Annotated in this window: 54 protein-coding genes (2 of these 54 running past the window's edge); 32 read left to right on the top strand and 22 right to left on the bottom strand. The window is 35.8% G+C overall.

Annotated elements, in window-relative coordinates:
• The 5 genes from LKL37_RS09400 to LKL37_RS09380 form a co-directional block, all read left to right on the top strand.
• Positions 1–327, top strand: partial view of a TetR/AcrR family transcriptional regulator gene (locus tag LKL37_RS09400; RefSeq protein ID WP_431610294.1) — the 3' portion only. 237 nt of this gene lie to the left of the window's left edge; the window shows 327 of its 564 coding nt (coding positions 238–564); its start codon lies beyond the left edge, outside the window; the stop codon is at positions 325–327.
• 1 nt (position 328) lies between these two features.
• Entirely contained in the window at positions 329–1741 is a 1413-nt protein-coding gene (locus tag LKL37_RS09395; protein WP_431610293.1) for an MFS transporter, read from the top strand.
• On the top strand, positions 1741–2253 hold the full coding sequence (locus tag LKL37_RS09390; protein ID WP_431610292.1) for a methylated-DNA--[protein]-cysteine S-methyltransferase: 513 nt from the start codon (positions 1741–1743) through the stop codon (positions 2251–2253). The genes LKL37_RS09395 and LKL37_RS09390 overlap by 1 nt, the downstream gene beginning before the upstream one ends.
• Positions 2254–2403: 150 nt before the next feature.
• Complete coding sequence (locus LKL37_RS09385; protein WP_431610291.1) at positions 2404–2928, top strand: DNA-3-methyladenine glycosylase family protein; 525 nt, start codon at positions 2404–2406, stop codon at positions 2926–2928.
• Positions 2929–3087: 159 nt separating this feature from the next.
• Positions 3088–4596: an adenosine kinase gene (locus LKL37_RS09380; protein ID WP_431610290.1), complete on the top strand. Its 1509-nt coding sequence runs from the start codon at positions 3088–3090 to the stop codon at positions 4594–4596.
• Positions 4597–4668: 72 nt separating this feature from the next.
• Here LKL37_RS09380 and LKL37_RS09375 read toward each other — a convergent pair whose 3' ends face one another.
• The 6 genes from LKL37_RS09375 to LKL37_RS09350 all read right to left on the bottom strand — a co-directional run bounded on the left by LKL37_RS09375 (position 4669) and on the right by LKL37_RS09350 (position 9758).
• On the bottom strand, positions 4669–5880 hold the full coding sequence (locus tag LKL37_RS09375; protein ID WP_431610289.1) for a winged helix-turn-helix domain-containing protein: 1212 nt from the start codon (positions 5878–5880) through the stop codon (positions 4669–4671).
• Between the two features lie 109 nt (positions 5881–5989).
• Complete coding sequence (locus LKL37_RS09370; protein ID WP_431610288.1) at positions 5990–6436, bottom strand: nuclear transport factor 2 family protein; 447 nt, start codon at positions 6434–6436, stop codon at positions 5990–5992.
• A 5-nt stretch (positions 6437–6441) separates the two neighbouring features.
• Positions 6442–7284, bottom strand: coding sequence for an SDR family oxidoreductase (locus LKL37_RS09365; protein WP_431610287.1), 843 nt, complete (start codon positions 7282–7284; stop codon positions 6442–6444).
• Positions 7285–7288: 4 nt separating this feature from the next.
• Complete coding sequence (locus LKL37_RS09360; RefSeq protein WP_431610286.1) at positions 7289–8110, bottom strand: helix-turn-helix domain-containing protein; 822 nt, start codon at positions 8108–8110, stop codon at positions 7289–7291.
• On the bottom strand, positions 8107–8607 hold the full coding sequence (locus LKL37_RS09355; protein WP_431610285.1) for a hypothetical protein: 501 nt from the start codon (positions 8605–8607) through the stop codon (positions 8107–8109). The genes LKL37_RS09360 and LKL37_RS09355 overlap by 4 nt, the downstream gene beginning before the upstream one ends.
• 203 nt (positions 8608–8810) lie before the next feature.
• Positions 8811–9758, bottom strand: a complete 948-nt coding sequence (locus LKL37_RS09350; RefSeq protein WP_431610284.1) for a beta-1,6-N-acetylglucosaminyltransferase — start codon at positions 9756–9758, stop codon at positions 8811–8813.
• Positions 9759–10207: 449 nt separating this feature from the next.
• On the opposite strand from LKL37_RS09350, the gene LKL37_RS09345 reads away from it, so the two are divergent.
• From LKL37_RS09345 to LKL37_RS09335, 3 genes are all read left to right on the top strand, one after another.
• Positions 10208–10924, top strand: coding sequence for a DEAD/DEAH box helicase (locus LKL37_RS09345; RefSeq protein WP_431610283.1), 717 nt, complete (start codon positions 10208–10210; stop codon positions 10922–10924).
• Positions 10925–10978: 54 nt separating this feature from the next.
• Positions 10979–11173 (top strand): cold-shock protein, encoded by a 195-nt coding sequence (locus LKL37_RS09340; RefSeq protein ID WP_047388211.1) that lies wholly within the window; start codon positions 10979–10981, stop codon positions 11171–11173.
• Positions 11174–11533: 360 nt separating this feature from the next.
• Positions 11534–11995 (top strand): MaoC family dehydratase, encoded by a 462-nt coding sequence (locus tag LKL37_RS09335; RefSeq protein ID WP_431610282.1) that lies wholly within the window; start codon positions 11534–11536, stop codon positions 11993–11995.
• A 118-nt stretch (positions 11996–12113) separates the two neighbouring features.
• Here the strand turns inward: LKL37_RS09335 and LKL37_RS09330 are convergent, their stop codons facing one another.
• From LKL37_RS09330 to LKL37_RS09305, 6 genes are all read right to left on the bottom strand, one after another.
• On the bottom strand, positions 12114–12599 hold the full coding sequence (locus LKL37_RS09330; protein WP_431610281.1) for a hypothetical protein: 486 nt from the start codon (positions 12597–12599) through the stop codon (positions 12114–12116).
• A gap of 146 nt (positions 12600–12745) precedes the next feature.
• Entirely contained in the window at positions 12746–13408 is a 663-nt protein-coding gene (locus LKL37_RS09325) for a hypothetical protein (RefSeq protein ID WP_431610280.1), read from the bottom strand.
• A gap of 6 nt (positions 13409–13414) precedes the next feature.
• Positions 13415–14050, bottom strand: coding sequence for a hypothetical protein (locus LKL37_RS09320; protein WP_431610279.1), 636 nt, complete (start codon positions 14048–14050; stop codon positions 13415–13417).
• 12 nt (positions 14051–14062) lie between these two features.
• Positions 14063–14695 carry a hypothetical protein gene (locus tag LKL37_RS09315; protein ID WP_431610278.1) on the bottom strand — a complete coding sequence of 211 codons (633 nt, stop codon included), beginning with the start codon at positions 14693–14695 and terminating at the stop codon, positions 14063–14065.
• A 53-nt stretch (positions 14696–14748) separates the two neighbouring features.
• Positions 14749–15084, bottom strand: coding sequence for a helix-turn-helix domain-containing protein (locus tag LKL37_RS09310; RefSeq protein ID WP_431610277.1), 336 nt, complete (start codon positions 15082–15084; stop codon positions 14749–14751).
• Positions 15060–15485, bottom strand: a complete 426-nt coding sequence (locus tag LKL37_RS09305) for a helix-turn-helix domain-containing protein (protein ID WP_431610276.1) — start codon at positions 15483–15485, stop codon at positions 15060–15062. Before LKL37_RS09305 ends, LKL37_RS09310 begins: the two co-directional genes overlap by 25 nt.
• Positions 15486–15949: 464 nt before the next feature.
• Between LKL37_RS09305 and LKL37_RS09300 the strand changes: the two genes are divergently transcribed.
• Positions 15950–16969 (top strand): helix-turn-helix domain-containing protein, encoded by a 1020-nt coding sequence (locus tag LKL37_RS09300; protein WP_431610275.1) that lies wholly within the window; start codon positions 15950–15952, stop codon positions 16967–16969.
• Between the two features lie 81 nt (positions 16970–17050).
• Here the strand turns inward: LKL37_RS09300 and LKL37_RS09295 are convergent, their stop codons facing one another.
• Genes LKL37_RS09295 through LKL37_RS09285 form a run of 3 tightly spaced genes read right to left on the bottom strand, consistent with a single transcriptional unit; the run spans position 17051 to position 20955 of the window.
• Positions 17051–17551: a hypothetical protein gene (locus LKL37_RS09295; protein ID WP_431610274.1), complete on the bottom strand. Its 501-nt coding sequence runs from the start codon at positions 17549–17551 to the stop codon at positions 17051–17053.
• Positions 17552–17570: 19 nt separating this feature from the next.
• A complete protein-coding gene (locus tag LKL37_RS09290) occupies positions 17571–20321 on the bottom strand; it encodes a hypothetical protein (protein WP_431610273.1) in 2751 nt (916 codons plus the stop codon).
• Positions 20322–20379: 58 nt separating this feature from the next.
• On the bottom strand, positions 20380–20955 hold the full coding sequence (locus tag LKL37_RS09285) for a hypothetical protein (protein WP_431610272.1): 576 nt from the start codon (positions 20953–20955) through the stop codon (positions 20380–20382).
• Positions 20956–21744: 789 nt separating this feature from the next.
• Between LKL37_RS09285 and LKL37_RS09280 the strand changes: the two genes are divergently transcribed.
• Together LKL37_RS09280 and LKL37_RS09275 are read left to right on the top strand one after the other, a co-directional pair.
• Complete coding sequence (locus LKL37_RS09280; protein WP_431610271.1) at positions 21745–22572, top strand: SDR family NAD(P)-dependent oxidoreductase; 828 nt, start codon at positions 21745–21747, stop codon at positions 22570–22572.
• 63 nt (positions 22573–22635) lie between these two features.
• Complete coding sequence (locus tag LKL37_RS09275; RefSeq protein WP_431610270.1) at positions 22636–23556, top strand: helix-turn-helix domain-containing protein; 921 nt, start codon at positions 22636–22638, stop codon at positions 23554–23556.
• Here LKL37_RS09275 and LKL37_RS09270 read toward each other — a convergent pair.
• The 5 genes from LKL37_RS09270 to LKL37_RS09250 form a co-directional block, all read right to left on the bottom strand.
• Positions 23553–24233, bottom strand: coding sequence for a hypothetical protein (locus tag LKL37_RS09270; RefSeq protein WP_431610269.1), 681 nt, complete (start codon positions 24231–24233; stop codon positions 23553–23555). The genes LKL37_RS09275 and LKL37_RS09270 overlap by 4 nt on opposite strands.
• Positions 24234–24781: 548 nt before the next feature.
• Positions 24782–25252 (bottom strand): hypothetical protein, encoded by a 471-nt coding sequence (locus LKL37_RS09265; RefSeq protein WP_431610268.1) that lies wholly within the window; start codon positions 25250–25252, stop codon positions 24782–24784.
• A 292-nt stretch (positions 25253–25544) separates the two neighbouring features.
• The gene (locus LKL37_RS09260) at positions 25545–27965 is read right to left on the bottom strand and encodes a DEAD/DEAH box helicase (RefSeq protein ID WP_431610267.1); all 2421 of its coding nucleotides are present in this window, start codon (positions 27963–27965) and stop codon (positions 25545–25547) included.
• A complete protein-coding gene (locus LKL37_RS09255) occupies positions 27932–28843 on the bottom strand; it encodes a Hachiman antiphage defense system protein HamA (protein WP_431610266.1) in 912 nt (303 codons plus the stop codon). Before LKL37_RS09255 ends, LKL37_RS09260 begins: the two co-directional genes overlap by 34 nt.
• Before the next feature lie 174 nt (positions 28844–29017).
• A complete protein-coding gene (locus LKL37_RS09250) occupies positions 29018–29299 on the bottom strand; it encodes a helix-turn-helix domain-containing protein (protein ID WP_105700717.1) in 282 nt (93 codons plus the stop codon).
• Positions 29300–29393: 94 nt separating this feature from the next.
• On the opposite strand from LKL37_RS09250, the gene LKL37_RS09245 reads away from it, so the two are divergent.
• The 15 genes from LKL37_RS09245 to LKL37_RS09175 all read left to right on the top strand — a co-directional run bounded on the left by LKL37_RS09245 (position 29394) and on the right by LKL37_RS09175 (position 45815).
• Entirely contained in the window at positions 29394–29915 is a 522-nt protein-coding gene (locus tag LKL37_RS09245; RefSeq protein WP_431610265.1) for a hypothetical protein, read from the top strand.
• Positions 29916–30314: 399 nt separating this feature from the next.
• Positions 30315–31454 carry a helix-turn-helix domain-containing protein gene (locus tag LKL37_RS09240; protein WP_431610264.1) on the top strand — a complete coding sequence of 380 codons (1140 nt, stop codon included), beginning with the start codon at positions 30315–30317 and terminating at the stop codon, positions 31452–31454.
• 156 nt (positions 31455–31610) lie between these two features.
• A complete protein-coding gene (locus LKL37_RS09235) occupies positions 31611–32669 on the top strand; it encodes a serine hydrolase domain-containing protein (protein WP_431610263.1) in 1059 nt (352 codons plus the stop codon).
• Between the two features lie 42 nt (positions 32670–32711).
• On the top strand, positions 32712–34181 hold the full coding sequence (locus LKL37_RS09230) for a serine hydrolase domain-containing protein (protein WP_431610262.1): 1470 nt from the start codon (positions 32712–32714) through the stop codon (positions 34179–34181).
• A gap of 12 nt (positions 34182–34193) precedes the next feature.
• Positions 34194–35204 (top strand): S41 family peptidase, encoded by a 1011-nt coding sequence (locus LKL37_RS09225; RefSeq protein WP_431610261.1) that lies wholly within the window; start codon positions 34194–34196, stop codon positions 35202–35204.
• Between the two features lie 117 nt (positions 35205–35321).
• Entirely contained in the window at positions 35322–36587 is a 1266-nt protein-coding gene (locus LKL37_RS09220; protein WP_431610260.1) for a TolC family protein, read from the top strand.
• A gap of 3 nt (positions 36588–36590) precedes the next feature.
• Entirely contained in the window at positions 36591–37517 is a 927-nt protein-coding gene (locus tag LKL37_RS09215) for an efflux RND transporter periplasmic adaptor subunit (RefSeq protein WP_431610259.1), read from the top strand.
• Positions 37518–37521: 4 nt separating this feature from the next.
• Positions 37522–40557, top strand: a complete 3036-nt coding sequence (locus LKL37_RS09210) for an efflux RND transporter permease subunit (protein ID WP_431610258.1) — start codon at positions 37522–37524, stop codon at positions 40555–40557.
• A gap of 156 nt (positions 40558–40713) precedes the next feature.
• Complete coding sequence (locus LKL37_RS09205; RefSeq protein ID WP_431610257.1) at positions 40714–41385, top strand: phosphatase PAP2 family protein; 672 nt, start codon at positions 40714–40716, stop codon at positions 41383–41385.
• A 9-nt stretch (positions 41386–41394) separates the two neighbouring features.
• On the top strand, positions 41395–42069 hold the full coding sequence (locus tag LKL37_RS09200) for a response regulator transcription factor (protein ID WP_431610256.1): 675 nt from the start codon (positions 41395–41397) through the stop codon (positions 42067–42069).
• Between the two features lies 1 nt (position 42070).
• Positions 42071–43330, top strand: coding sequence for a sensor histidine kinase (locus LKL37_RS09195; RefSeq protein WP_431610255.1), 1260 nt, complete (start codon positions 42071–42073; stop codon positions 43328–43330).
• An 81-nt stretch (positions 43331–43411) separates the two neighbouring features.
• Positions 43412–43846 (top strand): PepSY-like domain-containing protein, encoded by a 435-nt coding sequence (locus tag LKL37_RS09190; protein WP_431610254.1) that lies wholly within the window; start codon positions 43412–43414, stop codon positions 43844–43846.
• Positions 43847–43990: 144 nt separating this feature from the next.
• A complete protein-coding gene (locus tag LKL37_RS09185) occupies positions 43991–44581 on the top strand; it encodes an HD domain-containing protein (protein ID WP_431610253.1) in 591 nt (196 codons plus the stop codon).
• A 13-nt stretch (positions 44582–44594) separates the two neighbouring features.
• Positions 44595–45389: a phosphatase PAP2 family protein gene (locus tag LKL37_RS09180; RefSeq protein ID WP_431610252.1), complete on the top strand. Its 795-nt coding sequence runs from the start codon at positions 44595–44597 to the stop codon at positions 45387–45389.
• Positions 45390–45398: 9 nt separating this feature from the next.
• The gene (locus LKL37_RS09175; RefSeq protein ID WP_431610251.1) at positions 45399–45815 is read left to right on the top strand and encodes an EamA family transporter; all 417 of its coding nucleotides are present in this window, start codon (positions 45399–45401) and stop codon (positions 45813–45815) included.
• 121 nt (positions 45816–45936) lie between these two features.
• Here the strand turns inward: LKL37_RS09175 and LKL37_RS09170 are convergent, their stop codons facing one another.
• On the bottom strand, positions 45937–48336 hold the full coding sequence (locus tag LKL37_RS09170; RefSeq protein WP_431610250.1) for a hypothetical protein: 2400 nt from the start codon (positions 48334–48336) through the stop codon (positions 45937–45939).
• A gap of 354 nt (positions 48337–48690) precedes the next feature.
• Between LKL37_RS09170 and egtD the strand changes: the two genes are divergently transcribed.
• The 6 genes from egtD to LKL37_RS09140 all read left to right on the top strand — a co-directional run bounded on the left by egtD (position 48691) and on the right by LKL37_RS09140 (position 56895).
• A complete protein-coding gene (egtD, locus tag LKL37_RS09165; RefSeq protein WP_431610249.1) occupies positions 48691–49671 on the top strand; it encodes an L-histidine N(alpha)-methyltransferase in 981 nt (326 codons plus the stop codon).
• Between the two features lie 16 nt (positions 49672–49687).
• Complete coding sequence (gene egtB / locus LKL37_RS09160) at positions 49688–50878, top strand: ergothioneine biosynthesis protein EgtB (protein ID WP_431610248.1); 1191 nt, start codon at positions 49688–49690, stop codon at positions 50876–50878.
• Between the two features lie 8 nt (positions 50879–50886).
• Positions 50887–51807: an ABC transporter ATP-binding protein gene (locus LKL37_RS09155; protein ID WP_431610247.1), complete on the top strand. Its 921-nt coding sequence runs from the start codon at positions 50887–50889 to the stop codon at positions 51805–51807.
• Positions 51804–53369 (top strand): ABC transporter permease/substrate-binding protein, encoded by a 1566-nt coding sequence (locus tag LKL37_RS09150; protein ID WP_431610246.1) that lies wholly within the window; start codon positions 51804–51806, stop codon positions 53367–53369. The genes LKL37_RS09155 and LKL37_RS09150 overlap by 4 nt, the downstream gene beginning before the upstream one ends.
• Positions 53370–53380: 11 nt before the next feature.
• Positions 53381–54538 carry a MalY/PatB family protein gene (locus tag LKL37_RS09145; protein WP_431610245.1) on the top strand — a complete coding sequence of 386 codons (1158 nt, stop codon included), beginning with the start codon at positions 53381–53383 and terminating at the stop codon, positions 54536–54538.
• 431 nt (positions 54539–54969) lie between these two features.
• Positions 54970–56895, top strand: coding sequence for an amidohydrolase (locus LKL37_RS09140; RefSeq protein ID WP_431610244.1), 1926 nt, complete (start codon positions 54970–54972; stop codon positions 56893–56895).
• A gap of 86 nt (positions 56896–56981) precedes the next feature.
• Here the strand turns inward: LKL37_RS09140 and LKL37_RS09135 are convergent, their stop codons facing one another.
• On the bottom strand, positions 56982–57671 hold the 3' portion of the coding sequence (locus LKL37_RS09135) for an alpha/beta hydrolase family protein (protein ID WP_431610243.1). 420 nt of this gene lie beyond the right edge of the window; the window shows 690 of its 1110 coding nt (coding positions 421–1110); its start codon lies beyond the right edge, outside the window; it ends in the stop codon at positions 56982–56984.

The following is a 57671-nucleotide window of genomic DNA, read 5'->3' as shown; positions in this document are numbered from 1 at the left end:
CCAAAAGAAAAGCTCTTAGCCATTTTTGACCATCATACGAAAAGACAGGAGATCAGACAATATGGAGGCTGTCCGTTTATTAAAGCCAATGATGAAGCCGGAACGAGTGATCCAAGGGTTTTAGCTGAGATTCAGGCAACAAAAGTTCACAGTAAAGAATTTATCAGAACCCTTGTCAGAGCTTCCGGACACAAAAATATATTGTCAGACGAGGAACTGGCGGAAACAATTTATGTCATGCTGGAAGGCTCTATTGTCACTGCTTCGGTTTTTAAAAAGCCGGACGAGATACAATCTGCAAAGAAAATTATTCAAAAACTGATTTAAAATGAAAACTACCAATAATAAATGGCTGGAACTGATCATTGTTCTGGCTGCCCCTTTACTTTCCGTTATTGACGTATTTATTATCAATATAGCAATACCCACGATCAAAAAAGGAATTCATGCAACAGACGGTGAAATGCAGTTTGTCATTGCCGGATATCTTCTTGGCTATGCAGCTTTCCTGATTACCGGAGGAAGGGCAGGGGATCATTTCGGAAGAAAAAAAGTGTTCTTCTGGGGAATGCTGGCTTTTACAGTTGCTTCCTGTTTATGCGGATTGTCGCAATCAGCTTTACAATTGAACGTCACAAGGTTTTTTCAGGGGTTAAGTGCTTCATTTATGGTTCCGCAGACCATCGCATTTATCCAGGTGCTTTTTACAGATACCAAAGAACGGGCAAAAGCATTTGGATTGTACGGAATTACCCTTGGAACTGCGGCAGCAATAGGTCAGGTACTTGGGGGCTATTTGTCTGATACACATTGGGTGATAGAAGGCTGGAGGCTCGTATTCTTTATCAATCTTCCCATAGGAATTATTACCCTTTGGGCAACCCACAAATACGTTACTGAAACACCCAAGCATGAAAGTACAAAATTTGATTACACAGGAATTGTAATTCTAACTTTTGCTCTGTTTTCTCTTATTTATCCTTTGATTCAGGGGCGGGAATCCGGATGGCCTTTGTGGAGTTTCGGACTTTTAATGCTCTCTTTTATTCTGTTTGCTACTTTCATTTATAATCAAAAAAAGAAACTGGGTAGAAACGGAAATCCTTTGATTGATGTCAGATTATTTAAAATAAAAGATTTCAATATCGGGCTTACTGCTGTTTTATTTCACTTTATGCTTCATACAGCGTATTTACTGTTAAGTGCAGTGTATCTTCAGAACGGGCTTGGTATTTCAGCACTGGATTCCGGATTATACTTTATTGCACCGGGAATTCTGTTTGTCGTTTCGTCTGTAATGGCTTCCCGTCTTATTGTAAAATATGGTAAAAGGGTACTGCAGATAGGTGTCGTAATTCTTTTCATCGCATTTTACCTCCAGATGACGCTTTGGAAACCGGGAATCAGTACCGGATTGGTGATAGGACTCATGGCAATGTGGGGATTTGGAAACGGTCTGGTTCTTCCTTCATTATTGAATATTGCACTTAAAAATGTTCCATCCCAATATGCGGGAGGCGCAGCAGGGATATATTCTACTTTTCAGCAGACAGCTTCCGCATTAGGAGTGAGTGTTATTGGCGGAGTATTTTTTTATTTTTCAAAAGAGAACTGGCATACGGCTTACCACTTCGGGATTATTTGTATATTGATTTGTCTGGTGATGGTAGGAGTGATGCTGCAGCTATTACCAGGTTCAGAATCTGTAAAAGAACGTCGTCAAAAAGTAATCAAAGCATAATGGAAGAACAAAATCAGCTGTTTTATAAAGATGTTATCTCACCTGTCGGACAAATCAGAGTTATCGCTTCTGATAAAGGGCTTGCTGCAATAATCTGGGAAGGAGAGGATTATACAAGAACAAAACTTTTTGCTCCTGTGAAAAAAGAAAATCATCCGGTTATTGTACAGGCAGAGAAGGAGTTGGAAGAATATTTTGAAAATAGCAGAACCATTTTTACCGTACCGCTGGACTTTAGAGGAACCGATTTTCAGGTGAAAGTCTGGGAAGCCTTATTAAAAGTTCCTTACGGGATTACAAAAACGTATGGTGATCTGGCAAAAATTCTGGGTGATGTGAAAGCGGTTCGTGCTGTGGGGGGAGCTTTAAACAAAAATCCAATATCCATTATAGTTCCCTGTCACAGAATCATTGGAGCATCAGGCAAACTGACGGGTTTTGCAGGAGGTTTAAAAAACAAATCCATTCTTCTGGATCTGGAAAAAAGTTTTACAATGCCCACATTATTTTAATGCAAAATACGAATGATGAATAAGAATTTAAGAAACCTTGAAATAGCTGTTTAAACATTCAATTCTGAAAATTTTCACGATGTATGTGAGCATTTAGCCCATCATGATCATGATTTAAAATCAGTTCTGGAAGCCTATGGATATCCACCGATGTGGACAAGAGAAAATACTTTTGAAACGATTGTTCATATTATTCTGGAACAGCAGGTTTCATTGGCATCTGCATTAGCCGCTTTGCAGCAGTTAAAGGAAAAAACAAAAGAAATTACTCCAGAGCAGATCCTTACACTCAGTGATGAAGAAATGAGAGCGTGCTATGTAAGCCGCCAGAAAACAATGTATATCAGAGGATTGGCTCAGGCAATGATAAAAGGAGAAATAAATCTTGAAAAAATGGCAGCTATGTCTAATGATGAAGTTCGAAAGACTTTAATCCAACTGAAAGGCATCGGAAACTGGACCATTGATGTATACTTAATGTTTACTCTTCAAAGAACAGATATTTTTCCGATTGGTGATCTGGCTGCTGTAAACGCTTTAAAGCGTCTGAAAAAACTTTCTCCGGACATTACCAGAGAAGAAATTCTTGACGTTACTGAGCAATGGGCTCCCTTTCGGTCAGTAGCATCTATGATACTTTGGCATTATTATTTGTCGGTTCCGCGTAAAAAGTAAAGATGTAATTATAATTGAGAAGATAAAGACGTATTGGAAGGTTTTTAACAAAAAAATTAATATTATTTTTGAAATAGCTTTATTCTGCACAATTTTTGCTGTAACAAGCTACTTTTAACGGTTAAGACATAACCGATAGTACAAAACCCATCCGATATTATGATGAAAAAATACCTTATTTATGCAGCACTTTTGGGAGCACCCTTATTTTGGGGACAAGGTAAAGTGACTGAAAAATCTGCTTATCAGCAGAATTTGACGTTATCAGAAAAGGAAAATGAGGCGATGGCATTTGATGCTGATATAAAATTGTCCGATGCAGAACACGCTTTGGATAAAAAACTATTCCAGATTCGTAAAGAGTTTCTCAATGATACAGAAGCTAAAAAAATATCTCTATATAACGGTTCTTTTAATGAATTAAAACCATTAATAGAAAACAGCAAGTTGTTTGAAATCCTCCAGACCATGCCGAAAGGAGGTTTGCTGCATACCCATAGCGGTGGAATTACAGATGTGAAATGGATCATTTCTGCTGCCAGAAAATATCAGGAATGCTATATTTACGATCAGAAAGATAATGATCAGTTCATTTTCGGACAGCTTGGATTTTTTGAAAAAGGAAAAGTCCCGGCCGGATTTGTGAGCCTTGATAAAAAGTTAACCTCAACACCTGGTTTCGAAAAAGAATTGCAGGATCTTCTTACGCTGAGAAGAGATAGTTTATGTTCTTATACAGATTATTGGATCGAATTCGAAAAACGTTTTAAGCGTATCAGCCTGCTGCTTCCGTATCGTCCTTTCTTTAAAGATTATTACCTGAAAGGATTTCAGGATTTGATAAAAGACAAAGTACAACATGTAGAAATCAGATATATCTTTGATGAACTTTACGATTTTCAGCATGGAAAGTATCCTCTGAAAACTTCTATTACAGACCTGCAGGATATTCTTAAAGAAGTACACAAATCCGATCCTCAGTTTACCCTGAAGCTGATTTATTCAAGCTTTAAATTCTTAGATAATGAAAGCATTGGGAAGCAGCTGGAAATGGCATTTGAAATGAAGAAAGAATTTCCGGATATGATCTCAGGTTTTGATCTTGTGGCGGATGAAGCTGCGGGACATAATATCAATTTCTTTGAGAAAAGCTGGGCAAAAATGAACGAGCTTAATAAAAAGTATGGTGTAGAACTGCCACTTTTCCTTCATGCCGGAGAAAGTAATTCTATCCTGAATAAAAATGTTTTGGATGTAGCTCTGCTAAATAACAAAAGAATTGGCCACGGACTGAATCTGATTTACTTCCCAAAAACAATGGAGCAGATCAGAAAACAGGATAAACTGGTGGAAGTAAGCCCGATCAGTAATCAGGTTTTAGGATATGTAAGTGATTTGAGAAACCACCCTGCAAGAGTATTACTAAGCAATGGAATACAATGTTCCATCAGCAGTGATGATCCTTCCGTATATGGATATACAGGTCTTAGCTATGATTTCTGGGTAACACAGATCTATTGGGAACTTGATGTAAAAGCACTGAAAAAGCTGGTTTTCAATTCCATTACTTATTCTTCTATGAATGATAATGAGAAAAAGAAAGCTGTTGCTTATCTGGATCAGCAATGGAATGATTTTGTTCAGAAAACCAATCAGAATTTAAACTAATTGGGATTGCCCTTAAAAATAAAATCGCATTATTGAAGTCAATAATGCGATTTGTCTTTTAATAGATACCAGCTACTTTTTAAACTTTACTTTTGATAATTCTTTTTTGATACCAGTATTCAATTTTGACGGACTTACTTTTGTCAGAACCAAAGACTCACAGCCATTGAAAATGGCAAAACGTTTTATGGTTTCTACAAAAGGTTTAAGCCATAATTCCATATCTATAGCACTGTTTTCAATATGTAAATGAATAAGCTCAAACTTTTTTTCTTTTCTGTGCGCTTTGCAGTCAACCCTTCCGATGAACTGATCTCTAAAAAGGATGGGCAGGCAGAAATAGCCGTACTGTCTTTTTTCTTTTGGCGTATAACATTCCAGGCGGAAATCAAAATCAAAAATCTGCTTGATTCTATCCCGGTGGATAATAGAATTATCAAACGGAGACAACAGCCGTATATTGGAATCTTTCAGATCAAATGTTTTTTCAAAAATATTATTCTGAACAAAGGCAGAAGATAATCCTTCTATTTTAACCTGAGATATTACTCCGTCTTCCTGCATCGTCTGTAATACCTGGTTGACATTCTTCTTTAACTCATTTCCCTTCCGGAGATGGGTAATCTGTTTCAATGTAGTAAATCCATAAGCCCGCAGATTGGTTTTTACCAGATATTCTGCCAGCTCAAGAGGAGTAGGTTCTGTGGTGTCAGTAGAAGAAGGTAAAACTCTTTCGGCAAGATCATAAGTTTTCTGCATTCCTGAGCGTCCGCTGATCATCAGGTCTCCCTGCATGAAAAGTCTTTCAAGAGCTAATTTGGCAGGTTTCCAATTCCACCAGCTTCCAGCTTTATGACTTTCGTTTTCAAAATCTCTCGCTCTTTTAGGACCTTCATTACGAATGGTATCTATTACATATTCCATTACTTTAGCATCAGCATTGTAATAGCGGGATTCTCCGCGTTTAATGGTCATCATCTGAGGTAAAACATACCGGAAATCCTGCATAGGAAGATAAGAAGCGGCATGAAACCAATATTCAAATACTTTACGTTCCTCCACCAGATCTTCCAGATCATCTGCCTTAAAATCCGGGATTCTCGTCCAAAGCGTATGATGATGAGCACGTTCCACCATAGATAAAGTATCAATCTGTATATATCCGAGGTGTTCCAAAGCATTCAAAACCGCAGTTTTTCCTGTTCCAAACGGTGTACTTTGTGTTAATCCCTGACTTTCTAATGTCGCCAGTTTTAAGTGCTCCGGTGTCAGCTTCTTTTCCATATGTTAATTTGAAGAAAACAGGTTGTATGATCCTTTTTCAAATATAGTGATTTAGAGGAAAAACCCACGGAAGATCATGTTTGTTTAATGGAAAGTTCGTTTAGGGTTTTTATCTGTTTTCAATCCAGTCAACCAACAATTTACGTTCAGAGAAAAGCCATTGTCCGTTCTGTTTTACAAACTGATCATGATAACGGATGGCAGCAACCATCAGCTTTTGTTGTCCATTTTCTACGGTAAGATGATGAGCCATGCAATAAGCAGTACCTGTTGCACGATCACCATTCAGTATAACAGAACTCTGCCCGTTAAAATGCATGGTGGAATGATAAGTATTAAGGTTGTCAAAGACAGGAAACAAATCTGCTCTGCTGCTTACTACCTGAGAAGGAACTCCGGATTTTGGATCGTAGTACACTTCGAAGTTTGTATCTTCTGTAAACAATGCCATTTGTCCCTGTGCATCTCTTGTATCAGCACAGAAAGCATAGTTATCTACTAATGAGCGGATCAAAATTCGGTCTTCCGCTTCCTGTATTTTTTGCTCGGTGTTCATTGTGATTATATTTTGTTGTTAAATCCGTTGGGAGCAAACATCCCACGAAGAAATTCTACATATTCCTGATCTGTCTTGTTGTTTCGGGCTTCAATCATAGAAACGATATCGGGGCCGGCAATATAACGCAGCTGATGAGTACCATCAGTGATGGAATTAAAAATAGTTTGAGCTACATCTTGTGCAGATGCTGTATTTTCAGTACCCAGACTGTTGAATAAAGCATTGGTTTCATCCAAAAAAGAAGTATAATCTTCAGGCACAGTATTATTTTCCGAATCTGAAAAAGCACGCTGTTGGAAATTAGTTGCGATATAACCTGGCTCAATGATTTTAACTTTAATATTTTGAGAGTCCAACTCGTAGGCTAATGACTCTACAAAACCTTCTACTGCATATTTCGAAGCCACATACACCGATACCAAAGGAAAAGGAATTTTCCCGACACCTGAACTAATATTAGCAATAACACCATTTTGATTGGTTCTGAAATGAGGCAAAATAGCACGGGTTACATTCATTACTCCAAATACATTGACATTGAACTGATCGTGAATTGTTTTGTCTGTCAGTGTTTCAAAAATTCCACTTGTTCCATAGCCTGCATTATTGAGCAGGGCATCTATTTTTCCAAACTTTTCAATCCCTTTGTTAATGGCGTTTTGGATTGTTTCCGGTTCAGTTACTTCCAGCTGGGTAACAAAAATATTAGGATCATTGATCAATTCTGTTTCTTTTTCCGGGCTTCGCATGGTTGCAATAACGTTCCAGCCTTTTGATGAAAATAGTTGGGCCGTGGCTTTTCCAATTCCTGAAGAAGCCCCTGTAATTAAAATGGTTTTGCTCATTTTTTTATTTGTTTTTAGTGATTAAACTTTCGGTAGGCGTCATGCCGTATTTACTTTTGAAGGAAGTATAAAAGTGGGAAAGGTTTTCAAATCCCAATTCCAGATAAATTTCGGAAGGTTTTTTGTTTTCCTGGTGAATCAGTTGATGTGCTTCCTCCAAACGCTTTTCTTTTAACCATTTTGCCGGGGAAATCTGAAAAATTTCCGTAAAATCCCGCTTGAATGCAGCAAGGCTTCTTCCGGTAAGTCTGGCAAAATTTTCTATTGGTGCATTATAACGATAATGATTCAGCATAAAATTTTTGAGATCTATTTTGTGGGGTTCATTAAAATCAAACAGAAATTTTTTACATTCCGGATAAATGTTTAGTAATAATTCTATAGCTTCAGAAACTTTGGAAAATATCATTCTTTCATTGCTGCTATCCGGTTTCTCCAGATAGGGTATGAGGGATTGGAAATAGCTTTTCAGAAAGGTGTCAGGCTTCAGTACTATATTGCTTTTTCCGTTATATCCTTTATCACAGATAATATTATTCAGTGCTGCAAATTTTCTCAGATCTTCTGTTTTCAGAATAATAGAAACGGCTTTGTATTCCGGGTCTGAACCGGGAAGCTTCTGTGTTTTGGCAAATTGATTACGACGGGCAAGGAGGATTCTGTTTTTCTTTAAAACAAAAGTTCCCTGCTGATTATAAATAGATGTTTCTCCCGAAATCTGAAATGCGAGAACATGCTCAGGAATGAATTGCTCATGTCCCCATTGCTCTTTTGATACACAAGAATAGACAAAAGAATTGTCGAATGGTGATGCTGTTACTTTCATAAGACTCCTGAAGTTAAAAGTTGTTTACGGTAAGCCGAATTGCGGGAAGAAGTATTGCTGTCTACAATCATTAGAAAAGTTACCAGAGCTATAATTGTAATGCTAATGGCACGCCAGTTGGGAGAAGAAAATACCATGAGAATAAGGGCTGCTAAGATTGCTATTGCAGGAAGTATTTTAAAAACTAATCTGAAATCTCCATCAGATTTTGTTGTTCGCTCTATTTCTTTCTTTATAAAATCTTCAGCATTCGTTGTATAGTCCTTTTCAAACTGAGAAATGCGGGGTTTATTGGCTGTATATAAACCAATACCGGTTGCAAGCAGCAATATTCCTGAAACAATCAATGGGATAACAAATGCTTTTGCCATGGCGGTTTTGCCCCACAAGGCAAATCCTCCTGCGCTCAGAAAAACAATACAACTGAATATCCAGATGATCTTTGCAGAAAAGACCTCGGCTTTTGCCCATTCAATACTTAATTTTAGTATATCCATTTTGCCAAATTTTATAGATCAAATTTCTGAAAACAAAATGAAATATCACTTTCTGAAAAGCTCAAATATCAGTTTCCGAAAAGCTCATATTTAAAAACGGAGCTCATCAGGAAACAAAATAATAATGAGATACAAGAGGTATTGTAAATCTATGTGAACACATGTGGGTAAGTAATTTGTATTGATGTAAAACTTTTATAAAGTCAGTTATTTTGACGATTATTCCTTTTTAATTCTCTTTCGATTTCATTCACAAAGGGAAGGGGAGTAAGATAACTTTCTTCCATATATTTTCTGATATTTTCATCCGTTTTTTTGTTGACTTTTCTGATAAAAAGCTGATTGCCGGATTTTAAAGATTCAATATAATTGAATGTATTCTGTGTTGTCTGAAAAATGGATTTCTCAAGTACCGCTCTTTTATCATCATTGATAATAATATCGCTGAATGATGTATTCATAAGGACGGTCTGAAAAAAAGATTCTGCAGGTAAAAAAGTATGGAGATAGTAATCCTCAAAATCCATAACCAGTTTGTTATTGGTTAAAAATGCACAGGTTTCTCTTGTGAAAATAAACCATTTCCCGCCGATATAAGGGGTCACATCCTTCATGAATGATCTTCTGTAGATAAAAGTTGAAATAATATAAGCTAATTCTGTAAAATGATTTTGTATTCTTTGCAGGGTATCTGGCCTGTAAAACTTCTGATCATAGTAAAAAAGATAATTACGGCCCTTATTGAGCGTAAGAAATTTACGGATAATATTTTGTGATTTCAGAGGATAATCTTCACCGCTGAGATTAATAAAATAATCCCATTCTTTGCTTACATTTAAAAGAAATTCCATAGCATTCAGCTCAGCCTGAACCATATTGAAGCCTCCCGAAACAATATTCATACTGTCCAGAATATAGGCATTGGGAAAATGAACGATATACTGCTGTATTTCTTCTATGAAATCAGGTTTGGCTTTTCTGTCAATATGAATAAGATAAAACTGATCCCTTGTATAAATCTTCTGAAACATGTCTTTAAATATTTCAGGCTTATGGTGTACCATGATAAAATAAGCAATTCTTACATGCGGTGCAGTGCGTGATTCTAGTGTTTTGGGGTAGGGAGCTGCTAGTGGGGAAGAAGTTTGCATGTTTCGGAGTTTAAAATCATCCGCGCTACCAAATAATTCGGTTTATTTGCAGAAGGTACGAATATATTTTTGATAATCAATCAATTAAATGAAATGGTGTTTGTTTTTTTTATTGTAGGTTTGCAGAACATTTATAAAACAGGTCACTGCCTTTGCTATTCTGCATAGTTTAAAATCACATTTTTTTCTTTCAGTCTTGCTTTTTCAGCTACCAATTTATAGTCTTGATTTCCATAGTGGAAGTAAGAGATTATGAAGTTGTATTGTAGATAAGAGCGACAAGTCATTGCTGGGTAATTTGTAATATATTGAAAAATAGTATAGTAGCCGAAGCAAGAAAAAGATGAGCAGAAAAAGTATATTCCTTATTTGTTTATCATTATAATACACCAATTCAAATTCTGATCAGCAGATTTGTTTGCAAAATACCGGAAAAACCGGAATTTATAATGAATTTTAAAAATTTAAATTTAATCAATCCTATTATCCGTGCAGTGACAGAAGCAGGATACTCCAGACCTACTGAAATACAGTATACTGCGATTCCGTATATTTTAGAGGGAAGAGATGTTGCAGCATGTGCACAGACAGGGGCTGGAAAAACGGCTGCATTTGCTATGCCTATTTTGCAGCTGCTGAAAAGACATACTCCGGATCATAAAGAAATACGGACTTTAATTCTTACACCTACACCGGAACTGGCAATACAGATAGAAGAAAATCTTAAAATTTACAGTAAATATTTACCATTATCTCTGCTTTCCATTTATGAAGGGGTTTCCATTGGAAGCCAGCTTGCAGCACTGAGAAAAAGAGTAGATGTTCTTGTGGCAACACCCGGAGGGCTGCTTGATGTAGAAAATCAGAGACATATTGATCTTTCTAAAATTGAGTTACTTGTTTTGGATGATGCAGATAAGATGCTTGATATGGGATTCATTAATCATATAAAGAAAATATTGAATCTGGTTTCCCATAAAAGACAAAATCTTCTTTTTTCTGCTACAATGCCGGGAAGTTTAAAATATTTTGCCAAAACAATCCTGAATAATCCTGTAGAGATTATTGTAGATCCGTCTTCTTCAGTACCACAGACGGTGAAGCGTCCGGACCTTAAAAATATTCAACCGCTGGTAGGAAACATAATGCCTGCCAGAATATCATAAATAAAATCTGTAGCGTTTACAGATCATAATACACAATTTTTAATAACAATTACAATGCAAGAAGGCACCGTAAAATTTTTCAATGAAGCAAAAGGCTTCGGTTTTATTACTCCGGCAGACGGAAGTAAAGACATATTTGTACATTCTTCAGGATTAAACACAAGAGCAATCCGTGAGAATGATAAAGTAGTTTTTGATGTACAAAAAAGTGATAAAGGTTTAAATGCTGTTAACGTAAAGTTAGCGTAATTACAATCTTAATTGCTGGTATGTTAGAATAACATTCTTTGCCATATCAAGTCTCATATTTTTATATTTTTTTTAAAATTCAAAAATCCATGGAACTTTAGGATCTGGATATATTGTTTGAAAGAACATTGATGTAATGTAAATTACTTTTTATTTTTTATTTTCATTATGTTCATTAGCCTCTTACTTTTATGTGAGAGGTTTTTCAGGGATTTAAGAAAATAAGGCAGCAATTGGTCTGAATATTGAAAGACTAAAACTGGATGCCTGGAAAATAAATATGCAGACTTGATATACACTTATTACAGTGATGATAACAGCTGTACATATTTTAATCCCTCAAAAGGTTCAGAAAAGGATATGATTATTATTAATAATTTTAATGAGTATAAATCTCTTGAAGGACAGGTGTTGGGAGATTCTGCATGGCATACGATCAGCCAGGAGCAGATCAACAGATTTGCAGATGCTACTTTAGATCATCAGTGGATCCATACAGATCAGGAAAAAGCTGAGAAAGAAGGCCCTTTTAAATCAACCATTGCTCATGGTTATTTAACATTATCATTGATTCCCTATCTCTGGAAACAGATTGCGGATGTGAGAAATGTAAAAATGGAGATCAATTACGGAATAGAAAACCTTAAATTCGGAGAAGCTGTTCCGGTAAATAGCGATGTAAAGCTACGGGCAACTGTAAAATCTGTGACTAACCTCAGAGGAACTGTAAAAGCGATCGTGGAGGCCAAACTCCTGATTAAAGACCATGCAAAACCTGCTTATACAGGAGATGTTATTTTTCTTTATCATTTTAAAGATTAATTTACTTTCGGAGTATACAAATTCCCAACATTTAGTATTTCACAAATAAAAAAGCATCATTGAATACAATGATACTTTTAAGTTTTGCAACCTGTTCCATGTTGTTATTTTAAACGATCTATTTCTTCTGTGTCAGAGAAAAATTGTCTACATATACAGCCTGATGTACGCCGTTCAGTAAAACTTTCAGACCCAAATGCGTGTCTTTTTTGATAGAAATAGTATAGGTTTTCTTTTCTCCTGTTATTTTTGAGGCTTTAGCAATTGATGTGTAAGATTTTGCATCAGATGCATTGCCTACTGAGAAAATTTCCAGAGTAGTTTCTCCTCCGTTGTCCGAAATATCAAGGCTAAGGGTATAGGTTCCTGCTTTTATTTCCGGAGTTACCAGATACATGTTCTCTCCCGGGCTGGTCATAGAATAGAAAATAATTTTTTTATCACTGGCATACAGCATTGCTTTTCCCGCATGGGCAGTCCAGCACTTATTAATATCTTTCCATGCATCAAAATTTTCTGTCAGTGCAGTTACAGGTTTACACTGTGCATTGGCAGTAAGGAACCCTCCTAAAGTCACGATTCCCGCTAATATGAATCTTTTCATAAGTTATTTACATTATTATGTAAAAATACTCAAAAAGTCTTGATTTTGGCGTATTCTGAGTGTGTTTTAGGAGTAAAAAGGATATGAGAAGCTTTACATATTGTTTTTGTCTGTAAATTGTAAAATTTATGTAAAAGGATAAATACTTAAAAACCGGAAGGTTTGTTCAATACTTGTGCAGATCCGTCTGTACCGCCGAGATCTTTTGTATCATCATTAATATTCTGTTTTGTGATAAGGTATTTATAGGCCATTAAATAAAGATCAACTTTAAAACTATTGTAAGTACCGTCCGGGTTGGTATAACGTTCTAATCTGCTATTCGTAAAATTTGCTTTGATGTGCCAGGTTCCGTTACTTTTAAATGTATTTACATTGGGAGACCCCTGCTTGTTATCATTAACGCCGTTACTGCCATAGTCAAGAGCAACTTTTGTAGAACCATTACTAAGCTGAAATGAATAATTATGTACTACCACCAGAAATTTAGTAGCATCTATTTTAGTATCATAATCTGTGATTCCTGTGGAAGGAACTCCTGAAATGGTAAGCTTGATATAATTAAATAATCCGCTGGTTTCAAGTGCAGGATTATACAAATCCAGTGTATTTTTAGAAGTGGCAAGAAAACGGCCTCCCGTTTGATCCGGTTCACCGGGATTTCTTAAATATAAAGAATTGGTAAAGCTTGAACCCTTTACATCAAGTGTTTCTACTGGTGTTGAGGTATTGATTCCTATTTTTGTATTTTGAGCATTAATAAATATTCCTGAAAGAAACATAATTGTGCTGTAAATTACTCTTTTCATGTTAGTTTATTGAAGTCCTGTTGGTGTATTAGTTGAGGTTCCTTTAAATGAACTATTTACACTTCCTGTGTAAGTTCCCCAGTCTTTAACGAGTGCTTTTTCATAGACACAAAGTGTAAGGCTCCAGGTTCCGTTCTGTGCAGATGTTGTGCCCGCTCCTTTAAAATTCAGGTTAACAGCATTATAATTTTTCCCTCCACTTGATACATGGGTTATTTCTGTAGAATACGCTCCATACGATGGGATACTTGTTGCTGCATTGACACCCGCTGTAGCATCTGTGAAAACTGCTCCAGTAATGGCTACTATATATTTTTCCGTTTCCAGTCCTGTATTAAGGCTTATCACATCTGTCTGGTTCACATTCTTTAGTATAATAGTATAAGTATTAACAGGAGCTACATTTCGAAGGGAAATATCAAGAAGCTTGACCTTTCCTACTGGTGTTGTATCTTTTGAACGCGTAAGCAGATAATAGCTACCCGTTGCATCCGAATTAACAGTATCAATGACGTAGGATTCAATAAGTGTTCCCCCTTGAACATCCAGCATCCCCTGAGGATTTTTTGTATTTATTCCCACTTGTGCGTTAGCTCCAAAACAAGCACATGCTGTCAATAAAAGTGCGGTTATTTTTTTCATATTCTCTTTTTATTATTGGATTAAAGGAGCAGAAGCGGCGCCTGTTCCGGAGGTGGTAACGGTTTGTGTAGAAGTAAATTCCTTTGCATAAGCTCTGTCAAAAACCAGTAAATTGAGGGTCCAGACCCCATTAGGTAAAGAATCATCTGTTGAGAATCCTACATAATCAGCTTTGAGTTTCCATGTGCCATTGGTATTGTAGGCAAAAACTTCAGGTACAGGAGTAATTACACTTGAGGTAAAAGTAAATATGGGCTGCGTAAAGCCATATGAGGCAATAACAACTAAAAATTTATTTGAATTAATTTTAGTATCATATTCATCTACCCAATCTTTGTCTGCACTATTACAAGTGATTTTGTACTGTATAAGGTTAATAGGAGCCGGACTTGTAGGTACAAAAGACTCATTATAAGAGGTGATTTTATTCTGGGGAGCAGGAGATTTAATTAAAAAAGAATAATTTTCATCTGCCCCAAGTTTTTCCAGAGGATCTTTTATGGTCATACCGGATGTTTTCATTGTACCATTTACCGTGAGCTCTTTTTCAGGATTGGGTGTATTGATTCCTACGTTTCCCGTATTTTGTGCGCATACAGGAATGAGAGAACCGGTGAGCAGTACTGTCAAAATAATTTTATTCATTAATGTTGTGTTAAATGTATGATATAGTTTGCATGGAAATTAGTGAACTGAGGCTAAACTTTAAAGTAGTTTTTCCATTTTGTAATGGTATTTCTGCTGAGTTTATAGTGATTGGACAGCTGGGTATTGCTAAGCCCGTTTTTTTTCTGATATTTCAATATTTGTATAATCGTCTCATCATCATAAGAACGCAGCCGCTGATTCTCCGACGAAATTTCTTCAGATCCGAAAATTCTCTGATTGAGCTGGATAATATCCAAAACACAAAGTTCTTCTTTGGCTAATATAGAGTTACATTCATCAATCTTTTCCGGAAAATTCATAGTGAGGATATCCGTATAAATTTTTTTATAGTAAGGCTGCGTTATTTTTTGTTTTTTTCTATCCATTTGTACAAAGTAGTTTTAGGAATATTATATTCACTGATAACCTGACTTTTTGTTTTTTTTCCGGTTTCAATCATTTCCAGCATAAAATTGATGACTTCTTTGGTGTAAATATTCTTACGGAAATAAGGCATCTCTGAATCTGATTTCTTTTTTTTGCTTTTTACATCAGGGGATGCGGGAGAATAAAAGATCAGGTTTTGAGAATAGAATCTGAAAAAATCATATTCCAGAATTTTGCTCCATTTCAGAAGAATTTCAGTATCCAGACTTTTAGCATTATACATTTCCAAAATGTCTTCTTCTATACAGTTGAAAAATTTGCAGATTCTAGGCATGGGAGTTTCACATTCCTTTGCACGCTTATTGATCATGGAGCCAATGTGTATATTCTTGAACTTCATCTAAGCGGGATTTGAGATAGGGGTGTAACAAAATAACTGCGGGTCTCGAAACAATGCTTTTTTATCATAAATTTTAAATTTTTTAATCCTTTGTGTGTGTTGAAAATGACAGACGTAAACCAACTTGACCGATTTGTTAAATAATCTAAAATTGGTGTTTTTCTTTATTTTTTACTAAACATACTGTTGTTTAGTGTAAATGTTGTTTTTGTGTGATATTTGAATTAATTTACTAGTATTTATCTTTGTATAATGATTTATATATGATAATTTGAAAATTGATTTATATTTTTCATCATTTTGAATATGATCATATATTATTAAATTTGTAACTTACTTTAGCAAAATTAAGAGATAAAAACAATCAAAAATGATAAGCTTAAATTGAATTTTTAAATTCATTTAATTTTATAATATGTTGATATTTAATATTTTGTTTAAGTTATTTTTTGAAAAACATTAGGATGACAGCTGACAAAGAATTCATGGATAAATCTGTAGATGCGCTCAAGAGAAAACTTATTTCACAATATGTTTATCTTATGTCCGGCATATTGCTGGCTTATTCTCTTGTATTCTACTTTATTATCAAAGATATTTTTTTTGCAGCATGTACACTTACCTACGCTGTTACCATGTTTTATACATTTATGGTGATCCGGAAAAGTTATAATATAAAGTTTTTGGTACATCTCTATATTTCTTATGCACCCTTATTTGCCGGATTTGTCATGCTGGATTTCTGGAAATTTTCTGCTGCTACCGCTATGTGGCTTCTCCCCGTACCCCTGGGGGCTCATATTTTTCTGCCGAAAAAGTATATCTACATTTATACCTTATATATTTTACTGATTATAGTAGCTGTAAGCGTTCTTACTAAGTTTTTTGTATTTGATTATTTTGCCCTCGATGATGTGAAGGTGATTGTAGCTTCTGATACTTTTGTAGGCGTTTCCAATATAGCTGTATTTGCTCTTTTGCTGTATTATAATGAAAAGATAAGAAAGGTTGAAATAGAAGGAAATATTTTGACCAAACTAGGATTTTCCGAACAGCAGGAGATGTCCGCTATGCCCGAAGAAGAAGCTGTTGAAAAAGAAAAAGCAGGTTTTGGAAACCTTGAAAATACAGAAAAATACAACCTTCTGTTTAACGAGATAAGAGATATTGTAGAAGACAAAGCCTATTATAAAGATGTAGGATTTACCATTTCTCAATTATCCAATATTTTGAAATCCAATAATTTGTATATTTCTAAAGCTATTAAATTAAATGGATTTTCAAACTTCAGCCATTATCTTAATACCTGCAGAATAGAGAATGTAAAGAAACTCCTTCAGGAAAATGATATCAGCAAAGTAACCCTTATGTACATCTATACGGAATCAGGATTTTCCAATCAATCAACCTTTAACAGGGTCTTTAAACAGATTGAAGGAGTTACCCCTTCAGAATATTTGAGCAATTTAAACATTGGAGAATAGAAATAAATTCAATAGTAAATTAACATAAAAAAAGCCCGGCACCAAAGGTGCCGGACTCCATCATTAATCTATCAAAATTTACTATTTCCAGAAACTCCAATTCAGTCCGTCAAATACGGCCATGGTTTTACTTACCGTATCATAGCAGATGGTTCCTGCTACCGGACTTTTCATATTCGCTACCGGATCATTAACCTTAGGCAAAACTAAAGCTTTACTGGTGGATTCCAGAACCAGTACGCCCTGTGCAGGAGAACTTGCAGCGCCTATAATCACTCCACCTCCTGTTTCTGCAGAAGTATTGGGCATTGTTCCAGTGAGGTTTCCTGCATCAGATAAAGGTACCCAAAGATTATTTTCACGCATCTTTATTGTCATATCGGTTTTATCCAGAAGAAACGTTCCATTGGTGGCTGCAGAGCCTGTAGGAAGTGCTTCCACTATAGGAAGAATAATTCCGGTTTTAGAAACGGGAAAATCTAAGATAGCATCTCCGTCTACAGAAGCCTTTCCCATACCCACTTGTGCCTTAAGAGAAGAAAGGCCGGTGAAAATAAGGGTTAATATGATTACTTTTTTCATTTTTGATGTATTAAAATTGTTATTGATTACAGGTTCTTACTACACAGTTCCAGCTGGTTCCGTTATACAATTTCATACACTTACTTACCGTATCATAAATAAGCATACCTTCTACAGGATTTGCAATAGCTGAGCTTTGCGTACGGGTAATAACAAAACCTTTCGTTTTCGACTCCAGCGCAACGGCACCATTAGGAATATTTTCCGGCCATCCGCTTTGCTTAGACTGAATAGTAATACCAATTTTGGTGATCATATCAGCTGGAGAATTATTAGGGGTGTGTGTACAGTATGTAAATTTCCCGAATGTGAAAAATTTACCATTAGGAATCTGAATACCAGGAGTAGAGCCGCCTGTAAGATGAACGTTCACGACATTGGCAGTCATTGCAGCATCATCAGCATACACAAGATAGGTTGCCTGACTGTCAGAAGTCTTAATAAATAGATTCTGTGCCGTACCCGTAGACTGTACTTTCCATCTGCGCAGCATTAAGTTTTGAACATTATATGTTGTTGCAGCACCATTATTACCTGTGATAAAATAAAATTGATCATTAGTAATATTGGAATGACCTGCACCTGTATTAGCGCTTGTAAAATCATTATTCGTACTGATGGTAATAATATCTGCCACAGCATCCTGTGATTTTGCAATTCTCTGGTGCAAAGCTTCTGCGTCATCTCTTGCGATACCTATCACATTAGTTTGGTAGGTGCTTGCCGCTGTAGACCACACTGTTGTACCATTAGTACTTGTATAGTTCACCGGGGCAGCAAATGCTCCTAATGTTACACCATATTTAATGGCCATATAAGATACTACCTTGTTATAATCTGCAGCATTCAGTACGGAATTGTACATAATGTTTTCAGGCATTATAATGTCTATACCATCATCAGATCCACCATCAGCATCTACGCCTATCACTAAATTGGTTCCGTTTTTTGAAAGACTGGTGCCGCTGCCTTTGGATATACTATTTACCTGATAAGCAATTGTTCCTGTTCCCGTAGCCGAAAATGTAGTGACTGCTGGAATGTTTACAGTATATGCGGATGTTCCGGCAGCACTTGGCCACGCAATAGGAGAATTAGTATAAGTCCCAAACCAGCTGCTAGAAGTACTTACCGTATTTAGGTTTGCATTATCATGGAAGCTAAACATGTTTCTAAATCCTGCAAAAGGAAGAGTGGGATTTTTATGCAAGGCAATCATCGTATAATCATCCCCGATAGTGGCAAATGCATTTTGCATACCAAGCCCGGAGGTGGAAGTAGATTGTGCCACAGGATTGAAATTGATATTCATTGCTGAAGAATTTCGATACAATGGACCGGTCGTTTGTAATGCAATGGTATTGGGAAATGCAGCCCCTCCAATCAAATTTCCACCAATTGGCGATCTGTTGGGCCAGGTGCTTATCGCTACGTTATCCGTAGTATTTCCGTTGGGATTATCATCTGCTTTTATCCAGACGCGCAGATTGTTTAAAATTCCTCCCGGAGCCTGAGCGAAAGATGCGAATGTAAAAAATTGCCCGTTTGCAAGTGAAACATCGGCATAATTATATACAATTCCATTAATAGTCTGTGTGTTGGCAGACATATCAGTCACAGTATTTCCGGAAGCAAAAGTAGGATCCGAATTGTTCTGAATTAATTTTAAATTATTCAGCCCTTGAGGCCACATTACCCTTATTGTTCCTACAGAGCCTGTATTTTGAACCTTCCACACAGAACCGAAAAGGAAATTAGCTCCCGGAATGTTGCTTACAAGGGTTGTAGGCGCTTTTGCCAGGCCATTATCTCCAACAACAAGTGACTGCAGGTTGGTTAATGTTCCCGAATTGGAAGTGTTAGTATTAGCCATTCCTGTAAGCCCAATCAAAAGCTGCTGTCCGGGATTAATACTCATCGACTGTTTTTGGTACAAAGCTGAATTATCATCTCTGGCAATACCTGTTATATTGTTGCTATAGGCACTATTCGTTGCGGAATTCCAATAGGTTGTTCCGTCAGAAGCAATATAATCACCAAATTTTGTAATTCCGTATTTCAATGAAAGGTAACTTTCTATCTGAGGACGTTCTAAGGTCTTTGTGGTATTGTAAATAACGATTTCAGCGATATCGACATTCACAAAATTATTAAGTCCCTGGCCTCCTACCCAAACAGGCTGTGTACCTGAAGTAGAAACAGCATTACCATTGGAAAAGGCAGAAGACTTAAATTGGCCATTCACATAGACATTCATTAAACTTGAAGTTCCATCCGTTGACTGTAACCTAATTTCATTGATTGCAGGAGTTGTAGAACCTACACTACGGTTCGTAATAAGCATGCCTCCATTGGAATTTCCTCCTACATTCCATGTTCCTCCAAAACCATTAGAGTGGTTGTATAAGGAGTTTGCAGTACTTCCTACTTTTCTGTATACCACATATTGTGATGACTGATAAGGAGAGGGTGAACTAACTGTTACATTTTGTGGAACACTGGGTGCTGCCAAACGGTCATCAACCCCATCAAATCTTATGGATGGATTAAAGTTAATCTGGCTTGTATTATAAGCAGGCAAAGTACTGGTTGCTGCTGCCTGTTGGATAAGATCATAAGTTCCCGGAGAAGCACTGTTATTCCATTGATTTACAATTCCTGATGAAGAGTTAACCCCTGCATCGGCTTTATACCACAGCTGAGGAGTAATTCCTCCCGGGCTTTGGGCATTTGTAAGCATGAATATATTCGTTATCAGGAATATACTCATTAATATATTGTGTTTTTTCACTTTAGTATGTTTAAATTTAAATATTATATCGATTCTTTTACATCAAAGAAGATGGTGGAGGGCGGGTTTTACATTGGAACCAGTAATAGTCTTTAAAGAAAATAAAGCTATTGCTGATAATTTTGTTAGGTATAGGGGTGAGATATTCGTGGTTGAATCTTAGTTTTTTACTTTCAATTGAATAATTCTTGTGGTCATGGGCTGTAACCGAAGCTGAAATTGCTTCTCCTTTTGAGTATGATAAAAAGAAATCATCAGGTTGAGGCACTGCAAATACTATCGACTGTACCTTTGGATATGTTTTTGTTTTTGCTGCCGGATGTCCAGCTAATGTTTTTTCAGCATTGAATGCAGATTTCTTTTGTTTTCTGGATTTCAGTACCCCTTTCTTTTCCGAAATTTTTCCCTCAAAATCCTTCAGATCCGCCTGATGTATTTCTCCTGAATGGGCAATATAAACCGTTGTGTTTTCCCCAATAGTAATGCTGGTGCCCTTTACATAATAGAGAACCTGAGCTTTAGTTTTCGGGGTTATAAAAAATAAAAACAACAGCAATGAAGCCCTCTTATATAAAGGGAGGAAAAGCTTCAGTTGCTGTTGTAGGGATCTCATTGTGTGTGTTTTATGTTGATAAGAAACAAGAGTTTTGTTTCAATACTTTTCCTGGTTCAGAAAAAATCTGAATCATATATAATGAGGGATTAAGGTTTTAATTGAAAATGGTAGCGTATATAACTGGTTGAAATTCAGTTATGCTTTCTTTATTCGGGGAATGATAAGTTGAAGAATATTTTTCATGAAATCATAAAAAGAATAATTTTTTTACATAATGAATGAGCTTATGATAGACATTATTAGTAAGTGTTTTGTTGTATATAAGTTCTTATTTGTTGAACATTTTAATCTAAAATATCATTGATTTTATGTTTTGTTTTCTGGGGTAAAATTAGATTAATATTAATGGTTTTTGTAGATTTTATTTATAACATTAAGTCATTTTAGTAAAATCATTGATTTTTCATATGTATTTGTTTTTCATTGTTTTAGGTAAGTTAAAAAACAAATTTTGTAGAATAAGTCGAATAATAGAATCCCTGATTTTTTAAAGAATATAAAATAAGTCTCCTTCTACCTTCCTGAGAAGAGGAAAAGTAGAATTAATTTAAAATAAAGAATACTCTGAATATCTTAATAAAACAGATCAAGACTGCAAATATAAAATGGTAGAATGTAAATTTTACTTCTAATTGGATTAAATATGAAAAATATTACATTTTTTGATTATCAATTAGGAGTATCAAAATAAAGATCCTCAATTCGCCTACAAAGGTCTGCGATTAGCCTACAATTCCGGAAGACAGGCTGTATAACTTTGCTTAGTAAATAAAAACATTTAAAATTATGATACAGCAAAATAGAATCTGGTTCATTACCGGAGCATCAAGAGGTTTCGGACGAATCTGGACTGAAGCAGCATTAGAACGTGGTGATAAAGTGGTGGCAACCGCAAGAAAACTGGAAAGCATTGCCGATTTTAAAGAAAAATATGGCGATAATGTGCTGACTTTAGAACTTGATGTTACCAATCCAAATCAAGTGAAAGAAGCCGTAAATAAAGCACATCAGCATTTTGGAAAACTGGATATTGTACTGAATAACGCAGGATATTCACTAGTGGGAACCATAGAGGAGGCCAGTGCAGATGAAATACGTGCTTTATATGAAACCAATATTCTGGGTCCTGTAAGTGTCATTCAGGCGGCACTGCCGATCTTGAGAGAACAGGGGTATGGACATATTTTGGGGACTTCAAGTAATCTGGGGCATTTCACACTGCCTGTTATTGGCTATTACAGCTCTTCTAAATGGGCTTTTGAAGCCATCCACGAAAGTCTTGCAGAAGAAATAAAGCAATTCGGGATTAAAGTGACCATTATAGAGCCGGGAGCTTATGCAACAGAATTTGGAAGTCAGGACTCTCTGAAGTTTTCTCAAAATCTGGATGTGTACAATGACTTTAAAGCAGAGTTTGTAAAGACCATTCAATCTTATGAGAGGGGAAATCCTAATGCAACACCTCAGGCACTTTTCAAAGTTGTAGATGCTGAAAACCCACCGTTACGCTTTCATTTGGGAAGTCATAACCTTCCACAGGTGAAGTCTGTATATGCTGACAGAATCAGTCTTTGGGAAGCATGGGACGAGGTTTCCAGTGCTGCGCAAGGGTAATAACAACCATAAAAACCGGTTATCACTGTATAGCCGGTTTTTCGTACCTTTAAAATACTATTTATGAAAAAGACAGATCAAACTCCATTAAAATTTGGATCCCTATTTGAAGCGAGTCAGTTTTTTGGACTACCCAAACCCAAACATCCTCTCATCAGCTTAATGAACGGGGCTCACAATCTGGTGCTGACCGATAAATTGTCTCAAAGACATGTTTTGAGCTTCTATAAGATCTCTTATAAACCCAAATTAGAGGGTAAAATAGAATACGGACAGGGCTATTACGATTTTAATGAGGGCGGATTACTATTTGCAGCACCCGGCCAGGTAATAGGAGGGAATGGAAACAGTGATACAGTCTGTTCACAATATTCTCTGCTCATTCATCCTGATTTCTTTTTGGGATATCCAATCATGAGGAAGATCAGGCAGTATGGCTTTTTCTCCTATTCCACAAAGGAAACACTGCACCTTTCTGAAGAAGAGAAAAATACGGTACTTTCTATTTTCAATTTTATTGAATCTGAGCTCAACAGCCGTATTGATGATTTCAGCCATGATGTGATGATTTCTCAGATAGAACTGCTTCTTAACTATGCCAATCGTTTTTACAAACGGCAGTTTATTACCCGTAAAGCAACAAGCAGCACCCTTTTACAGAAATTTGAAGATTTGCTGGATGCTTATTTTAAAGATGAAATATCTCTTAACAAAGGAATCCCCACGGTGAGTTATTTTGCAGAAAACCTTCATCTTTCGCCAAGCTATTTGAGTGATATGCTGCGTTCTTTAACTGGGCAGAGTACCCAGCAGCATATTCATGATAAACTGATCAGTGAGGCTAAAGAAATGCTTTCCACTACAAACCTATCTGTGAGTGAAGTAGCGTATGCCCTGGGATTTGAGCATTCCCAGTCTTTCAGCAATTTATTTAAAACAAAAACTAAACTTTCTCCTTTAGAATTCAGGAAATCTTTCAATTAATAATATTCAAATATTCTTTCTGTTTTCTGTTGGATTGTTCCCTGATCATCAACTAATTCTTCATAAACAGGATTGGCATGAAGGTCAAGTTTCATATTTTTATAAATAAGCTTAGACTTTTTGTCGCTCGTGAGATCTTCAAGAAGCGTTTCACTTTTTACTCCATTGGTATAGGTATAAAGAATGATATTCTTAACGGGAGTTTCGAAGAAATTTCCGGTTTCTTCTGTTTTGATAAGGCGGTTATTTTTGTCAAAATAAAACAGCTTGCTGAGTGATATACTGTGAACGGAATTATGGGAAACTCTTTTGTACAGAGAATCAGAAATTTTTTCAAAACTGCCCGTCGTTTCTATCTTCTTATTTCCGGGGTTAATGGCTTCGAAATGGCGTTTGGCTTTGTCTTTTGAATTGTAGCTGATAATTTTATTGAGAGATCTTTCATTAGAAGATCCGGTTCCGACAGCGTTATAATATTCTATTTTTGTCAGAAAACCATCTCTGTCATAATAAGAAATATTTTTACTGATATTTTCCGGTGAAAAGGTGATGATCTCTGTAATTGTTTTGGGATTCCCGGAATAGTTAGAAAACTGAAGGTCATTCATAACAGATTTTCCCTGACCATTTATAAGGGCGCATAATAGAATAAACAGATAGCTAAGTTTTGTTTTCATAGGGTAAGTGTTGCGGTTCTATAATTTCGCTCCTCTCAAATATAGGCAACTCTTCCCGATATAGACAATTCCATTAATGTTTTGTCAGTTCTTTTATGATTTCAAACACCCAGCTGCGTAAAGTTTACTGGCTTAGAAACCATCAATTAACAAATTCTTTGAAGAGTCCCCAGAGTCTGAGATTTTGAAGTTCCGGTAATGGGTATAAATAAGTATGTTTTATCACTGTACCCCGTTCGTAACCCCCTCGAGGGGCTATCATAAGGGTCTCGAGCCCGTTGGATAAGGGTCTCTACCCGGTTATATAACCCTCTCTACCCCCTTGCATAACCCCCTTTACCCCCTTACCCAAGGGGGTAGAGACCCTTGGGTAAGGGGGGTGAGACCGTTGCTTAAGGGGGTAGAGACCGTCCGGAAGACCCTGGAGGGGGTTATAGAAGTACCCAGAGACCCTTCGGAAGGGGCTGCAGGCTATTTTATTAAGTTTTTTAGTCCCTGAAATAGGCTTCCGAAGTCAGGAGACTTTGGAGAGCCGGAAAGTTTAAAAACTAGCGGACAAGAAGATAGATTCCAACACCAATGGCAGTATAGGCTGTCACCGTAAGAATATCTGCAATGGGTTGTGAAAAGCGTTTTTCTGCAATTTTTTCGCTGTTGATCTGGTTCTTATGGAACTTCAGACTTGTTTTAGCATTGCGAACAGGATGGGCTACCAGGCTGTCGCTTTCCCATCGGTCAACGATTACTTTATAACTCTTACCATTGACTTCAATTTTAACATTCTTACCCGGGGCAAGCTTCTCCTGAACATTCACCGGAACAGGTGCCTGTACTGCGTTCAGATTTTGAGGTGCCGCTCCTGTACTGTTCATTTGCGGGGAAGCAGTATTGGCAAGAGCTGTATTGTTTTTAGGATCTTGCTTGTTGTTGGCTGCCGGATCCACAGGCTTTTTTACCTGATAGGTATAGCAGCTGGTAAGGGAAAATAAGACAATGATGAGATAAAAATTCTTTCGCATGAATCAAATTTAAGAATTAAACGGAATATTTAGAAGTTTCTTTTGAAAGATGATGTTTTTTTTGAAATTTCTGGGGAAATGTTCTGGCTTGGGGTGATGGAAAATGATTTCTTTAAAAATGTTCCGAAGTTTGGAGACTTTGGAGAGAGGTGATGTCAGTTGATATCCTTGTCAAGGTTTTAAACCTTGACAAGGATATTTATATTGTTGTTTTAGAATGTTTGATTTATAATAATAAACCACACGAAAGGATTCGTGCGGTAGCGGAGAACTCTAAACAGTAGATAAAAACCTATTGTTCTATAATATTTTTTACTTTTTCAAAAACTTTTTTTTCATAATTATCAAAACTATTACTTATGCTTTTTGCTTGTTCAGTAGTTTTTGCATCGTAGAACGCCACTATTTTATTTGGAACTCCGTAATCGCTTGCTATTTTTGCTTTTTCCGAGAAAGCATTGTATTCAAGTTTTGTTAAAAGAATATCGATACCTGAAGCGTCTTCGAATTTCTTTCCTTCTGTTTTAGAAATGTAAAATTTATACATCAAGTTAAAAACTCCGAGATATTTAACCAATTGATATTTAAAAGTATTATATATTAATTCTGCAGTTTCTCTCATTGAATAATCTACACAGTCTGAAATCTCATCTTCATTTAATTCAAGATTGATAGTTTTATTCTTTTTTAAATCTTTTTGTTTATTCTTTTTAGATTGTTCTTTTTCTCTCAATTTCCTATTTAGTATGTAGTCATAGTTTGCAGAAAAACCATAAGAAATATAATTATTTAAGGATGCAAGCAAAATAGAATATTCATCTGTATCTGCTTGGTTGTATTTGAACTTGTTCTCAATCAGGGCTCTCAATTTATCATTTTCGATTTGTGGAAGTATAATATTGAGGACAATTTGAAATCCATCTTTATCCAACCTCATATTTGTAGAATTCAAACTACTAATAAGCTTTTTAATCATGGATAACTGCTGTTTTGATAGACGTATTATCTCAAGGTAAATTAGTAATTTTTGTCTTTTACTAATAACTTTGAATTGGTTGATAATATGATCGGGGATTTCTAAACGTTTTTGTTCATTTTTTAATATTTCAATTTGTTGTTTAATTCTATCATCGAGATATTCAGGTTTGGTCATTTCATACTCAACTTCATTTTTTAATGTATTGCTATCGTAATTTTTATGCTCTATAGGTTTACCTTCTTTTTCAATAACTTCAAGAAATTCTTTGTCTAATGTAATGACACGACCAGTATAATGTTCCATAAATCTTCCTGCTCTGCCAGCAATATTTTTGGCATCAAACTTTAGTAAAGGTTTTATATATTTTCCACCACCTTTACTACTTTTATAAACTATCATATTCTTTGCTGTTGTATTTACTCCTTCAGTTATAGTAGTGGTAGCAGAAAGTACATTTAAATTATTGTCTGTTTGGTTAAATAAATCAATTATTTCTTTTTGTATATATTTGGGGACAACACCATGATGGACACCTATTCCTTTTTTTAAAGCTTTTATAACGATCCATCTCTCATCAAATGTTTCTTTGAGATGGTTGATGAAATCAGAAAATTTTTCTGTTACAATTTCCGTCCTATTATATTCACGTGCTACACTTTCAGCAATAGATTTTGTATTACAATAAATTATTGCATTTTCACTATTAGAAAGAATACTGTCTAATAATTCTTGGATTTTTGCTTTTTTGGTTGATTTTCCTTTCAGGTTTACTGTAAGTGAATCAAATGAAGTTTTTTCATTTTCAACGGCAGAATATTTATTAACTTTTACAATTTCGTATTCATTTAAAAGTATTTTTTTTATGCTAAAATCGTTTAAGAATAAATCAAAAGATGGATTGTAGTCTTCATTAGTATCTTTAAAAACATCAATATATGGACCTGCAATAAATAGGTCAACCTCAGTGTTTTTGCTCAAACCAAAGAATAAAGACATTCTGTAAGCTATATCACGTTCATTTTCTTTACTTTCTTCATCAATAATATAACTATTATCTATTTTATAAACTTCATCAACAAAAATAAAATCAATATCCATTTTCTCGCTTTTGTCCAGAAAAGATAAATATCTTTCTGGAGTGAAAATCAATATATTATTTTCTTCTAAATCAATATCAGAATCACTTAGTGTATGAATTTTATAGCTATTGATAAGTTTATTCTTTTCTTCTTTAAGCTTAGATAAATTCTCTGAAAGTAAAGCAATACTAGGGAAAATTAGAATTATATTTCTATAATTCATCTTGTTAATAATTTCATATACCAAATGTGTTTTGCCAAAAGAAGTTGAAGCAGATAAGAAGAAACGATTTAATCTACCGTGTTGAAATTTATCCAAAACTTCTTTTTGGTATAGATGAAGTTTAGAATCCTCATTCGTATAAAGTGTTGATTCAAAAATTAGCGAAGAAATTACATCAATTTTAATATTTTCCTCATTTTTAAGTAGAATCTTATCTTCATTAAATTTAGCTAAAATGTCATAATAGTGGGGGACACCAGCTTTCGACGATAGATGGATCAAAAAACGAAAATCTGCATCATCTAATTCTTTATCTTTTATGAAATCAAAATAATCACAGACTTTTTCTAAGAATAAATGCCTTTCTAATTGTCTGTTTTGAAACTGATTTAATGCGATTACGGTATCAAGGGTTCTTTGCTGTCTATCCATTCAATAATCTGTTTTTTACATTCTCTAACATTTGTAATTGGTAAAAAAATAAAAAATATAGAATAATCTATACCTATATCTTTAAATTTCAAATCTATATATTCAGAATTAATATGATTTATTATTTCTTCTACAGATTTGTCATAACCAGAACTATTTTGGTTATAAGTGATTAAAATGGGATATACCAACTTAATACTATTAGCATTAAGTTCATCAACCATATTTGTTATTAATGATTTTTCCCATTTATCCAAAATTTCGTAAATCTTAGTGTTTTTGTCAACAATATTTCCTTTGCTTTGCAAAATAGTTACAAAATTTGTTTCTATTAAATAGTCATTTGATATAGCTTTTGATATATTATTAAAAACACTATCGACTGCCGCTTTTCCATCTTGATAGAATTTTGTTTCACCAAACCATAATTCTAAACTTTCTCCGGTTTGAATTAAATGGAAACAATCATAACCTGTCACTTCTGATTTTTTTTGAATATCATAAAAATATCCACGACAAACTAATGTTTCATTTTTATAAAATATTTTTAAAAGAGAATATAATAAAGCCTCACCGTAGAAACCAAGTTTCAATTTTGCTGTTTCATCAGCTGCTTCATTAAACTTAAATTTCCTTTTAAAAGCATTTTCGAACATTCCTTGATGATTACCACCATCTAGCTGAAATTGGTCATATGAATAATATAAAACGCTTTCATACACGATTCGAGATAATTTTTGTAAATCATCAGCCTTATAACAGTCATCATTCAATCTTTCATGTGTGATGCAAGATTTTTGATAATTTAATGTTTGGTTAGGCAGGTTATATTCTAGAACAAGAGCTTCACTAATTAAATTGAGTAGACTTTCTTTCATTTAAGTTTTCAATTGGTTGATATAATCAGATCATATATTCAAATATACAGACAGTTCTTTTGTATCAATTACGGCTTTCCGTAAACAACAAAAATAAAAATCACTTTAAAATTTTCAATCAGTATTTTTACTGAATTTCTAAGATTTCGCCACAAAAAAAAATCCCAACTTTCGTCAGGATTTATTTGATAGTTTAATGTATTTTTTCATGTCAAAATCAAAGAGCTCTTGTATTGTAACATTAAGCTCTTTGCTTATTATTAGTAAGGTATCATATCGTGGATTAGTATTTCCTCTTTCCAATTCTCCTATTGTCTTTTTTGCATGTCCGGTTCTTAACCCCAGTTCTTCTTGTGAGATAGGCTTATTGGTCTCTGGGTTTATGACTTTCTTTCTTAATTCAGAAATTCTATAACCAAGGGCTTTTTTACAGTTATTAAGTTCGATATCATTCATTAACTGTAAAATTCTAAGATTAGAGTTAAAATTTAGGATACTTATATGTATCCTTTTTGTTTTTTTTATTACATTTATAAAAAAATACAAACACATGAAAAAAAGCAGAACACACGTTGAGACCCGTTTTTGGGCAGTTGATAAGAAGCGTTCCGGATTACAGCTGATGGAGACCTTCTTCCAGTTCAATGATCTGGCAGCCTCTAAAGAGATGTTAAACAACATTATGAATTATGCCATAAAGAGAAATAGCTGGATTGATGAAGATCCGTCCGTGATCTATCAGTTTCATCAGGCGGTGCGGTCTTTTGTGCGTGCCGGTTATCTCATTCATCTGAAGGAAAAGAAACGGATTGCCTGTGCTCATTTAGAAAATCCTTCTCCATGGATTCTTGGCTTGCTTTCGGAGAAAGAATACCAAAATCCTCTGTTGGTTTTTAAAAAAGCATTTAAAGAATACAGTGTCAGGGAGTTTGATTATTTTATGTCCGGTATTGTCTATTTCTCAATGGGAATGTATGATAATCTGCCGGAAAGAAATATCGTCAATCCCTACATCCACCTGACCAAAATGTTGGATGCCGCCCATCTGATTCTTGAAAGGAGAGGGAAGTAGAAGCTGGGAGTAGGAGGCTGGAAGATGGAAGTTATTATGAGTCGTGGTGATGGGTGTTTGGGGTAAAACTTCTGATTTCACCGCTGTCATTCTGAAAGAAACGAAGTGTATTGAAGAAACTCAAAATATGAATGAGATTCTTCCTTCGTCAGAAATCGAAGATTAGGCGGAGTCAATGACATTGCTGTGTGTTACTTTGCGTTTCAGAAAGATAAAGGCGTCATAACTTCCTTCTTCCAGCTCCCAGCCTCCAGCTTCAACAATGCGATTGAGAAAAAACTCAGTCAGTATCAATCTAATTTTTATATTTGCACATCTTGGGGGATAACCAAAATATGGGAACCCACTCCAATAAAAAAGACTAAAAATAAAATAACCAAAAACAAAGAAGAATCAGGAATGGATAAGAGTAATTTATTAATTATTGTGGCTTCGGTTTCCATATTCATTTCAGTGCTTCTTGCTATTTTCCTTGTTACCGTAAAGACAAAACATAAAGTAAGCAATAGGTTGTTTGCTGTTTTTCTGATCATCAATGCTATCGATATTAGCGAACCATTGTTTAATATGATGGTTGATGGGCCCTCTAACCTTGGAATGCTTAGAAATACATTTGCTTACCTGCAAATTCCGGTTTTTTACCTCTATATCTTATCCGTTTGCTATTCCGATTTCAAACTTAAGCCTCAATATCTCCTGCATGCGCTTCCGTTTTTAATTGCTAATCTGGCTTTAGTGCCTCGTTTTTATGGGGTAGATACAGCTGCAAAAATCAGCTTTATTCAAAATCGCCAAAGCATGATAGAATTGCAGTTTAATCATATCCTGATTCATGTTCAGATGATTGCGTATTTCGTTGCTGTTTTCAGGGTGTTAAGAAAATCAAAGACACTCTATCTTGAAAACTATGCCGGGAAAAGTATCAGTTCTTACCATTGGCTTTTTCAGTTTACCGTTGTATTGTCTGTGGTGTATGCCATTGCTCTTTTGAAAAATATTTTTAAGTTTTCAGATTATCCCTACATTTCTGAGTGGATGAAGGTTGGGCTTTTATTACTGTCGCTCTTTATTATTTGCTGGTATCTTTTCAAAGCATTAAATAATCCGGAGCTGTTCAGAAACGTTGATTCAAAATTAAAACTGGTGTCTGAGATTATTTCAGAAGAGAAAAACAGTGATGAATTAGTGTCCAGTAACAAGGAATATAATGAAGAGCTTTTGAGGTTAAAAAATTATATGATTGAGAAAAAACCTTTTCTTAATTCCTCACTTACCATTCAGGATGTTTCCAGTGAAATACAAATTCCTGTCCGGGATTTATCTCTTTTGATCAACCACCAATTAGGCCAGCATTTTTATGATTTTATAAATACTTATCGGATAGAAAATGCGATGAATATCTTAAAAGATGCTACAAAAAGCAAGGTGACGATCCTTGAAATTCTATATGAAGTGGGTTTTAATTCAAAATCTTCCTTTAATACTGCCTTTAAAAAACATACCGGGAATACGCCAACTTATTACCGTAAGAATTTGTAATACAGTTGTTTGTAATTACTCGTACTCTTTTTTTGAAAGATTCGAACCTATTTTTTTAAGCAAATGTGAACGATTACTTTTATTCGGTCGCATAGCTTCGGCGTCTTCCACATCTTTGTATCGAAATAAATTTTTAACATTTAAAAAAACGATACAATGAAAACTTCATTCTCACTTTTAGCAGTACTTTTATTCATCAGCAGCTTTTCTTTTGGGCAAAAATTTTCCACCAAGATTGATTCTATCATACAGGATAATTATAAAAAAAATCCTAACGTAGGGATCAGTGTTGGCTTCATCAGTAACAACGAAGAATATTATACTTCATATGGTAATCTGAATGCGGAAAGCCAGACTAAAATTGACAAAAGTTCTCTATTTGAAATTGCATCAATCACCAAAATTTTAACTTCAAATTTAATTGCTCAGGCAGTTATTGATCATAAAATAAAACTGGATGATTATATAGACAGCTACCTTCCGAAGGAATATGTATTGAACCAGAATCTTAAAAACAAAATCAGAGTTTCAGATCTTGCATCCCATCAATCTGGTTTACCTGACATCGATTTTGCAAAATTGATTGAGCAGAATCCACAGCAGCCAGTAAGCGGTGTTACTCAAAATACATTGAGCTCAATTATCAATAACTGCAGTGAGCTGAAAGATTATGGTAAATACCGATATTCTACCATTGGCTATACTTTGCTGGGACAGATTCTGGAAAAAATATATGGTAAGAGCTATGATGTCATTATCAGAGAACAACTTATTCAGCCGTTGAAAATGACAACTACATTCACTAAAGATTTTAATGTGAAAAACAGAACAACGGCTCACAATCCGGAAGGAGGAATTCAGGAATTCTTCAATTGGAATATTACAGCACCTGCGGGATTAGTGAAATCTAATGCGGTTGATATGGTTAAGTTTCTAAAAGCTGTATTAAATAATAAAACCAGAATAGGGCAGGCTGCCATCATTGAGGAAAAAATCTTTTATAAAGATGAAAAAAGAGAAATGGGGTTAGGTTTAGGGATCTCGACGGATGATAAAAATACAATCTATTATAAATCAGGAGACTCTATGGGTCAGTCTTCCATTATATGTTACAACAGAGCAAAAAAATGGGGGTTCATTATCCTTCTTGATCAGAGAAACTCAAAAATGAGACAGGATCTGATGAACAAAATTTATGAAACCGTTCTGAAATAAATATCATCAAATATTAGAGTTTAAATATAAAAAAATCACGCCATGAAAAGTTTTATATACCTACTGATTCTTACTGTAATAATGACGGGTTGCAAAGCAGGTCATACAGCAATATCTCAGAAAAAAGATTATAGCTTTCTTACAGATAGTTTACATGTTGAAAAACAACTAGAAAAGTATAAACTTCCGGGATTTAGTCTTGTTGTTTTTGAAAATTATAAGATTGTCTACTCAAATCAGGTTGGAGTAAAATCTATGAATTCTAAAGAAAAACTGGATGTAAACACCGCTTTTTCTACAGCTTCTATTACAAAACCCATAACAGCGCTTCTTTGCCATATCCTTGAAGAAAAAGGGCTGATTAATTTGAATGATCCTATTGATAAGTATTTAAAACGCTGGCATCTGCCAAAAAGCAAGTTTACTGAAAATAACAGCCCAACCTGGAAACAGTTTTTTAACCATACTTCAGGGACAAGTCAAGGTGGATTTTCAGATTACTATGTAGGAGATCAAATTCCTACTATCAAAGAAAGTCTTTTAGGACAGATCCCGGGATACGGTAAGGAAATTGAATTTCTGTTCACACCAGGAACTGATTTTGCATATAGCGGAGGCGGTTATGTGATTGTCCAAATGGCATTAGAAGATACTTTGAATAAATCTATTGCAGAACTTGCTCAGGAATATATCTTTTCACCTCTAGGTATGAAGAATACCACCATGATACAGCCTAATGAAAAAGGATTTCCAACCAATGTTGCTTCCGTTCACGATAAAGATGCACAAGTTATTAAAACAGGCTTGCCTATCACCCCGCAGGTTGCAGCATCAGGAGTATGGTCTACGCCTACAGATCTGGCTAAGCTTTCTATTGAGATACAAAATGCTTTGCGCAATAAAAATAACAAAGTGATTTCTCATCAGGTTGCCAAAAAAGTAGCAGAAGTAACGGCTTTGAAAAATGCTGTTGGCGGATGGGGTAATGGGTGGCAGAGATCTGTAGCGTATAACAACTATGACTGGCTGATGTGCAGCGGCTCCAATACCGGAGTTGGAGGAAGTATTTTTGCCAGTATGAAAGATGGGAATGGCTTTGTCGTTCTTGCGAATGGTGAAAAGCCTAACCGTATTCCGGTGATAAACCAGACAAGGGTAAAGATTCTGGAATTAATGAATTGGAACAATAAACTGTCTGATAAAAAGACACATGAGATTCCTGCAAGCGTAAAAAATCAACTCATCGGTACATACAACGACTTTTTGTATGGACAGGGAGCGGACACAAAAATTGTAGAAAGAAACAATCGTCTTTATGTTGAAAATCAGTTTTTAGAATATTTTAAAGGAAAAAATGACAATGAATTGGTATATCTGGAAAATGGACTTTTTACCATTGTAGATTACCCGAATCTATTAAAATTTGATTTCATCAATGGAAAGCTAAGCACGGTCATCTTAACAAGAGATGCCCTGCAAACAAAGGTTGATATCACCAATAAAAATAAATAAATACCAATTTCCATGAAAAAAATAGTAATCGGAATTTTCGTTTTTCACTCCCTGCTATCGTATGCACAGAAGGATGAAAAAACGATCGTTCTTTCTGACATTACAGAAAAAGTAAAGCGTTATTATATCGATAAAGAAGCTTATAAAAAAGTAGATTCTTCATTTCAAAGCGACCTTAAAAAAGGAGTATTTAATAAGCTGAATAAAAATAATTTTGCAGCGCTTCTTGGCAAGAAACTGAGATCGGATATAAAAGACTACCATTTTTCTTTCAGATATCTGGAAAACTATAGCCCTGAAAAGGTAGTTGATGAGAAAGAAAAGGAGAAGCTGCATGATTTTCACAACAGTCTTGAGAATTTTGGTTTTGAAAGTGTTCAGCGATTGGAGGGCAATATAGGATACATTAATTATAAAGGCTTTGCTTCATCAAATTCCAGCGCGGCTACATTGGCTGCTGCCATGAATTTTGTTGCCAATACGAACGCCTTGATCATTGATCTCAGAGAAAATCAAGGGGGAGATAATGAAATGCTTCTGTTGTTCTGCAGTTATTTTTTTGATAAAAAAACAGACCTTTATACCACCTATTTCAGGCATGAAGACAAGACGGTTATGAACAGTACGCAACCCGATGTTTTGGGGGCAAAGTATCTCTATAAAAAAATCTATATCCTTACCAGTAAAAGTACTTTTTCTGCAGCAGAAGCGCTTGCTTATTTTTTGCAGCAAAATAAACTGGCTGAAGTAATAGGTGAGAAAACACCTGGAGCAGCCAATCCGGTAGATCATTTTGTTATTCAGAATCAATATCTGTTACTTGTCCCGACAGGAAAAGTAAGTTCTGTGATAGATCATAAAAACTGGGAACATATTGGAGTGATTCCTGATCAAAAAGTAAAAGCCCAGGATGCTTTAAAAACTGCCCAAATTACCATTTTAAAAAATATTTTAGCCACAGAAACGAAAACAGAACTAAGTCCATCCGAAATAAAAAAACTTATTCATAAGCTGGAGGGATAAATGAATACGCTGCTACCGTATGAAAACGGAATAAAAGATTGATATTATGGTCAATCTTTTTTTTATTCAGAATGTCTACAGAATCATGTATAATCTTTACTGAATAAATAACAGATCATGAATGTTTTAAGAACATATCTTATTCGCGGTTTTTTGTTTTCGGCTGTATTTTTTTGTGGCAGTAAAATCAGTGCACAATCAAAAAATACACTGTCTTATTTTCTGGAAAAAGCAAAAGCAAATAGCCCTGTTCTGAATGATTATAATAATCAGGTTATCTCCAACCGAATTGATAGTTTAAAATTAAAGGCATCTTATGGTTTCATCGTGACTGGAGAAGGGAATGCAGGATATTCTCCCAATATTAAAGGATGGGGATATGATAATGCCCTTACCAATGGACAATCGCTTTTTGCCGGTGTGCGTGTAGCCAAAGAATTCATCAGCCGAAATAATCTGAATACCCGTCTCGAAGGCCTCCATGCAAGTATTGCACAGGTTCTGGCTCAGAAAAATATAAGTATTCAAACACTTAACAAACAAATTACAGATCAGTATATTGCCACGTATGCCAGCCAGCAACGGTATAACTTAAGCGAAGAAATTATTCATTTGCTCAATCAGGAGGATATTGTTTTGAAAAAACTGACACAGGCTGCTGTTTTTAAACAAACAGATTATCTGACTTTTAAAGTTACTCTTCAGCAAAATGAACTGACTCTAGAACAACAAAAAGCAGATTGGCAGAACAATTATTCTTTGCTGAAATATCTGTCCGGAATTGTAGATGACACCTTCGAATTCCTTGAAAAGCCAACATTTACTGAAACATTGAATCCCGTATCATTTGATAAAAGTATCTATAATGAAGCTTTTCAGGCAGATAGTTTAAAATTATCAAATGACGCCAAAATTATCGAATACAATTATAAACCAAAGATAACGGCCTTTTCAGATAGTGGTTATCAGTCTTCATTTGCCACAACTCCTTATAAAAATTTCGGAATGAGTGCCGGCATTGGTGTTACGATTCCGATTTATGATGGGCATCAGAAAAAAATGCTGTTGCAGCAAAATCAATTATTACTGGAAACCCGTAAGAAATATCTTGAACAAACCCAGCGACAATACCAGCAGCAGATTCTCCAGATCAATAATCAGTTTGGGCAATACAATAAAATGATCAATACTGCCAATCAGCAGATTACGTATGCTAAAACTCTTGTAGAAGCTAATGCAAAACAGCTTCCGACAGGAGATGTGAAAATGGTGGATTTTATTTTGTCCATTAATAATTTACTCAGCCTTAAAGGAAATATTATCCAGTATAATACAACATTATTCAATCTGAAAAATCAGTTGCAATACCTAATCATTCAATAAATTATGAAAAAAATAATCACCCTCATTATAACCTCTCTTTTTGTTTTCAGTTGCCATAAAACAGCTGACAATGCTCCGGCAGATACTTCTGCAACAGATGCAAAACCAAAAACACTGGTTACGATAGCTTATCCTTCCGATACGGCTCAGCTTAATAACGAAATCACACTGAATGCAACGGCAACTTATCTTTTAAAGTCTGATGTAAAAGCCAACAGCAATGGATATATTACGAAAATGACCATTAAACTGGCAGATCGTGTAAGTAAAGGCTCCGTGCTTTTCGGATTGCAGACCAAAGAAGCAAGAGCTCTTGGAAATACCATCAATAAGCTGGATCAGTCATTCCGTTTCAATGGAGCAACAACGGTAATAAGCCCTGCGACAGGTTATGTAGCGATGCTAAATCATCAGATCGGAGATTATGTGCAGGATGGGGAAATTTTAGCAACAATCACTGATGCAGGTAGTTTTGGTTTTGTGGTGGATGTGCCTTATGAATACCTTCAGATTATCAAAAATAAAGGCTCTTTACCCATCACTTTGCCTGACAATACCACTTTACAGGGGAAAATCACAAAAATAATGCCTTCAGTGGATGCGGTTTCTCAGACCGTAAAGGTGCTGCTTCAGGTCTCTGATCATACTATTCCTGAAAACCTGATCGGGACAGTCCGTTTTTCTAAAACTTCCGCCTCTGGATTATCCGTTCCTAAAATGGCTGTTGTAAGTGATGAAACACAGTCTTCTTTTTGGGTAATGAAATTAATTAATGATACCACAGCTGTAAAAACAGAGATTACAAAAGGAATTGAAACCGACAGGTATATTCAGATAAAATCAGGGAATGTAACAACGAAAGACAGAGTCATTGTTTCAGGGAATTTTGGATTGACCGATACTGCAGCTGTGAAAATACAAAAACCTTAATCTGATGAAAAAGTCATTTTTTGTAACCTATAAAAATCCTTTGCTGGTATTGATTTTCCTGATTCTGGCAAGTGGAATTTATTCTTACACCAAAATTCATTCTGCGCTATTTCCGCAAATCACTTTTCCGAAAATAAAAATAATTGCTGACGCAGGACAGCAGCCTGTGAACCAAATGAAAGTAGGGGTTACTAAAGTTTTGGAAGATGCTGTGAAAAAAGTCCCGGATTTACAGGTGTTGAAAAGTACAACCAGCAGAGGAAGTTGTGAAATTTCTGCTTTTATGGATTGGAATGTGAATGTAGACCTTTCAAAACAACAGATAGAAAGCAGCATCAATGAGGTAAGAAATCAATTGCCTCCGGATGTCAATATTTCCGTTGAAAAAATGAACCCTTCGATCCTTCCGGTGATGGGTTATTCTTTAAATTCCAGTTCAAAAGACCCGATAGAACTGAAACAATTGGCGCTTTATACGATCAAACCTTTCCTTTCGCAGGTTCCGGGAGTGAGTGAAGTAAGAATCATCGGCGGGCAGGATAAAGAGTTTCGTGTGGTAATGAATCAGCCCATGATGGCGAGATTGGGAATTACACCGGCTTCTGTTCAGCAGGCTATTAATAATACCAATTTTATTAAGTCTAACGGATATTCCTCAGATTTTCGATATTTATATTTAACCCTTACTGATGCCCAGATTCGTAATGAAGGTCAACTGAAAAATCTTGTGGTGAGCAACAACGGAAACCGGATCGTTTTGCTGAGTGATATTGCTCAGATCAATATTCACAATGCCAAACAATATATAAAAGTAAATGCCAACGGGAAAGAAAGTATTCTTATTGCCATTATTCAGCAGCCGAATGCCAATGTGGTAGATCTCACCCAGGCGATGGAATCTAAAATTGCTGAACTTCAAAAAACACTTCCGAAAGATTTAATTTTAAAACCTTATTACGTTCAGGCAGATTTTGTGAATGATTCCATTAAAAGTGTTACTGATGCTTTATGGATTGGGCTTGTTTTAGCCATTGTGGTTGCGGTTATTTTTCTTCGTTCATGGAAGGCGAGTATGGTTATTCTCATTACCATTCCTGTTACGTTGAGTCTTACAATACTTGTTTTGTATACGATGGGACAGACTTTCAATATTATGACTTTGGGAGCCATTGCTGCAGCCATAGGATTAATCATTGATGATGCAATTGTGGTTGTTGAACAAATACACAGAACTCATGAGGAACATCCCGAGGAATCTTCAAAAACCTTAGTACAAAAAGCGATTAATTATCTTTTGAAAGCCATGGTAGGATCATCGTTAAGTACGATTGTGATTTTTTTACCATTTATGCTGATGAGCGGTGTGGCAGGTGCCTATTTTAAAGTAATGACAGATACAATGATTATTACATTAATCTGTTCCTTTTTTGTAACCTGGATATTATTACCTATTGTTTATTTACTGCTATCTTCAGGAGAGAAGAAAGAAAAGAATCTTCAGCATCACGATGTAAAAGAAAGAAAATGGGTAGGTTTTTTTATCAGAAAACCGTTATACAGCTATGTTTTTATTGCCATACTGATTGTTTTGACAGCGATTGTTCTTCCTAATATCAGTACCGGATTTCTTCCTGATATGGATGAAGGAAGTATCGTTTTAGACTACAATTCGCCTCCGGGAACTTCACTGGAAGAAACAGACAGAGAGCTGAAAGAAGTTGAAAAAATAATCACATCCACTCCTGAAGTGCAGGCCTACAGCCGAAGAACAGGAACCCAAATGGGATTCTTCATTACGGAGCCCAACAGAGGTGATTATTTAATTCAGCTAAAAAAGAACCGGAGCAAGACTACAAATGAAGTTACAGACGAAATTCGGGCAAAAATTGATGCTTCAGGTTTGCCATTGACCGTTGATTTTGGCCAGGTGATTACAGATATGCTGGGAGATCTGATGAGCAGTGTACAGCCTATTGAAATTAAAGTTTTTGGAACAGATCAGAAAGTGATTGAAGCGTATTCAAAAAAAATAGCGGCCATTACTGAAAAAGTAAGCGGTACGGCTGATGTATTTGATGGAATTGTAATCGCAGGACCGTCAATAGTGGTTACTCCAAAACTTCCTGTTTTAGCTCAGTACAATATTTCCTTACCTGATTTTCAGAATCAGTTGCAGGCCAATTTGGATGGGAATGTGGCAGGAAATATTTTTGATAATATTCAGTACACGCCGATACGGCTGTTATACAATGAAAAAAGCAACCAGTCTTTGAGTGATATCAACAACAGCATGATTGCTTTGCCCAACGGAATGCTGAAGCCATTGAGTGAATTTGCAACCGTGAATGTTACAAAAGGTTCTGCAGAAGTCAACAGAGAAGATCTGCAGACTTTAGGCATTGTAACAGCAAGACTGGATAACGGAAATCTGGGAGGAACAATTCAGGAAATTCAAAAGCAAATCAGTCAGAAAGTAAAACTGCCAAGCGGGTATTCTGTGGTTTATGGAGGTGCTTATGCAGAGCAGCAGCAATCTTTTAAGGAACTGCTTATTATTTTGGTGGTTTCCAGCTTGCTGGTTTTTTCTGTGATGCTGTTTCTGTTTAGAAATGTTTTGCTGGCCTTAATTATTTTATTGATTTCTGTTCTTGGACTTTCAGGTGGTATTTTACTGCTTTATTTTACCAATACACCTCTCAATGTCGGAAGTTATACAGGATTGATTATGATGGTAGGAATCATCGGTGAAAATGCCATTTTTACTTATTTACAGTTTCATGAAAGTCTGGCTTCGAAAACCAAGGAGGAAGCTGTAATCTATGCGATTAGCACAAGACTCCGTCCTAAATTAATGACAGCTTTGGGAGCAATCATAGCATTGATGCCTTTAGCACTGGGAATTGGGACAGGAGCACAAATGCATCAGCCTCTGGCCATTGCAGTTATCGGTGGATTTATTGTTGCACTGCCGCTTTTACTCGTTGTATTGCCTACTTTATTAAACAAAATTCAATATAGACAAGAAGAAATAAACAATTAATAAATTATTAAAATTAAAACCATTTATCATTGTAAGTGTATTTCTATGCCTTTCACTCAGTGTTTCTGTCAACAATTTACGGTATGTAAGCTACGGGAGCAGAATTCAAAATTTATTCAAAATCAGGTTTTTACTTTGTAGTCATAAATTTTTATTATGAAGCTTATATCTTTTCAATATAGAAGGCTGCAGCCCTATGCATATGGCATTTTTTCAGTATTAGTGCTGACATTTCTGCTTTTAGGTTTTTATGTAACTGCAGAACCTCCGCAGTATTTGGATATCCATATTTCAAAGGAAATACAGGAGAATCAGAGTGCCGGGCTTAATGATTTTATGATATGGGTCAGCTGGCTGGGAAGAACATCTGTGTCGGTGGGGGTAGTTGTTGTCCTGTCATTGGCTTTATTTTTATTGAAATATAAAAGAGAGTCAGTTTTGCTTCTATCAACACTGGTTTCAGGATTAATAGGTTTGTTTTTCAAAGTTTTGATTAACAGGCCGCGTCCTTCCAGAGAGCTGGTGACATTATTGGAGGATACAAAATATCAGAGTTTTCCCAGCGGTCATGTTTTGTTTTATACCGTTTTCTTTGGTTCACTGATTCTTATGATTTTAAATACAAAAAAAATCGTAAAAAGGTCCAAGATAATTCTTAGCTTCACTTGTCTTGCTGTAATATTCACTGGCGCTGTGTCAAGAGTTTATTTGGGAGCACATTGGTTTACGGATGTTTTGGGCGGCTTTGTTTTAGGATGTATTTTGTTGTGTATTACCGGATATTTTTATATCGGGAATTCAGAGAATGTGATTAATCAATTAAATTAAACAAAAATTATGAAAATACTTATCATAGAGGATGAACCGGCCTTAAGCAAAAGCATGGTCAGCTATCTGAATTCGGAAAGTTATCTCTGCGAAGTTGCCAATGATTTTAAAAGCGCTATTGAAAAAGCAGATTCCTATGATTATGACTGCATACTTCTCGATATTTCTCTTCCGGACGGAAACGGTTTAAACGTGTTGAAATTTTTAAAAGAAAATAATAAAACAGAAGGAGTAATCATTATTTCTGCTAAAAATTCTATTGAAGATAAAATTGAAGGTTTAAAACTTGGAGCAGACGATTATATTCCTAAACCCTTTCATTTATCAGAGCTCAGTGCGCGCATTGCAGCGGTTATCCGCAGAAGAAAATTTAATGGAGATAATATCTTGGTCCTGAACGAAATCACAATTGATATCTTGGCAAAAACAGTTTCTATCCATAATCATATTGCGGATTTAACAAGAACTGAATATGATCTGCTGCTTTATTTTGCGGTGAACAAAAACAGAGTCCTTTCTAAGGCTGCCATTGCAGAACATCTATCCGGTGAGGATATTTATCTGTATGAAAATTATGATTTTATATATGCTCACATCAAAAATCTTAAGAAGAAACTTTCTAAAATTGGATGTGAAGACTATTTAAAATCTGTGTACGGAATGGGATATAAATTTGAAATTTAATATGAAACTGATTCATTATTTATCAAAGAGGTACATCATTTATTCGGCATGTATTTCCATTATTGCAATTCCCTTGTTTTATCTTTCCTTACAGTATTTATTGTTGGGAGGGCTGGATGAAGGCATGAGACAGCAGAAAAAATGGATCGAAACCCAGTTGAATACTGTGCCAGCAAAGAATTTCGTTTCTTTTGAAAATGAGATAACCGTTACGCCCTCTAAGCAATCGTTGAAAAGTGATGTGTTCTCCAGCGAACCTATTTTTGTAAAGTCCGATAATGAGATTGTAATGCATCGTGTGATGCTCTCAAACGTTGTGATAAAAGGAAAGAATTATACCATCAGGATCCAGAAATCAATGATTGAAGATGAAGATCTTCTTACCAACCTATTACTACTTCAGTCTGGTTTTATTTTAATTTTAATTATCGGATTGGGACTTATTAATGTTTCTATATCAAAAAAAATATGGCTTCCTTTTAATAATATTGTCAAAAAAATGAAAGGGTATCGCGTTGATACTTCCGGTAAGCTTGATTTTATGCCTACTAAGATTGTTGAGTTTAAAGATCTGGAAAACTCTATTACCGAATTGATAAATCGCAATAATAAATTATACAAATCCCAAAAAGAGTTCACAGAAAATGCTTCCCATGAGCTGCAGACTCCGATTGCCATTTTTTCAAGTAAGCTGGAGCTGCTGATGCAGACTTCTCCCATTTCAGAAGAGCAGGCAGATTATATCAATGAAATATCCCTTGCAGGAAAGAGAATGCAGAGAATCAATAAAACCCTGCTGTTATTGACGAAAATTGAGAATAATCAATTTCCCAATATTGAAAAGATTGTGGTAAAAGATGCATTAAACGATCTTATCCAGCAATATCATGATACTTTACAAATGAGGGAAATTCATCTGGAAACAGAATTTCGGGATCATGTTGAGGTTGTTGCGAATCCTATTCTGATTGATATTTTATTGGGCAATCTTTTGTCAAATGCAATCAAGTACACAGAAGATAAAAAGCACATACAGGTAGAGCTTTCTAAAACATTTTTAAGGATTAGTAATGATGCGCAGGAGGGAGTGTCCGGGCTCAGAGAATCAGATTTGTTTCAGCGGTTTAAAAAACAGTCCAATCATAGCCACAGTCTTGGACTGGGATTAGAGATATGTAATAAGATTGTCAGCCTTTATCATTTTAAAATCACTTATAGCTTTGAAAACAGTAAACATTATTTTACAGTTTTTTTTGAATAATTTTCATTTTCCACTTAAAATTCAGCATGTCTACAGAATTGGGTTACAAATTTACATTGTTAATTAAAAATCATATTTAAAATGAAAAAAATAATTTTAGCAATGGCGTTGGCTGGCCTAAGTACGTTTGCATATTCTCAGGAAAAGAAAGACAAAAAAGAAGGAGCAGAGGTGCCTGCAGTGGTAGAAAAAGCATTTCAGAAAGCTTATCCTGGCACAAAAGCAAAATGGGAAAAAGAAGATGAGAAATACGAGGCAGGGTTTAAATATAAAGGCCAGGAGATGAGTGTTTTGTATAATTCTCAAGGAATTTTGGAAGAAAAGGAAACGGAAATAAGCGCTAAACTGCTTCCTGCAGGGGTTACATCCTATATCGCCAAAAATAAATTAGGCAAAATTAAAGAGGCTGCTAAAATCGTAAAGGCAGACGGAACAATATTATATGAAGCCGAAGTAGATGGTGGTGATGCATTGTTCAATACTAAAGGTGAATTTGTAAAACTTCAGAAGGATTAAATACCTAAGTGGATTGATGATGAGACGGAAGTCACTTTTTAGAAGTGGCTTCTTTTCCTGTTTCAGGAGATGATTGATTTTATGGACCAAAAATTCCAAATTTCTTCAGAATTACCTCTCAACTTTGTCTTATGTAATTTATTTATGAACAATGTATTGCAAGCTGTAAGAGATTATATGGTATTATTTCTTACGAAAAATCTTTCCGATCAGTTGACTTTTCACAATGTAGGACATACCTATGAAGTGGTTTCTGCGGTGCGTGAGATTGCTCAGGAATGCCTGCTTTCTGAAGAGGATATTTGTGTATTGCAGGTTTCTGCATGGTTCCATGATTCCGGATATGCCTATTCTTATAAAGGACATGAAGAGGAAAGTAAGAAAATTGCCAAAAAATTTTTAGAAAATTACGGTTGTAATAAAGATTTTATCGGAAAAGTTTTACAATGCATTGATTCCACCAAATATCCCCAGAATCCGGTTTCGGAAATCGGGAAAATAATCTGTGATGCAGATATGTTTCATTTGACAAGAACTAATTATACTAAGTATGAAAAAGCTTTAAGACTGGAGTTCGAAAAATATCTCGGGCTTACTTTTACCGATGAAGAATGGCAAATGGAGAATAATAATTTTTTCATAAAACATCAATATTTTACAAAATACGGACAGAATATCCTTGCAAAATTTAAAGAGGTCAATTTTCTGTTAATGAATTCTTCCAACAAATTTTAATACCCGAAAATAAATGTTAAATTCTTGTCAGAATGCAGTACTCAGCATTTTCATTCTAATATCAGTTTGCGGAAAGCTCTCCGCACAGAATAATGATTCAATCCAGATTCAGGAAATAAAAAAAGACAGTACAGCTGTTTTAAGTACTGAAAAAAATACATTGAGTTATAAGAAACTAATCATTCCTGCTGCACTTATAGGATATGGAGTAGCAAGTTTAAGTGTAAAAGGCTTAAAACAGTTGAATTTTTCTACAAGAGATGAAATTAATGAACATCAACCCGACCATATAAAACTTGATAATTATTCCCAGTTTGCCCCTGCTGTCTTGGTGTACGGATTGAATGCAGCCGGAGTTCAGGGGAAGCATAATTTCCGGGACAGAAGTATTATTTATGCAACTTCAATGCTTATCACCTCAGCGTTTGTGGTTCCTTTAAAACATATTGCTAAGGAAGAAAGACCGGATTTTTCAAACAATCTTTCATTTCCGTCGGGTCATACAGCCATTGCCTTTGCGTCTGCACAATTTATGTTCAGAGAATATAAGGATACAAATTTTCTGTTAGGAATTTCAGGATATTCTTTGGCTGTTTTCACAGGAGTTTACAGAATGCTGAATGATAAACACTGGTTTGGTGATGTGGTTGGAGGAGCCGGCTTTGGTATTCTTTCAACAGAACTGGCATATTGGCTTTTTCCTAAAATCAATAATTTGCTGAGTGGAAAAAATAAAAGCTCTTCTGCTATGGTAATGCCTTATTACCAAAATAAAATGGTTGGGATAGGATTGGTTAAAAATTTTTAATAATTGAATATGTGGTTCTATTATGCTTTACTGTCGGCACTATTTGCAGCGTTTACTGCCATTTTTGCTAAAATAGGAGTGTCCAATATCAGCTCCAATCTTGCGACCGGAATCCGGACAATTATCATTTTGGTTCTGGTGTGGAGTATAGTTTTCATAAAAGGAGAAGCAAAAGAAATTGGTTCTTTATCAAAAATCAATATTATATTTCTGGTTCTTTCAGGTGTTGGCACAGGATTGTCGTGGCTGTTTTATTTTAAAGCTTTGCAAATTGGAAAAGTTTCACAGGTAGCAGCAGTAGATAAACTGAGTGTAGCAATTGCCATCATTTTTGCAATGGTGTTTTTTAAAGAAACCCTGACTTTGAAAACGGCAATTGGAGCCATATTAATCATCAGCGGAACCATATTATTGGCCTTAAAATAAACTGTATGTAAAAAGCCTCAATTCAGCTTTGAAAAACTTTTTAAAAGATTATCAGTGTTGAATTAAACATATCAAAAAGCCTTTCAGTTTTTCTGAAAGGCTTTTTGATACAAGAAAAATTTTATTTCATAACTTGCTGATCATAAAGAAGATTGTCGTCTTCATCAAAGCTTATGATCAGTACTTTAAATTGTTTTGCACTGTCGTTATTAAAGAATTTGATTCTTGGCGGAACATAATCGCTGTCGAATAAATTAGGATTCCAGTACAGGGTTTCGCGGGTATCAGTTTCAATTTTCGCCGGAGAATCATCGTCTATCATTTCAATAGGAAATTCCGAAGGTCTGTCATATCCTTTGATGATAGCTGAGTTGTTCTTTTGCACATCCTTTTCATTGCTTTTAGACTTCATATTGCCTCTCATGGTGTAGATGGCGACGGCATCACCTATTAATCCTGATCCTTTAATGATTTTTACCATCGCAATATTACCTACAGGAAGGCTGGCAATCATAGTGGGATCAGTCTGTACCTCATCTAAATACAACTTAGCCTGCTGGCCGCGGATGTAAGGTACATTTACCCCGGAATTATTTCTTTGAAACGTTAAGCCGGCAGCTCTTCCCTGCAGCCAGTCCAGAATATTGGTTGATCCTAGAGCATGCTGATCTTCGTTAACAAAGTCGAATACTGTAGAATTGACAGAACTGAACATTCCTGTGGACAGTTGTTTGTCTAATTCTTCTTTCGGGTCTTTCTTTTTTCCTACCAATGCTACTTCCTGAATTTGGATATCAGCACTCTCTTTCTTTTTTATATTTTTCTGAGTATTGATGGCTCTCGCAATGGTGGGAGGAAGAGTTTTGTTTTCACCGGATTTTACTAAAGTATATTTTGTACCTGGGAAATTTCCTTTAAATTCTGTAGGAAGTATCAATGGCTCTACTGTGACGAACAGATTATCGGTATTCGCTTCTTTGTCTTTTTCTGCATTCACAAATAATGAAACATCTACAGGTTCATCGTTGTTAAGATTGTTTAAATAAACATATCCGTTTTGATCTGTTTTAAACTGATTAATGGCCGGATCACCTTTACCTACTCTTAATACTAAATTTACAGTAGTGTTCACTAGCAGAGCATTGTTTTTAATAGGTTTTACTCTGTAAGAAAGAAACTGTTGGGAAACAGTTTTAATAGTAGGTACAGCTCCACTTAGGACAGAATTCCAGTCGAATCTTTTCCATGTTTCAGAAATAAGAAGGGCATCTAAAGCTTCGGTATTGGCCGTTTTAGAAAAATACTGTGCCGGGCTGTCTATTTTTGAAGTAAAATCTCCCGTTAGCCAAAGTCCGCTCAGAATATTTTCCTCTTCCGGACTCTGGTTGCCGTTATCTTCACTTACCAAAACCGTATAATTTTTAAAGTAAGATTCCGGAGAAAGATCAATACTGTTAAAAGCTCTTGGAGTTGGTTTTAAACTTTGGCCTACTATTTCTGCTTTCTCAATCTTTAAATTACCAGGTCTTATAAAACAAAGTCTCTGCGCAACAAGATTATCCTGATCATCAAAAATGGCCAGCTGCAAAACAGCATTAGCACCATTGCTTACTTTTGTAGGAATAAGACTGGATGCTTCATTGGTCAAATGGTTGATATTGGCTCTGTAGGCAAGATGGTTATTGATAAGTCCGACAATTTTATAACCCTGAAGCTGTTGTTTCAGATTAACGCCTTTCAAAGTATATTTAACCCCTTCTTTAGAGCTGGAAATATCTACATTCAGGCCGCTATCTGCAACCTGTGGCAGATCTATGGTCTGGCTTTTTCCGGTATTATCCTGAATGACAGCCTGGTATTTCTTTCCGGATGCCGGAGTTATTTTAAACGAAGAAACATTTTTATCAAAAGACTTAAACGTAGCCAGAGGAGTTTTTGGGTTTTGGACATCGATTACTTTTCCGGACCAGTTTTCCGGGAGAGAAGTATTGCCGGATAATCTTACAGCAAATTTTGTAGGCATTCCGTTAATGAAAGTTCCGCCTTCAGGAAAGGCTTTTGCAGACCAGTCAGAACTTTTGGAAATCACTAATGATTCTTTGGAGTTCGGGTTGTAAACCGGCAACGTTTTGACGATTTGAAAATCTTCATTAAAGTTGGTCATATAAGGAGTATAAGCCCTTACAAAATAAACCTGCTCAGGAAGGTCTTCTTTCAGTTGAAAATCTCCGCTGCCCTCACCGTTGGTAAGAAGTACTGTTTTCCAGTCTATTAATTTTTTATCAGAATTGTAAAGTTCAACAAATAGAGTAGTAGACAATGCAGAACGGTTGTAGCCGTCAAATACAAAACTTTTAAACCAGATCTTATCACCCGCTGCATATTGTGATTTATCGGTAAGTAAATATACTTTTTCCTGTTCGTAATGGTCCTCAAGATTGGTAAGTGCTTTTTCCAGTTTGCTTTGTGCCAGTACAGGTTGTACAATAGAAAGGAGCAATACACAGAACATATTTTTCATAAAAATCTTAGCGCATTTTAATTCTGTGCTAATGTAATGATTTAAAAACTTCGAAAATTGATATTTATTCAATTTCAAGAGTATTTATTTCAGATTTTGAAGAGTTGGTTTTTAATGGCAGGTTTGATGATCATTTTTTTCAGGAAAATGACACTGATACAGTGATTTTATTAAGGTACAACACTCAGAACGGTTCAGTATTTTATCAATAAAATGAGATGTGGTAGCATACAAATCGTAAATAAAACTTATCTTTAATTATATGAATTGGAGAAGCTTATAAGTTGACAGAATGTAATTCAGATGTCGGCAAGATAGTTGTACTCAATGAACCACCCAACCAAAATATAAACTATGAATGTACAGGCAAAACAGGATTATCATATTAAAAATGAAGATACTGACAATTTCGGTCCGGATGTTATAAAAGGCTTGTCCACTCATCCGAAAAAATTGTCTTCAAAATATTTTTACGACAAAACAGGCGACCATCTTTTCCAGCAGATCATGGCCATGCCGGAATATTATCTTACCGATTGCGAGCTGGATATATTTCAAAATAAAACAGAAGAACTTGCAAAAGCAATTTCCAATATCAATGAGTCTTTTGACTTGATAGAACTGGGCGCAGGCGATGCCATGAAATCATCTTACCTTCTCAAAAACTTAGTAGAGAAAGGAACGGATTTTACCTATATGCCTATCGATATTTCAGGGAATATTCTTTCTGTTTTACAGGAAAGCCTAAAGAAAAAACTGCCTGAACTGAAAATATTGCCGCTGGAAGGTGAGTATTTTGATATGCTTGATAAAGCAACAGCTCTTTCGAAAAGAAAAAAAGTAGTCCTTTTCTTAGGAGGAAATATAGGAAATATGGAAAGCGAGGAAGCCAGACATTTCTGCAGTGAAGTGAAAAGAAAACTGAATGCCGGAGATCTATTTCTCGTAGGTTTTGACCTCAAGAAAAATCCAAACACCATTCTTGCTGCATATAATGATCCGGCGGGAATTACCGCTTCTTTCAACCTTAATCTTCTTACAAGAATTAACCGGGAACTGAAAGCTGATTTCAAGGTGGAAAACTTCCAGCACTATCAAAATTATGACCCGGTTTCGGGGGCCTGCAGAAGTTTTTTAGTAAGTCTTTGTGATCAGGAAGTTCATGTAGGAACCCATTTGTTTCACTTTAAAAAAGATGAATGGATTGACATGGAAGTTTCTCAGAAGTTTTCGGAACAGGATATTAAAAAGCTGGCAGGAGATTCAGGGTTTCATATCCTTGTTGAGATTAACGACACAAAAAACTGGTTTGTAGATTCTATCTGGATGGTATAATTTAAAATGATTATTTATGAAAAAAGATGCATTACTTGTAGAAGCAAATCCTCATAAAAGCTGGCTGAAAAAGTACGCTGAAATCAGGAATCATTCTGTTGAGATTTGCAGTCCTTTGGAAATTGAAGATTATGTGGTTCAGCCTGTCGTGGATGTAAGTCCTCCCAAATGGCATTTGGGCCATACCACCTGGTTTTTCGAAACCTTTATTTTGCAGCCCAACTTTCCTGGGTATGAAGTTTTTGATCCTCAGTATAATTTTGTGTTCAACAGTTATTATGAAACCATCGGAGCTCGTGTGATCCGTACCGATAGAGGGAATCTGAGCCGACCTTCCGTTTCTGATGTTTTTAAATATCGTGAATATGTAGATCAAAAGATGGATGAATTTCTTCAGAACGGATATCTTACAGAATCACTGGAATCACTGTTGGAATTAGGCTTAAATCACGAACAGCAGCATCAGGAATTATTACTGACAGATATTAAATATATTTTAGGACACAATCCTTTATTTCCTGCTTACAAAAAGGAAAATATTTCAAAAAAGGAAAATACCGGAATATCAGAAATGATCAATTTTTCAGAAGGAATTTATGAAATCGGTTTTAATGGTGAAGGTTTCTGTTTTGATAATGAACTCGGAAGGCACAAAGTGTATCTGAATGATTTTAAAATTTGCAGCCAGCTGGTAACCAATAAAGAATATTTAGAATTTATAGAAGCCGGAGGTTACGAAGATTTCCGCCACTGGCATGCTGAAGGCTGGGACTGGGTAAGGCAAAACAATGCAAAATCTCCTTTATACTGGCATTTCATTGATGGAAAATGGATGAATTATACTTTAAACGGTTTACAGGAAATCGATTTAGAAGAAAAAGTCTGCCATATCAATTTTTTCGAAGCCTCTGCTTTTGCTTCTTGGAAGGGAAAACGCCTGCCCACAGAAGCTGAATGGGAAGTCGCATCAGAATATTTTGACTGGGGAAAACGATGGGAATGGACGAATTCTGCCTATCTTCCGTACCCCGGATTTAAAAAAGAAGCTGGAGCTGTAGGAGAATATAACGGGAAATTTATGGTAAATCAAATGGTGCTTCGTGGTGCTTCAGTGGCAACTCCGCCCGGACACAGCAGAAATACCTACCGGAATTTTTTCCCGACTCATTTGCAGTGGCAGTTTACCGGAATCCGGCTTGCACAATAATTTTGCCTATGATTACAGTTGAATCGGTTTCAAAAAGTTTTAACGGAAAAAAAGCAGTCGATGGTATTTCTTTTCAGGCCAGCGATAAGGAAATTCTGGTTCTCTTAGGAACAAGCGGCTGTGGAAAAACGACCATGCTGAAAATGATTAACCGTCTCATAGAAGTAGATTCCGGGAATATTTTAATTGACGGTAATAATATTCAGTCACAAAAAGCGGAAGAAGTACGTATGGGAATTGGTTTTGTCATGCAGCATTCCGGATTGTTTCCTCATTACAACATTCAGCAGAATATTGCAGTCATTCCCGATTTACTGAAATGGAACAAAAAAAAGACAGCAGACAGAACGCTGGAACTATTACATAAACTTCATCTTTCAGAAGATCTGCTTTCCAGGTTTCCCAGTGAATTAAGCGGAGGGCAACAGCAGAGAGTAGGAATTGCCAGAGCTTTAATTGCGGATTCGCCTGTCTTATTGATGGATGAACCGTTCGGAGCATTGGATACTATTACCAAAGCTGATATTCATGCAGAATTCAAATCGCTGGAAGAACTTAAAAATAAAACCATTATTCTGGTTACCCACGATGTTCAGGAAGCATTCGACTTAGGTCATAAAATTTGCCTGATGGATAATGGGAAGATTGTTCAGACAGGAACTCCAAAAGAAATGCTTTACCAGCCTAAAAATGATTTTGTTAAAAACTTCTTTGCCCAAAACAAACTTTTACTGGAATATAAAATAGCCAGATTGAAAGATGTGGCATCTTTGGTTGATAGCAATCGTTTCTATGGAGATCTTCAGTTTTCAGAGAACACAGGAGTTTGGGATGCTCTGCAGCAGTTGAGTGCAGAAAATTCGCTTTCCGAAGACTATGAAAACCTGGTTAAAGCTTTTAATGAATATCGAAAATTCCAGATTGTATGAGTGAACAAAGTTTTTGGCAGTTTGTTACAGAGCAGCATGAAAAACTGCTTATTCAGGTTGTACAGCATCTTGGGCTTACATTTTTGTCTTTGTTTCTGGCTATCATTATTGGGGTACCTTTAGGAATTTTAATTGCCCGAAAAAGAAAATTATCAGGTTCTGTTTTAGGAATTGCAGGCATTTTACAGACTATTCCCAGTATTGCTTTGCTCGGTTTTATGATTCCCGCTTTCGGAATCGGGGCAACTCCGGCCATTGTTGCATTGCTGATCTATGCGCTCTTACCCATCATAAGAAACACTTACACCGGAATTACAGAAGTAGATTCTGCTGTAACTGAAGCTGCAAAAGCTATGGGAATGAACAGAAAGCAACTGCTTTTTAAAGTGGAACTTCCTTTAGCTATGCCTGTTATTATTGCAGGAATCAGAACAGCGGCAGTTATCAATGTAGGTGTCGCAACCTTAGCGTCATTTGTGGCCGCAGGTGGTTTGGGGGAATTTATTTTTGGTGGAATCTCACTCAACAGCACCAATATGATCCTTGCCGGAGCCATTCCGGCTGCATTACTGGCTGTCCTTTTGGATCAGACTATTGCTGTTTTACAGAAATCAAGCTATCGTTCAGTAAAGAAATTAAAATATAGTATTCCGGTTGTATTAATCATCATTGGAGGCCTCTATCTTTTGAGTTCCACTTCAGATCATAAGCTTAAAGCAGGCTTTACCCCAGAGTTTATGGGAAGGCAGGACGGTGATCTGGGACTTCGTTCGGTATATGGATTAGATGTGCATCCTCTGGTTGTAAGCGACGCCATTATGTATAAAGCAGCTTATGAAAAAGACCTGGATCTGATTAGCGGATACTCTACAGACGGAAGAATCAAAGCTTTTGATCTCTATGTTCTGGAGGATGATAAGAAGATTTTTCCGCCTTATTTTGCCGCTCCGGTTATCAAAACAAAAACACTGGAAAAGTTTCCGGAACTGGAAAAAACACTGAATCTTTTATCAGGAAAATTCAATGATTCCATAATGACAGATCTTAATTATAAAGCGGATTATCTGAAACAGACTCCTGAGAAAATTGCTAAAGATTTTTTAATAAAAACGAATTTATATAAAGATCCGCGCAAGGGAAACTCCCGGATTATTAAAATCGGATCGAAAATTTTTGGTGAACAGTATATTCTTGCCGAAATTTACAAAATGCTCATTGAAGGCTATACCGAGTATAAAGTGGAAACGAAAACAGGGCTTGGCGGAACGAAAATCTGCTTTGATGCTCTGATGAATGATGCGATAGATTTTTATCCTGAATATACAGGAACCGGACTTTTGGTCTTGCTGAAGCCTACTGCAAAAACAGTAGAAGAAGTTTCTAAAAGCCCGGAAAAAACATTTAATTATGTCAATCTGGAGTTCCGGAAACAATACGGAATCCAATGGCTGAAACCTCTCGGATTTAATAATGCTTATGCTTTGATGATGCGAAAAAAACAGGCTGACGAACTTAAAGTTAAAAACATTTCAGACCTGAAAAATTATCTGGATTCAAAATAATGTTTCTAAAAATGAAGTACAATTTCGATGAAATCATAAAAAGAAGAGGAACCCATTCCGTAAAATGGGATTGGGCAAAAGAAGATATATTGCCCATGTGGGTGGCCGATATGGATTTTAAAACCGCTCCGGAAGTGATTGAAGCTATCTCTGAAAAGGTTTCGCATGGTATTTTCGGATATGGTACAATTCCTAAAGATTTTCATCATTCAGTAATTGATTGGTGGAAAGTGAATCATGGTTTTATTATAGAAAAAGACTGGATTTTACCTGCAACAGGAATGCTTCTGTCACTTTCGGCGATCATCCGTACTTTTGTGGAACCTGACGAAAATATTATTCTGCAAACCCCTGTTTATAATCATTTTTTTACCATTTTAGAAAATTATGGCTGTCATGTCGTCTGCAATGAGTTGAAATACGAAGCAGGAAATTACACCATCGATTTTGATGATCTGGAGAAGAAAGCTTCTGATCCGAAAACTAAACTGCTGTTGTTTTGTAATCCACATAATCCTGTTGGAAAAGTCTGGACGAGAGAAGACCTTGAAAAAATAGCGGAGATCTGTTCACGAAATCAGGTGATGGTGGTTTCTGATGAGATTCATTCTGATTTGATTTTTAATAACCACCAACATATTCCATTTGTTTCAATAGCTCAGAACTACCAGCTTGAATCGGTAACTTGTGGTTCACCATGTAAGACTTTTAATTTTTCAGGTTTACCCATATCCTATCTTATTTCTCTGAACAAAAACTTATTGGAGCAGACGCATAAGACTTTAGAGCTTCAGGAAAACAGCTATCCTAACCCAATTGCAATGGAAGCGATGATTGCAGCTTATACAAAAGGACACGAATGGATGGATGAGCTTAAACACTATCTGTATGAGAATTTTATATTTCTGAAAAATTATTGCAATGAGCATCTGCCAGAGATTAAAGTAATTCCTTTGGAAGCTACTTATCTTGTTTGGCTGGATTGCACTTCATTCGGTAAAACCTCTGATGAATTGTCAAAAATTCTTCTGATGGATGGTAAAGTCTGGCTGAATTCCGGAACGATGTATGGTAATAATGGGGAAGGCTTTCTGAGAATCAATATCGGGTGTCCAAGACAGCTTCTGACAGAGGGGCTTGAACGGCTTAAAAAAGCTTTGCAGGAATGAAATTATTATGTTCGAATTTGAAGTTCAATTTATCATAAAATAAACAATAAGCGCCAATTTGTAAAAATTGGCGCTTATTGTTTTTGAATGGCTCTGAACGGAATTCTATTGATTGTATTAATGGGAAGTTACAGACATTGAATTTTTAGACAGAAAGAATTAATCAATATTTGGTGAGAAAAAAATGTTTTGAAAGAATATTTTTATTATTTTTATGAAATAAACTAATACGTGGAAATAAATGAAAAATATTCATATATAAATATTTATGTGAATATAATATACTGAAAATAATCCTTTTAAATTTTAATTATGCAATAGGCCTTGTTCGGGCACAGGCTTGTATTTCTGCGGGTATAAAGACAGTACATGATTGAAAATATAGACAGATTGAATTAAACTTAGATAAACATTTAAACCCAATCACTCCTATGGAAAAATCACACAATCACACGCATGGCTGCACGCATTGTGCCTGCAACAATCCTGTTTTGGAAATTCTTAAAGAAGAACTTTTCAGCCCGGAAAATCTGGGAAAAATGAAATCCATTTCCGGGAAAAAGACTACTCAGAAGCCACAAACCTTAATGGTGAGTGGAGGAACCATCCGTCCTATGATTGGAGGATCAACGGAAACAGTTGAATCCATTGGATTTGCTAATGGAAAAGTTGTTATAACCGGTGATAAAAAAGCGGTAGAAAAATTTATGCTTAAAAATCACCCAAAACATCAAAAAAAAGTATTAACCGGAACTCAGACTTTACTTCCTGGTCTAATAGAGCCACATGTTCATATGGTTCCTACAGCAATGATGTCCGACTGGCTGGATGTGAGTCCTTTCAACGGTCAGGATTTGCTTGCTGTATATGATTTGGCTTCTGTGGGAGCAATAATAAATAATAATATTCCTAAAATTCCAGGATATGTTATTTTAGGAAGAGGTTTGGATCCGTCATTAATGCCTTTTGTCATAAAATCTGACGGCACAAAAGAACTGCAGACTATTGATAATGTGGTGCTTGATACTATTAATTCTGAGAAACCTATAATGCTGTTAAGTGCTTCTATGCATACCCTTTACCTGAATACCAAGGCTTTACAGCATGTATACAAAAACAGCAGTGAGATCAAAAAACAGTATAAAACCGTTGATCAATATATTCTGGAAACCAAAGGCCAGCTTCAGGAAAGTCCGGAAATGACACCCGCTTTGAAGGTGGTAATGGTTCAGATTATTGCAATGAGCGTACATATTAACAAATATCTGACAGAGCTTTTTCAACTGGCAAATTCCAGAGGAGTTACCTTCATGTATGATGCCGGTCTGAATAAAGGCTTTGAAACCCTTTTAAGGCTGTATGCTGAGATTCACCCTGAATTGGTAAGAACGGGCGGAGCATTTATTTGTTCCAGCCAGGAAGATGCCAATAATCTAGGCACCTATACAGAGCCTGATAATTATAAACCTGTTTATTACGGACATGTTAAAGTGGTTTCGGATGGATCAAACCAGGGACTTACCGGTTATCAGAGTGCTCCATACCTCTGTAATCCTGCTGATAATACAGGGATATTCAATTTTCCGCAGGCGGGTATTCCTGCGCATACGATTCCGCCAAGCTATAATACGTTAATCAATACTGTTGTGGCTGTAAAAGGCTGGCCGTTGATGGTGCATGCCAATGGGGATCAGGCAGTAACATTTGCAATTAATGCTTATCAGCGTTCTCTGGCTCAATATAAAGGTCCGGAGCTTCGTAACCGTATAGAGCACTGCTCGCTTCTGACCTCAGATCAAATTACCAATATGCTCCAAATGGGTGTTTCTCCGAGCTTTCTCATTGGACATGTCGGATATTGGGGATATGCTTTTAAAGAAGTAATATTCGGTGAGAAGGCGCAAATGCTTGACCTTTGCGGTTCAACACTTGCTGCTGGTATGAGAATTACCCTTCATAGCGATAATGAGGTAAGCCCATTAGGCCCTTTAAGAATGATGGAACAATCGATCACAAGAATAATGGAAAAGAATCCAAAAGATATTGAAGTTTTAAACAGTGCCGAACGCCTTACCCCTGAGCAGGCTTTGATTGCTGTTACTTATGATGCTGCCTGGCAGTGCTACGCAGACAAATGGGTAGGGTCATTAAATGATGGATATTTTGCTGATTTTGTTGTATTGGAACAGGATCCTCTTTCATTAAATACACCCTCACTGCAATATATGAAAATGAGAAATATTCCGGTATTGGAAACCTGGGTAGGGGGTGTATGTGTATATCCGCTGGATCAAAAGAAGAATCAGAATGGAAAATCCGTGTCTGAAAAAAATATGATCATGTCAGATAGCCTGTAGTTGTTTCTAAAAGAGCAGGCTGATTTTTTTTAGTTGAATATCAATCAGAGTAGATGGTTTTCTACTCTGATTGTGTTTTTTTGATCTTATTTTACCTGTATTTTTATCCAGTGCAAAATCTCTTTCAAGGCTGTTGGTGAGTAGGTTTGTTCTATTTTTTTGTATTCCTGAGGTGCTCCTGTATCAGATTCCTGGAATAAATGATTTAAATCCGGTAATTCCATAATAGTCATATTTCTGTTTCTGGCTTTTCGCAATGCTTTTTTTATGGCATTCAGATTTTCTTTTGGCGTTATCTGCAGATCTTTTTCTCCGTTAAGAGCTAAAACCGGAATCTTAACTTTTTTTAAGGTATTCACAGGATTATATTTGATGAAGTACTGCATCCAGGGAGTAGCATAGGTTTCAATCTGTGAGCGGATGAACTCGTCTGCAGTCATATGATCAGGTTTTTTAAAATCTGGATTTTCATTCAGGAACTTTTGCAGATGATCCCTTAAATCTGTTTTTAACACTTCAATATCCGAGGATTTTTTTACAAGATCAAATATCTTTTTATTGATCCTTTCTGTTGCTTTTATTTCTTCTTTGCTTACTCCTGATGCTTCTGCAATCAATTTTTGTTGTATCAAAAGGATTTTATCACCAGGAATTCCCGGTCCGCCCAGCATGACAATAAATGATATATCTTTGGACTGAATGGCTACTAATGGAGCAATGAGTCCTCCTTCACTATGTCCTATCAAACCGATTTTTCTTGAATCAATTTCCTTTCT

This window comes from Chryseobacterium sp. 'Rf worker isolate 10' (assembly GCF_050753305.1).
In the GTDB taxonomy this organism is placed as follows: domain Bacteria; phylum Bacteroidota; class Bacteroidia; order Flavobacteriales; family Weeksellaceae; genus Chryseobacterium.
The sequence above is the reverse complement of the archived record's forward strand: the minus strand, read 5'-3'. Positions and strand labels throughout refer to the sequence as shown.

What these genes read in the sequence shown, in the direction of transcription:
- LKL37_RS09395 (WP_431610293.1), top strand. Translation starts at nt 329, where the DNA reads ATGAAAACTACCAATAATAAATGGCTGGAACTGATCATTGTTCTGGCT.
- LKL37_RS09390 (WP_431610292.1), top strand. Translation starts at nt 1,741, where the DNA reads ATGGAAGAACAAAATCAGCTGTTTTATAAAGATGTTATCTCACCTGTC.
- LKL37_RS09385 (WP_431610291.1), top strand. Translation starts at nt 2,404, where the DNA reads ATGTGGACAAGAGAAAATACTTTTGAAACGATTGTTCATATTATTCTG.
- LKL37_RS09380 (WP_431610290.1), top strand. Translation starts at nt 3,088, where the DNA reads ATGATGAAAAAATACCTTATTTATGCAGCACTTTTGGGAGCACCCTTA.
- LKL37_RS09375 (WP_431610289.1), bottom strand. Translation starts at nt 5,880, where the DNA reads ATGGAAAAGAAGCTGACACCGGAGCACTTAAAACTGGCGACATTAGAA.
- LKL37_RS09370 (WP_431610288.1), bottom strand. Translation starts at nt 6,436, where the DNA reads ATGAACACCGAGCAAAAAATACAGGAAGCGGAAGACCGAATTTTGATC.
- LKL37_RS09365 (WP_431610287.1), bottom strand. Translation starts at nt 7,284, where the DNA reads ATGAGCAAAACCATTTTAATTACAGGGGCTTCTTCAGGAATTGGAAAA.
- LKL37_RS09360 (WP_431610286.1), bottom strand. Translation starts at nt 8,110, where the DNA reads ATGAAAGTAACAGCATCACCATTCGACAATTCTTTTGTCTATTCTTGT.
- LKL37_RS09355 (WP_431610285.1), bottom strand. Translation starts at nt 8,607, where the DNA reads ATGGATATACTAAAATTAAGTATTGAATGGGCAAAAGCCGAGGTCTTT.
- LKL37_RS09350 (WP_431610284.1), bottom strand. Translation starts at nt 9,758, where the DNA reads ATGCAAACTTCTTCCCCACTAGCAGCTCCCTACCCCAAAACACTAGAA.
- LKL37_RS09345 (WP_431610283.1), top strand. Translation starts at nt 10,208, where the DNA reads ATGAATTTTAAAAATTTAAATTTAATCAATCCTATTATCCGTGCAGTG.
- LKL37_RS09340 (WP_047388211.1), top strand. Translation starts at nt 10,979, where the DNA reads ATGCAAGAAGGCACCGTAAAATTTTTCAATGAAGCAAAAGGCTTCGGT.
- LKL37_RS09335 (WP_431610282.1), top strand. Translation starts at nt 11,534, where the DNA reads ATGATTATTATTAATAATTTTAATGAGTATAAATCTCTTGAAGGACAG.
- LKL37_RS09330 (WP_431610281.1), bottom strand. Translation starts at nt 12,599, where the DNA reads ATGAAAAGATTCATATTAGCGGGAATCGTGACTTTAGGAGGGTTCCTT.
- LKL37_RS09325 (WP_431610280.1), bottom strand. Translation starts at nt 13,408, where the DNA reads ATGAAAAGAGTAATTTACAGCACAATTATGTTTCTTTCAGGAATATTT.
- LKL37_RS09320 (WP_431610279.1), bottom strand. Translation starts at nt 14,050, where the DNA reads ATGAAAAAAATAACCGCACTTTTATTGACAGCATGTGCTTGTTTTGGA.
- LKL37_RS09315 (WP_431610278.1), bottom strand. Translation starts at nt 14,695, where the DNA reads ATGAATAAAATTATTTTGACAGTACTGCTCACCGGTTCTCTCATTCCT.
- LKL37_RS09310 (WP_431610277.1), bottom strand. Translation starts at nt 15,084, where the DNA reads ATGGATAGAAAAAAACAAAAAATAACGCAGCCTTACTATAAAAAAATT.
- LKL37_RS09305 (WP_431610276.1), bottom strand. Translation starts at nt 15,485, where the DNA reads ATGAAGTTCAAGAATATACACATTGGCTCCATGATCAATAAGCGTGCA.
- LKL37_RS09300 (WP_431610275.1), top strand. Translation starts at nt 15,950, where the DNA reads ATGACAGCTGACAAAGAATTCATGGATAAATCTGTAGATGCGCTCAAG.
- LKL37_RS09295 (WP_431610274.1), bottom strand. Translation starts at nt 17,551, where the DNA reads ATGAAAAAAGTAATCATATTAACCCTTATTTTCACCGGCCTTTCTTCT.
- LKL37_RS09290 (WP_431610273.1), bottom strand. Translation starts at nt 20,321, where the DNA reads ATGAGTATATTCCTGATAACGAATATATTCATGCTTACAAATGCCCAA.
- LKL37_RS09285 (WP_431610272.1), bottom strand. Translation starts at nt 20,955, where the DNA reads ATGAGATCCCTACAACAGCAACTGAAGCTTTTCCTCCCTTTATATAAG.
- LKL37_RS09280 (WP_431610271.1), top strand. Translation starts at nt 21,745, where the DNA reads ATGATACAGCAAAATAGAATCTGGTTCATTACCGGAGCATCAAGAGGT.
- LKL37_RS09275 (WP_431610270.1), top strand. Translation starts at nt 22,636, where the DNA reads ATGAAAAAGACAGATCAAACTCCATTAAAATTTGGATCCCTATTTGAA.
- LKL37_RS09270 (WP_431610269.1), bottom strand. Translation starts at nt 24,233, where the DNA reads ATGAAAACAAAACTTAGCTATCTGTTTATTCTATTATGCGCCCTTATA.
- LKL37_RS09265 (WP_431610268.1), bottom strand. Translation starts at nt 25,252, where the DNA reads ATGCGAAAGAATTTTTATCTCATCATTGTCTTATTTTCCCTTACCAGC.
- LKL37_RS09260 (WP_431610267.1), bottom strand. Translation starts at nt 27,965, where the DNA reads ATGGATAGACAGCAAAGAACCCTTGATACCGTAATCGCATTAAATCAG.
- LKL37_RS09255 (WP_431610266.1), bottom strand. Translation starts at nt 28,843, where the DNA reads ATGAAAGAAAGTCTACTCAATTTAATTAGTGAAGCTCTTGTTCTAGAA.
- LKL37_RS09250 (WP_105700717.1), bottom strand. Translation starts at nt 29,299, where the DNA reads ATGAATGATATCGAACTTAATAACTGTAAAAAAGCCCTTGGTTATAGA.
- LKL37_RS09245 (WP_431610265.1), top strand. Translation starts at nt 29,394, where the DNA reads ATGAAAAAAAGCAGAACACACGTTGAGACCCGTTTTTGGGCAGTTGAT.
- LKL37_RS09240 (WP_431610264.1), top strand. Translation starts at nt 30,315, where the DNA reads ATGGATAAGAGTAATTTATTAATTATTGTGGCTTCGGTTTCCATATTC.
- LKL37_RS09235 (WP_431610263.1), top strand. Translation starts at nt 31,611, where the DNA reads ATGAAAACTTCATTCTCACTTTTAGCAGTACTTTTATTCATCAGCAGC.
- LKL37_RS09230 (WP_431610262.1), top strand. Translation starts at nt 32,712, where the DNA reads ATGAAAAGTTTTATATACCTACTGATTCTTACTGTAATAATGACGGGT.
- LKL37_RS09225 (WP_431610261.1), top strand. Translation starts at nt 34,194, where the DNA reads ATGAAAAAAATAGTAATCGGAATTTTCGTTTTTCACTCCCTGCTATCG.
- LKL37_RS09220 (WP_431610260.1), top strand. Translation starts at nt 35,322, where the DNA reads ATGAATGTTTTAAGAACATATCTTATTCGCGGTTTTTTGTTTTCGGCT.
- LKL37_RS09215 (WP_431610259.1), top strand. Translation starts at nt 36,591, where the DNA reads ATGAAAAAAATAATCACCCTCATTATAACCTCTCTTTTTGTTTTCAGT.
- LKL37_RS09210 (WP_431610258.1), top strand. Translation starts at nt 37,522, where the DNA reads ATGAAAAAGTCATTTTTTGTAACCTATAAAAATCCTTTGCTGGTATTG.
- LKL37_RS09205 (WP_431610257.1), top strand. Translation starts at nt 40,714, where the DNA reads ATGAAGCTTATATCTTTTCAATATAGAAGGCTGCAGCCCTATGCATAT.
- LKL37_RS09200 (WP_431610256.1), top strand. Translation starts at nt 41,395, where the DNA reads ATGAAAATACTTATCATAGAGGATGAACCGGCCTTAAGCAAAAGCATG.
- LKL37_RS09195 (WP_431610255.1), top strand. Translation starts at nt 42,071, where the DNA reads ATGAAACTGATTCATTATTTATCAAAGAGGTACATCATTTATTCGGCA.
- LKL37_RS09190 (WP_431610254.1), top strand. Translation starts at nt 43,412, where the DNA reads ATGAAAAAAATAATTTTAGCAATGGCGTTGGCTGGCCTAAGTACGTTT.
- LKL37_RS09185 (WP_431610253.1), top strand. Translation starts at nt 43,991, where the DNA reads ATGAACAATGTATTGCAAGCTGTAAGAGATTATATGGTATTATTTCTT.
- LKL37_RS09180 (WP_431610252.1), top strand. Translation starts at nt 44,595, where the DNA reads ATGTTAAATTCTTGTCAGAATGCAGTACTCAGCATTTTCATTCTAATA.
- LKL37_RS09175 (WP_431610251.1), top strand. Translation starts at nt 45,399, where the DNA reads ATGTGGTTCTATTATGCTTTACTGTCGGCACTATTTGCAGCGTTTACT.
- LKL37_RS09170 (WP_431610250.1), bottom strand. Translation starts at nt 48,336, where the DNA reads ATGAAAAATATGTTCTGTGTATTGCTCCTTTCTATTGTACAACCTGTA.
- egtD (WP_431610249.1), top strand. Translation starts at nt 48,691, where the DNA reads ATGAATGTACAGGCAAAACAGGATTATCATATTAAAAATGAAGATACT.
- egtB (WP_431610248.1), top strand. Translation starts at nt 49,688, where the DNA reads ATGAAAAAAGATGCATTACTTGTAGAAGCAAATCCTCATAAAAGCTGG.
- LKL37_RS09155 (WP_431610247.1), top strand. Translation starts at nt 50,887, where the DNA reads ATGATTACAGTTGAATCGGTTTCAAAAAGTTTTAACGGAAAAAAAGCA.
- LKL37_RS09150 (WP_431610246.1), top strand. Translation starts at nt 51,804, where the DNA reads ATGAGTGAACAAAGTTTTTGGCAGTTTGTTACAGAGCAGCATGAAAAA.
- LKL37_RS09145 (WP_431610245.1), top strand. Translation starts at nt 53,381, where the DNA reads ATGAAGTACAATTTCGATGAAATCATAAAAAGAAGAGGAACCCATTCC.
- LKL37_RS09140 (WP_431610244.1), top strand. Translation starts at nt 54,970, where the DNA reads ATGGAAAAATCACACAATCACACGCATGGCTGCACGCATTGTGCCTGC.